Genomic DNA, 57671 nt, shown 5'->3' on the forward strand with positions numbered 1-57671 from the left:
CCGTGCCAGACCGCGCTGCGATCCTGTCGATTGTCGGGCTTTCGCTGGATCACGCTATGCCGGTTCTGGCCCCCAAAGCGACGGGGGCCACACGTGCAAGGCTCGTTGCGGGCTACAAGCAGGCCTATTTCGATCATCGCGCCGCCAACGGAGCTTCGCCACTATACGATGGCGCCCTTGCCGTCTTGGAACGGTTGTCCGAAGACCCTTTCCTGTTGATGGGCGTGGCCACGGGCAAGTCGAAACGCGGTCTTGATGCCTTGATCGACGCGCATGATCTGCACCGGTTTTTCGTCACCCGTCAGGTGGCTGATTTTCACCCGTCAAAACCGCATCCGGGGATGATTCGCGCGGCGCTGGCGCAAGCCGGAGTCGAGGCCCAAAATGCCGTGATGATCGGCGATACCAGTTATGATATCGACATGGCGCGCGCCGCCGGGACCCGTGCCATCGGGGTAGGGTGGGGTTACCATGAAACCCACCGGTTGAAAGCGGACCTGATCGTTTGCGACATGCCGGCATTGCCGGATGCCGTGCTGCAAACCCTGTCCCCGGAAAACGCAACTCAACCCCAGTCCAAAGGGAGAATCGTTCATGAGTGAATGGAAGGTCAAACGCTTCTGGAAGGCGGCCCGGACGGCCGCCGAAGGCGATGGTTTTGCCGTCCTTCTGGACGCGCGGCCGATCAAGACACCGGCCAAATCCGCCCTCGTGGTGCCCTCGGAGGAACTGGCGAAAGAGATTGCCGCGGAGTGGGACGCGCAGGAAGAGGCGGTAAATCCCCAGACCATGCCGTTCACCCGATCGGCCAATGCCGCCATCGACAAGGTTGCGATTCAGCATGACGAGGTTGCCGAGATGATTGCAGCCTACGGGGATAGCGATCTGTTGTGCTACCGAGCCGAGGGCCCGTCCGAGCTGGTTGCGCGCCAATCCGAGCGCTGGGATCCGGTTCTGAACTGGGCAAGAGAATCCCAAGGTATTGATTTGAAAGCAGTAAGGGGAATTGTGCACAAACCGCAGGACGCCTTACCTCTGGTCCGTATCGCGGACCGTACCCGGCAGATGAGCGCCTTTGAACTCACCGCCTTCCACGATCTGGTGATGCTGTCAGGTTCGTTTCTTCTGGGGCTCGCGGCGGTCGAATCCTATGCCGCGCCTGAGACTCTGTGGGACCTCTCGCGGCTGGACGAGAGCTGGCAAGAGGAACAGTGGGGGCCTGATGACGAGGCGACCAAGGCCGCCGAGATCAAGAAGGCGGCATTTTTGCACGCGGCACGGTTCTATGCGCTGGTCGCAGGGCAGGGGTAGAACCCTTACCCAAGGTCAACCAAATTCCGCACAACCCCCGGTTCGGTAACATTCTTTTTGCTGATGAAACGCTTGACGTTTTGCAATGAATCCGACCAAACTTGTCGCCACTGGAGGGGAGCAACCTTCTACGTTTTCACATCCGGTCGCAATGGCCGGAACAAAGCTGTCCGACAGGGACGGCACATCAGGAAGAGGTAAACATGAAAAAAACCGTATTTCTTGGCGCACTCACAGTGGCCGGCCTTGCCGCCGGTGCTGCGGCTGCGGGCACGCTGGATGACGTGAAAGCCCGTGGCAAGCTGAACTGTGGTGTGACCACCGGCCTCGTGGGCTTTGCCGCCCCCGACGCGAACGGCGAATGGGACGGCTTTGACGTCGCAGTCTGCCGCTCGGTTGCCGCAGCCGTTCTTGGCGATGCATCTGCTGTCGAATTCGTGCCCACCACCGGCAAGACCCGCTTCACCGCGCTTGCCTCGGGCGAAGTTGACGTGCTGGCCCGGAACACCACCTGGACCTTCTCGCGTGACGTCGACCTCAAGTTCACCTTCGTTGGCGTGAACTACTATGACGGCCAGGGCTTCATGGTTCCCAAGGAACTGGGCGTTTCGTCGGCCAAAGAACTCGATGGCGCAACCGTCTGCATCCAGACCGGTACCACCACCGAGCTGAACCTGGCGGATTTCTTCCGCTCGAACAACATCAGCTACGAGCCGGTTCCGATCGAAACCAACGCCGAAGCGCAGCAGCAGTACCTGGCTGGCGCATGCGACGTTTACACCACCGATGCCTCGGGCCTGGCCGCAACCCGCGCCACGTTTGAAAACCCGGGCGACCACGTGGTTCTGCCGGAAATCGTCTCGAAAGAGCCGCTTGGCCCGCTTGTCCGCCACGGCGACAACGAATGGGGCGACGTGGTGCGCTGGACGCTGAACGCGCTGATCACCGCTGAAGAGCTGGGCGTGACCTCGGCCAATATCGGCGAGATGTCGGCAGCTGCGACCAACAACCCGGAAATCAACCGTCTGCTGGGCACCGAGGGCAACCTCGGCGAGATGCTCGGCCTGTCGGCCGACTGGGCGAAGAACGCCCTGATGGTCAACGGCAACTACGGTGAGATCTTCGAGAAGAACATCGGTGAGAACACCCCGATCGGCCTGTCGCGTGGTCTGAACGCGCAATGGACCGATGGTGGCCTGCTCTACTCGCCGCCGTTCCGCTAAGACCTACGGAGAAGGGCGCGGTTTTACCCGCGCCCTTTTTCCTTTCCCAAAGAGAATCGGATTCGCAAGAGCGGGGAAAACCCCGCCAGAGACAGGGTCCGGACAACAACAGGGACGTCATCCATGACAACGCTTTCCGACCCTCCCAAGGAGGGGTTTCGGCTATCGCAGCTGATCTACGACACCCGCTATCGTTCCATGACGATCCAGGTTGTCGCCCTGATCGGGTTTCTGGTCCTGATCGGCTGGCTGATATCCAACACCGCGCAGAACCTCGCCGCATTGGGCAAGGAACCCTCGTTTCGGTTCCTGACCGATCCAGCCGGCTATGACATCAACCAGCGCCTGATCGACTATACCAACCAGGACACCCATCTGAGGGCAGCCTTCTCGGGCGTGCTCAACACACTGCTGGTGGCCTTTTTGGGCTGTATCACGGCCACGATAATCGGCGTCTTTGTCGGTGTGCTGCGCCTGTCGAAGAACTGGATTGTGTCGCGGCTGATGGCGGTTTACGTGGAAATGTTCCGGAACGTGCCGGTGCTGCTGTGGATCGTGCTTGTTATGGCGATCCTGATCGAAAGTCTGCCACCGCCCAAGGCCTTCCGTGGCGAGAACGCCACGTCCGCGATGATGCTGAACGACACCGTGGCGATCACCAATCGCGGCATCTATGTGCCTGAGCCGATCTTTGGCCGTGACGCTAAAGACGATAAGGGAAACTTTCTGGATGAGCCGACCGGCTGGCGCGTGGGCCTTGGCGATATCGCCATCGGGGCCAATGCCGAGGACGGGTCGTGCAAACGCTATTACGCCACCGAAGGCCCCGGCGCAGGCGAACCCGATACCGGGTGCGGCACCTTCCAGATCAGCCTTGATCTGATGGCCGTGCTTCTGGTGCTCTTTGGCGGGTTCTATGCCAGCCATCGCATCAAGACCCGTGCCGACCATATCCAAGAGGCCACGGGCGAGCGCCCGACCACCTGGTACCTGCGCTTCGGCGTCGTGGTCGTGCCGATGGTGATCCTGCTTTACGTGCTGGGCTTCTATCTTGGCTATCCCGAGCTCAAGGGCTTCAACTTCAAGGGCGGGACGCATATGCGCAACTCGCTGATTGCCCTCTGGCTGGCGCTGTCGCTCTACACGGCCGCCTTCATCGCGGAAATCGTCCGCGCCGGGATCATGGCGATCAGCCACGGTCAGACCGAAGCCGCCGCCGCTCTGGGCCTGCGCCCCAACCGGATCATGTCCCTCGTGGTTCTGCCGCAGGCGCTGCGTGTCATCATTCCGCCGCTGATTTCCAACTGGCTGAACCTGACCAAGAACAGCTCGCTGGCCATTGCCGTGGGTTACATGGACATCACGGGCACGTTGATGGGCATCACCCTGAACCAGACCGGTCGCGAACTTGAGACCGTGATGCTGGGCATGCTGATCTACCTGACCATCTCGCTGAGCATCTCGGCAGTGATGAACTGGTACAACAACAGCGTCAAACTGGTGGAGAGATAAGATGAGCGATATCGGATTTGTCCGCAAAGAGATGGTCCCGGAACAGGAGCCACCGGCCTCGACCACGGGTGTGATCGGCTGGATGCGTGAAAACCTGTTCTCGGGCTGGTTCAACACCGCGCTGACCATCGTCTCGGTGTTCTTTCTCGCCATGATCCTTATGGGTCTTGTACCCTGGGTCCTGTCACCGACCTGGAAAGCTGCGTCGCTGAATGAGTGCCGTGACATCCTGCATGAAATGGGCCGCGAGGGCCATTATGCGGGCGCGTGCTGGGGCGTGATCCGGGATCGTTGGGTGCAGCTGTTCTTTGGCTTCTATCCCGCCGACTTGTATTGGCGCCCGATCGTGGCGATTGCCCTTCTGGGTGTGGCACTGGCGCCTGTCCTGTTCTCGGACAAGGTCAGTCCAAAACTGTTCTGGTTCACCGCGATTTTTCCGGTTCTATTTCCCTGGATGCTTTGGGGCGGCGCCTTTTGGACGCCGTTGCTTGTGGTTGCGGGATTTGTCTTGGCGTATTTCGTTTACAGCTATGTTGAACGGGTGGCCTCATCGCTTTTGGCGCTCATCGCGGCGATCCTGTTCGCTGTGATCTGGTTCGTCTGGGGCGTCGGCACTGTGTCAGGGGTTGTTAATACGTCGCTAGGGGCGGCCCGGCTCGACGGTCAACTGGAACAGGTGACGACCGAGATCACCAGGCTGGAGGCCGAGGTGGCAAGGCTCGATGGCGAAATCAAAACGGCCGAAGACGCTGTCACGGCTGTTATGGAGGCCGGTGACAGTGCTCGCGAAAGCGGTGGCGATGCGTTTCGAACCTTGATCGCCGAAGCGCGCGTGCCGCGTAATGTGCTTGGGGCGCTGCGGGCCGAAAAGGGGATTGTCGATACCAATCTGTCTCATCTCAAGTCCTACAAGCGTCGGATGGAACTCTTGCCGGAGCTTGTCGAAAAACTGCCCGGCCTGCGTGAAGCGGCGGCGGTGGCACGCGATGCGTTGCCAGCTTCGGTATCTCATGTCACCACCGAAGCCGGGTTAGACAAGTTCAAAACCCGCATCTCGGATGAGGGGCTGGATATCCTGCAAGACGACATGAAAGCCCTTGAGGCGGTGCTCAAGCAGGAAAACGAAGTGCGCTTCACCGAAGGGTCAATTGATGTGACCTATGCAGATGCCGCACGGATTGGGCTGCGCCCTGTCGAAAGCCGTAACTTTGGTGGGTACATGCTGTCGATCACCATCGGTGTGGTTGCAATTGCAGTTTCCCTGCCTTTGGGCATTCTGCTGGCGCTGGGGCGGCAATCCAACCTTCCGCTTCTCAAATCGCTCTGTGTCGGCTTTATCGAGTTCATTCGAGGGGTGCCTTTGATCACGCTTCTGTTCGTGGCCTCTACTCTTCTCAATATTTTCCTGCCACCGGGGACGAATTTCGATATCATCCTGCGGGTGATCATCATGGCCACGCTGTTCTCGGCCGCCTACATGGCCGAGGTGGTGCGCGGCGGTCTCGCCGCGTTGCCCACGGGACAGTATGAAGGGGCCGACAGTCTCGGCCTGAACTACTGGCAGAGCCAACGGCTGATCATCATGCCGCAGGCGTTGAAAATCTCGATCCCGGGCATTGTTTCGTCCTTCATCGGGCTGTTCAAGGATACCGTGCTGGTGTCGATCATTGGCCTTTTGGATCCCTTGGGTCTCTCCAACGCCGTCCGGGCCGATGCTGCCTGGAATGGTATCGTGTGGGAGATCTACGGGTTCATCGCGCTGTTGTTCTTCATCGTGTGTTTCTCGATGTCCCGCTACTCCATGTATCTCGAGCGCAAGCTCCATACCGGCCGCTAAAAGGAGGGTTCCAGTATGTCTGAACTCGCAACCGACCGTGAAATCGACCGCTCGCATATGTCCGTTTCGGACGAGGTCGCCATTGAAATCGCAGGCATGAACAAGTGGTACGGCACGTTCCACGTTCTGCGCGACATCAACCTGACCGTTCAGCGTGGCGAACGCATCGTGATCTGTGGCCCCTCGGGGTCCGGTAAGTCGACGCTGATCCGCTGCATCAACGCGCTGGAAGAGCACCAGCAGGGCAAGATCGTTGTCGATGGCACCGAACTGTCGAACGACCTCAAGAACATCGACAAGATCCGCCGCGAAGTCGGCATGGTGTTCCAGCACTTCAACCTGTTCCCGCATCTCAGCATTCTCGACAACCTAACCCTTGCGCCGATCTGGGTTCGCAAGACCCCGCGCAAAGAGGCTGAAGAGATCGCCATGCATTACCTGGAAAAGGTCAAGATCCCCGAACAGGCCGACAAGTTCCCCGGTCAGCTTTCGGGTGGTCAGCAGCAGCGTGTGGCGATTGCCCGCTCGCTCTGCATGCAGCCGCGGATCATGCTGTTTGACGAACCCACGTCGGCGCTTGATCCCGAGATGATCAAGGAAGTGCTCGACACCATGATCGAACTGGCCGAGGAAGGCATGACCATGCTCTGTGTGACCCACGAGATGGGCTTTGCCCGTCAGGTCGCAAACCGCGTGATCTTCATGGATGCCGGCCAGATCATCGAACAGAATGAGCCCGAGGAATTCTTCGGCAACCCGCAAAGTGACCGGACCAAGCTGTTCCTCAGCCAGATCTTGGGTCACTAAAATCTTTCTGGACAATCAGATTGAAAAGGGCGGGGATTTCCCCGCCCTTTTCTTATTCATTCCCGCCAACGGCCCTCTCGAGCACATAGTGACAAGTGCACCAATATTTGCGTATTGGCGCGATATGCACGCACCTGGCGTTACCGACATCGGCTTTTAAGTAGGCACAGCATTCGGATTGCTTCGAACTTCTAATACGTTTCGACCTATTGTTGAGGCACAAAAAATTGTCGAAACGCGCAAGAGCTATAGAGCAAGAGCTATAGAGGTTGTGTGAGTTTCGAGACCAAGCCGTGCCTCAACTGAATCTCGAAACGCTTTAGCAATTATTCTGCATCTAACCGGCGCCAGTCCGGATCAGGCCGATCGCTCACAAGATTTGGCTCGAGCCAAGCTATTAACCCCAGTCGATCATATCAGCGTCAGCACATCCAACCTTTGCCAGAATGGCAGGTAGCCGCCGGTCTCGTCGGTGCGTTAAGCCTTGGCAAAGGCCTGCTCATAGGGCGGGCGGTCGCCCGGGGCCAGGCTGCGGCTGCCGTCAACAGCAGCCATCTGGTCAAGCATATCCTGCGCAGTTTCCCCCCTGTATTTCGCCGCATAGTATAGCGTCTCGGCCCGCACTGCCGAGCCAGAGGTCACAAGCGCAGCTATCGCATTCTGCGCCTCTGCGTAAACCGGTGCTTCGTCGTCAATGTACCGCGCCACCTCATAGATCGGATCGGGCGCCTCGGACTCGATGACGACGAGCCGCCCGCCGGGTTTCACGATCCGCGCGGCTTCTTTCATGGCCGCAAACCGATCCTGCGCGTGGTGCAGGCTTTCGCTGAACACCGCCAGGCCAAAGGCATTGTCCGGCAGGCCGGTCTGTTCGCCGGTTCCGGCCAGAAAGGTTGCCCGCCCGCTGTCCCGGGCGCATTGCAGAAAGGCGGGGTTGGGCTCGATCCCCGTAGCATTCGCGCCAAGCAAGACCAGTTCTTCGGTCACCTGACCTCTGCCGCAGCCGATATCGATCACGTCAAGTCCGGCAATATCGCCGACACTGCGCGCCATCGCTTCGGGGATGGAAAGAAAATCTCGCTTGTTCATGGTTCCCTCCTTCGCAAAGCCATCGGGTTTCCACATTCGAAGACCGGGTGTCAGTATGGCGCCTCACAGACCTTCCAGAAATGACTGTGCCTTGCTGACCCACAGGTCGGGCTCAGCGGTGGTGGCGTAATGGCCCAGCACGCTCCTGACCTCGTGATACGTCACCTCCGTCTCCGCTTTGCGCATGGCCCTACAGATTTCCGGGCCGATCGCAGCCGGGTAAAACTCGTCATGGTCGCAGAGCACGTAGAACATCGCGGCCCGGATGCGATCCAACCGGTCCGAGACATCGAAGGCGCCGATGGCCTCGTTTAGTCGCACCAAGCTCAGCGGCCCTCAACCCAATGCGTCCAACCAACCGCGGCGTGGGCCGAGGCATAGTCCGGATCGATCCCGATGGCACCCTCCGCAAGTTGCCGGGCCTCGCGGATCCCTTCTATATGGTGGGCGTGGATCAGATGCGTCGCCTGCACGACCGCCTCCCAGGCCTCGAAGCTGCGGGTGCCCAAGGACCAGACCCGCGCCTGCTCGCCTTCGGTCAGTCGCACCTGAAGCTGGGTGACGATATCCTTGGTCAGCGAATCCTGAATTTCGAGGATGTCGGCCAGCTTCCGGTCGAACCGCTCGGCCCAGATTTGCCGGTTCGAGGTACAGTCAACCAGTTGCGCGGTCAGGCGCACCCTGTCACCCACGACCTGAAGCGCGGATTTCAGCACCGCCTGCTCGTCGGACGGCCGCTCCACGGTGGCGCTGTGACCTTTCAGGGCGTCCGGCAGGCTCAGATCGATGATATCGAGATCCGATAGCTTGGTCAGCGTCGTGACGATTTCAGTCTGCAGTCCAGCGGCGAGGTCAGCACCGCGCCGGGAATTGCCAAGCACCCCGAACGGCAAAATCGTCAGTGTCTGACGCGCGACCCGACCCACGACGCCTTCCCGCCCGTTCTCGCCGATCTGCTGCGAAAGCGATTGCATCAGATTCTGCGTTTCCCAACTCGGGTCGATGTCCAGTTCGTCCCGCAAAAACCGGGCGAACGCCCGGTATTCCTGAACCGCCTCCGACGCCCGTCCGTCCCGGGCCAGCAGGTCCATCAGAATCCGCCGGGGCGCTTCCGCCATCGGATTCACCCGTATTGCCCTTTCGGCGAATGTCAGCGCTTTCTGCCCGTCGCCCGCCCTCGCGCACCGCGTCAGGGCAAGCTGCAACGCGTCCTGCCGGTGCCGCCGCTCGATTGCAAGCCAGTCGTTCCACCTTTCCCCGGCAATATCAGTTCCGGCCAGAAAGTCAGCGGGCGCGATCCGCAGAAGGCTGTCAGCCGCCACATCCGGGTCATCCCGGAGGAACCGGTCCAGAACCAGCGTGTCACTTTCATAGCGCGCCGTGTTGAGACCCACGAGGTCGCCTCTGGTCACAACAACACCGACGCCCATGATCCGACGCAGCCGTTCCATCGCCTTCCTGAGGGTTTGCCGGGCCTGCCGGGCAAACATGCGCTCCCACAAAACGTCGATCAGTTCCGCGCGTGGCACCATCGCGGGGTGACTTGCATCGAGGTAGGCGATCAGCGCGGCCAACTTGGGTGTCACCGGCAGTATTGTCCCATCCCCTAGGCAGAACTCGGGATTTCCCAAAAGGCGGGCCAAAATCGAGTTAATCGACATCGTCTTCCCTGGCGCCATTTTTGATTTGTTCGAGCATAGCACTGGAGAAATGTCCGTTCCGATGAAATATCCCCCTTCAGCGAGACGGTTCGTGCCATGCCAGTCAAAATATCGGCATCAACTTCTTGGGCTATCTTTGGCGGCGACCCCCAGCCGTACTGAATGAGAAAAATGCCGTCATGCGCTGAAAACGGTTGTTCAGTACTACGCAATAGATGGCAACTTTGTCCCGCAGTGCGGTCCTTGGTACAACCGGCAGACTATGACCGCTCAGAGCCCAATGCAGACCAATCAAATTACGCAAAACGCACACGTAACGGACAGTCTCGCAGCGTTGCGTTCGAACCTTTGCTAAACGGCAGCGTGAATAGCGGATCTTCGAACTGCAACGATCGGTTTTGTGGCACTTACGCTGTCAGGCGGTCTCTTGCGCCAAGCTCGTGCATCCGCGATCGGCCATGTAGCTGGCGGTATCAAGCATGCGGTTCGAAAACCCCCATTCGCTATCGCGCTACGACATGACCCTGACCGGCGTTGGCCAATTCACCCCTGTTGTCATTGACCGGCCCGGAGGCGAACACAGCGATCTCGGGTGGCGTGGAAAACCCGTCGCAAAACGCCTGCGACACCGGGGTGTCACATTGCCGGGTTTCAAGGGGTGACGAGCCGATCAACTCCACATTCTGAAAACCGGCAAATCGCGCTTGCGTGCCGCCGATATCTGCAACCAGGCGCCACGAAGACGTCTAGCCAATCCTCTTCGATTTATCAGGCAAGGCCATTCCGCAACCGAAAGAACACTGCTGTATTACCGGGAAGATCGAAACCGATCGATTGCGATTGCCCGCTCCAAGCGATGGCTTCGCTGTCACATGATGCCGGACCATGACCTGATCCGCCGAATTCTTCGGCGTTGCTGTTCAGCAAAACGTCCCAACGCCCCTCGTTGGGAACGCCCAACCGATAGCCTTCTCGCGGGGTCGGCGTGAAGTTGCAGACCACAAGTACGGGATCGGTGCCATCTTTGCCCTGTCGGACCCAGGCATAGACCGAGAGGTCCGATTGGTCGACTTCGAGCCAGTAAAACCCGCTGGCGTTGCAGTCGGTCTGATACAGCGTCGGCGTTTCACCATAGACGTTGTTCAGCGCCTTAACCCAGCCCTGCATGCCGCTATGCCAGGCATGGTCGAGCAAATGCCAATCCAGCGATTGGTCGTGGTTCCACTCGGCGCCCTGGGCAAATTCCTGGCCCATGAACAACAGCTTCTTGCCGGGATGGCCCCACATGAAGCCGTAATAGGCGCGCAGGCAGGCAAATTTGTCAAAGCCGTCGCCCGGCATCTTGGACAGCATCGAACCCTTGCCGTGCACCACCTCGTCGTGGCTGATAGGCAGCATGAAGTTTTCCGAAAACGCGTAAGTCAGGCCGAAGGTCATCTGGTGATGGTGATGCGAGCGGTGGATCGGGTCGCGCCCGATGTAATCCAGCGTGTCGTTCATCCAGCCCATGTTCCACTTGAAACCAAAGCCCAACCCGCCCTGATCCGTTGGTTTGCTGACCCCGGGAAAGGATGTGCTTTCTTCGGCCACCATCATCACACCGGCATCGGCCTTGTAGACCAGCTCGTTGGTGCGCTGCAGAAAGGCGATGGCTTCGAGGTTTTCGCGTCCGCCATGTTCATTGGGCACCCATTCGCCGTCGTTGCGCGAATAGTCACGATAGAGCATCGAGGCCACGGCATCGACGCGCAGCCCGTCAAGGTGGAACTCCTTGATCCAGTAAAGCGCGTTGGCGACAAGGAAATTCTGAACCTCGCGCCGACCGTAGTTGTAGATCAGCGTGTTCCAATCCTGGTGGAACCCTTCCCGTGGGTCGGCATGTTCATAAAGCGGTGTTCCGTCGAACTGGCCAAGCCCATGTTCGTCGGTCGGGAAATGCCCGGGCACCCAGTCGAGCAGAACACCCAGCCCGGCGCGGTGACAGGCATTGACGAAATGGCGGAATTCGTCGGGCGTACCATAGCGGATGGTGGGCGCGAACAGGCCGATGGGCTGATAGCCCCACGAGCCGTCAAACGGAAACTCCGAGATCGGCATCAGCTCGATATGGGTGAAGCCCATGTCGCGCACATAGGCGACCAGCTCGCTTGCAAATTCGAGATAGCTGAGCGGTCGGTTGCCGTCCTCGATCTTGCGCTTCCATGATCCCAGATGCACTTCGTAGATCGAAATTGGTTGGTCGTGGCCGTTGCGCTCGGCGCGGGTGGCCATCCACTCATTATCGGACCAGGCATAGTCACCCAGATCGCGCACCACCGAGGCGGTTGAGGGCGGATGCTCGGCCCCGAAGCCGACCGGGTCTGCCTTGAGCGGCAGGACATTGCCCGCCTGATCGCGGATCTCGTATTTGTAGATGCTGCAGTCGGGCAGGGCCGGGACAAAGATTTCCCACACGCCGGTGGTTCCGCGCGACCGCATGACATGGCGGCGACCGTCCCACTGATTGAACTCGCCGACGACCGATACGCGGGACGCCGACGGTGCCCAAACGGCGAAATGCACCCCTTTGGTGCCCTGATGGGTCATCGGATGTGCGCCGAGGCTGTTCCACAATTCCAGATGGGCGCCTTCGGAGATCAGATATTCATCCATCTCACCCAGAACCGGGGCAAAGCGATAGGCGTCCTCCTGCTCCCAGGTTGTGTCGCCGCTTTTGGCCCGCAGACGATAGGGACCGGTGGCCACGCCCTTGCGGACATAGCCGGAAAACAGCCCGCGCCCGTCGAGCCGGTGCAACACCGCCTCGCGTTTGCCGGTCTTGCCATCCAGAACCTCGACGCTTTCTGCGCCGGGCACCAAAGCTGTCACACTCCAGCGCCGCCCGTTCTTGTGCGGTCCGAGAACGGCAAATGGATCGGACATGGTGCCGGTCAAAAGCGCCTCGTGCGTGGCGGCATCGAACCCCGGATCATAGGTTAGCGTGGTCATTTCGACTCTCCTGCAAGGGATGCAACACCCCAGATGGCATCGGCGTACCCCTGAATGGTGCGGTCGGACGAAAACCATCCCGAATGGGCCGTGTTCAGCACGGCCATGCGTGCCCAGGCATCCTTGTCGGCAAAGCCTTTGTCGACCTGACGTTGTGCAGCCCAATAGGCGTCAAAGTCGGCTGCGACCATGAAGTAGTCATCGCGCAACAGCTTTTCGAGCACCGGCCAGTGGCGCGTTGGCTCCCCCGGAGAGTAGACCCCCTCGCGGATCTGGTCGATCACTTCCTTCAGGATCGGACTTTGATCGATATAGGCCTGTGTGTCATAGCCTGCGCGCGCCGCCTCGACTTCCTCGGCGGTCATGCCGAAGATATAGATGTTGTCGTCGCCGACATGGTCGCGGATTTCCACATTGGCGCCGTCCAGCGTGCCGACAGTGACGGCACCGTTCAGGGCAAATTTCATGTTGCCCGTGCCCGAGGCCTCTTTACCTGCGGTTGAAATCTGTTCCGACAGGTCCGTTGCCGGGATCAGGATTTCCGCCATCGAGACGTTGTAGTTGGGCGGATAGAGCACCTTGAGCCGATCGCCGATTACCGGGTCGCTGTTGATCGATACGGCGATGTCATTGATCAGCCGGATGATGTTCTTGGCATCCAAATAGGCCGGCGCCGCCTTGCCGCCAAAAATCTTGACCCTCGGGGTCCAGTCTGCATCGGGGTCGCGGCGGATCGCATTGGCCAGCGCCGCGGTTTCAAGCGCGTTCATCAACTGGCGCTTGTATTCATGGATACGCTTGATCTGGACATCGAACATGGCGTCGGGCGAAATCTCGATGCCCATCCGATCCTTGACCCAACTGGTCAGCATTTGCTTGTTGTCCTGCTTTACCTGCATGAACCGGGCGCGGAAATCGGCGTCATCGGCCAGCGGAGCGATCTTTTCCAACTGCTCCAGATCACAGACCCAGTCGGTTCCAATCGTCTCGTTCAACAGATCGCGCAGACCACGGTTGCAGCCATGCAGCCAGCGGCGCGGAGTCACGCCGTTGGTCTGGTTCAGGATACGCTCGGGGTAAACCTGATGCAGATCGCTGAACACTGTCTGTTTCATCAGGTCGGTATGCAGCGCCGAGACGCCGTTGACCCGGTTGGCGCAGGCAAAGGCCAGCGTGCCCATGTTCACCTTGTTGTCTTCGACGATGCGTGCGGTAGCCTTGGCGGCCGCAGCGTCTTTGCTCAGACGTGCGTCGATCCGCTCAATCAGTTGCATGTGGCGGGGCAGGGTGTCGGCCATCAGGCGCGTGTCCCAAGCCTCGAGCGCCTCGGGCAACAGCGTGTGGTTGGTGTAGTTCAGCGTGCCCTGGGCAATTCCGAAGGCGTCGTCGAAATCAAACCCGTGCGTATCGATCAGCAGCCGGATCAGTTCCGGACCGGCAATCGCGGGATGGGTGTCGTTCATCTGGATCGCCACCTTGCTGGGCAGCGCGCGCAGATCGCCATTGTGGGTCAGGAACCGGCGCAGAAGGTCCTGCAACGAGGCGGCGGTAAAGAAATACTCCTGCTTCAGCCGCAGGGCCTTGCCGATTTCGGTGCTGTCATCGGGGTAAAGCACCCGGCTGATCGTTTCGGCCAGAACCTCGGGCGCTGCGGCTTCCATGTATTCGCCACGGTTGAAGGGCTCGAGATCAAAGATCTTCTTTGGCTTGGCCGACCAGAGACGCAGCGTGTTGGTCCAACCGGCACGCCAGCCCGGTACCGGGGTGTCGTAAGCCTGAGCGCTGACAACATCGGTCGGGGTCCAGATGGCATTGCCGCCGGTCTCGTTCACTTCGCCGCCAAACCCGATATCATACAGGCATTCGGCCCGCTCAAATTCCCAATTGTGCTGCTGGCGCAGCCAGCCCTCGGCCATTTCCACCTGACGTCCGTCTTCAAAGGACTGCTGGAACAGGCCATGTGCATAACGGATGCCGTACCCGTAGGCCGGGATACCCAGACAGGACAGGCTGTCGAGAAAACAGGCCGCCAGACGCCCCAATCCGCCGTTGCCGAGCGCCGCGTCAGGCTCGTCACAGACCACGTCGGCGAAATCGACGCCATGCGACGCCAGCGCGCTGCGCGCGGCGTCTTCCAGCCCGAGGTTGTTGACCGCGTCTTGCAGAATTCGGCCCAGCAGGAACTCCATCGACAGGTAGTAAACCCGTTTGTTGTCCTGTGCATAGGTGCGACGTGTGGCTTCGAACCAGGGGTCGATCAGCTTGTCCCGGACCGCGCGCGACAAGGCCAGGCGCCAGTCGGTGGTCGACGCGGCGTCGGGCGTTTTTCCCACGGTGTTCGCCAGATGAAAGTCGATGGCGCCCGCAAGGCTGCCTGTATCGTTGAAATCTCGCATGTTCTTTTCCGTCATGTGTATTGTTCTCAAAGCCCGACCCGATGTCAGGTGATGATGTCGGCCTTGTCGCGGCCGGTGTGTGTTTTGATGTCTGCTATGGTTTCGGCCGCCTCGATCACCGGGGCCAGTGCCGCTTGCACGTCCTGTCCATGATCACCGCCCGGCGCTTCGAAGCGTTCAAGATAGACGCGCAGTGTCGCGCCCTGCGTGCCGGTGCCCGACAGCCGCAGCACCACGCGCGATCCGCCCTCGAACCGGATGCGCACCCCTTGGTTTTCCGTCAGGCTGCCATCGACCGGATCGGTATAGGCAAAATTGTCTACCTCAGAGATGGTGAGACCGGCCACGGTGCTGCCCGGCAGGGTCGTCAGATTGGCGCGTAGCGCGCTCATCAGCGCCCCTGCGGCCTCGGTCGGGATTTCCTCGTAATCATGGCGCGAGTAGTAGTTCCGGCCAAAGCTGCGCCAGTGATCGCGGCGCAATTGCACGATATCGCGCCCGTCGCGTGCCAGGATGTTGAGCCACAACAGTACCGCCCAAAGCCCGTCCTTTTCGCGGATGTGGTTTGAGCCGGTTCCGGCGCTTTCCTCGCCACAGAGCGTAGCTTTGCCCGCGTCCAGCAGGTTGCCAAAGAATTTCCAGCCGGTCGGGGTTTCAAAACAGGGAATGCCCAGTCGTTCGGCCACGATATCAACCGCCTGGCTGGTTGGCATCGAGCGTGCCACGCCGCTGAGCCGCCCGGCATAGGCAGGGGCGAGGTGGGCATAGGCCGTCAAAAGCGCCAGGCTGTCGGAAGGCGACACGAAGGCATCGCGGCCCATGACCATGTTGCGATCACCATCGCCATCCGAAGCGGCCCCGAAATCGGGCGCGTCGGTGCCGCTCATGAGTGCGACCAGTTCGCTGGCCCAGACCGGGTTGGGGTCAGGGTGGCCGCCGCCGAAATCCAGGCTTGGAACGGCGTTGATCACCGATCCGTGGGCCGCGCCCAACACGCCTTCCAGAATGCGTTTTGCGTAAGGCCCGGTGACCGCGTGCATCGCGTCAAAGCATACCCGGAAGCCGCCCGCGAACATCTTGGCGATGGCGTCGAAATCGAACAGCTCGCGCATCAGGTCTTCGTAATCGGCGACCGGGTCGATCACGTCGACCTGCATGTCGCCAACTTTGTAGCTGCCCAAGGTCGAGATATCACCGGCGTCGGCCTCGGCAATCCGGTACTGTGTGATGTCCTGCGTCCGGGCATAGATCGCTTCGGTGATCTTTTCCGGCGCCGGACCGCCATTGGCGGCGTTGAACTTGATCCCGAAGTCGCCGTTCTGCCCACCCGGGTTGTGGCTGGCCGACAGGATGATGCCGCCATCGGTCTGATTCTTGCGGATCAGGTTCGATGCGGCGGGCGTCGACAACAGGCCGTTTTGCCCGATGATCAATCGTGCCGCGCCGTTGGCGGCGGCCATGCGAATGATGGTCCTTGTGGCATCGTCATTGAAGAACCGACCGTCGCCGCCTACCACATAGGTCTTGCCCGCGGCGCCGCCGGTGCCGTCGAACAGGCTTTGCACGAAGTTTTCCAGATACCCCGGCTCCTGGAACACTGCCGTTTTCTTGCGCAGCCCCGACGTGCCCGGTTTCTGGCCTTCAATGGGCGAGGTTGGAACAATCTGATTGGCCATGGTTCTTCTCCGGTTTGCCAGTGTTCGCGCGACCCTGTTGCGCCATGTCGGCGCCCAGTTGGGCGAAGTCTGGTGATGTTTCGATGTCCTGGATCGCGAGGGGCGCGACCTGTTGCCAGTTGGGATGCTCGTTGATGGTTCCCGGCAGGTTCTGCTGGCTCACTCTTCCGGCGATGTCGTCAAGCTGCACGGCGACCATTTCGGACCCCGCTGTTGCCAGCCTGTGGTGTATTTCCGGCACCTCAGCAACGGGGCCCAGTGTCTGTTGCGCCGCTGTCCGGTCGGCGCGGATAATTTCGTAGCGCGTCGTGTCCAACGCGCCGATGTCGGCCTGAAGCCGGGCATCTTCTGCCGAAAAGAACCCCTTTATCGTTGGGGTATCGTGGGTTGCAAAGGCGCAAATCGCTTTCTTGCGAATATGCGCGGTATCCTTGAACCCACCCGCGTCGTCGCGCAGGAATTGCAGGATTTCCATGCCGTAGATCCCGGAACCGGCCAGTTTTTCGCGCAAACCCTCGGGCACAAGACCCAGGTCCTCCCCGATCACGATCGTGCCGCTGCGCTGGCTTTCGATTGCGACCACGGCGAGAAGAGCATCCAGCGGATAGCTGACATATGCGCCTTCTGTTGCGCCGTCGGGAATCCAGAAACTGCGCATCAGACCAATGACATGGTCGATCCGGATCATGCCCGCATGACGCATCACAGACCTGAGCAGCCGCGCGAACCCGGCATAACCCTGCGCCCGGCAGGTCACCGGCGACAGTGGCGCCAACCCCCAGCTTTGCCCGGCAGGCGACAAGGGATCCGGCGGCGCGCCCAGTGTGGCGCCGGTGACTTGGGGAGAGTCCTTCGCCCAGGTCTCGGCCCCGCCCAGGCGCGGCCCGACAGCAAGGTCGAGATAGAGCCCGATCCGCATGCCGGCGCTCAAAAGCTGCTTTTGCGCCTGCCCGATCTGGCAATCGGCCTGCCATTGTCCCCACTTGAGGAACGACAGCGCCACCTGTTCTTCGCTCTGCACGGCTGTGATTGCCGTCGTGTCACGGGTTTTGAAGGCCGAAGGCCAGTCGCGCCAATCCGGCCCGAACCGGTCGGCCAGCACTTCGAACAGCGCATAATCGTCCAAGGCTGCGCCGCCCGCCCGGTCAAAGGCAGCGAAGGCACGCTGCTCGGGCGCGTCGTCCGGCAAGCCCCGGAACCGCATGAAACTGGTCTTCAGGGCCCGTTCATTGGCGTCAAGCGCGGCGGGGTAATCGACCCTGTCGGTGCTGCTGCCCTTGCCGTGTTCCACGGTGCCCGTGTGCCATGTGTTCAGGAACGCCCGATGGCTGGGCGAATAGGGGCTGATGACGTCGTCCGGCCGGGTCCGGCCCATGGCGTGGACCGGGTTGATTCCGACAAAATCGGCGCCGTGATGCGCCATCGCCGCGCCATAGCTACCCAACAGATTATAGCTGCCAATCTGCGCCTTGCCCGCGTCGGTCAGTCCATAAAGCGCGGTTGTGACACCCCAGACGCGCGGGGCCTTTGTGCGCTCGGCCACGCAGACGGCATGTTGCGGACGCGCCAGGATCCAGGTCACCCAATCGCTCGACCCGTCCGAAAGGACCAGACGGTGGATGCCCATTGGCAGCGGGGGAAGGTCGATCCTGTCCGTGGCCAGTCCATCGGCGAGCGGTTCGGGGTTTCCTTCGACTTCGATGGCCCAATCGACGGGGCGCGAGGTTTTGATAGTAGCGCTTTTGCCTGTTTCCACGATGATTTCGGCGCAGGCCGGGTGAAGCGAGTCTTCGTGGCGCAACTGTTCCACAAGCGCGTGCGCTTCAGCTTCCGAACCAACCGAATGCCCCATGGCCGCCAGCACGGCCATGCGAGTCTCGGGGGTCACGGAAACACGTTGGCCGTCAAAGCCGCGATAGTCGGACCCGATGCCGAAATGGCGGCAAAGCTCGTGGCACCAGTCGGTCATAACGCGACCTCTCGGCCCAAGAACAGAACGACGGAATGCGGTGCAATCGACGGACGGGCGCGGGTGGAGAGACGATGTGGCGCGGCGTGGGGTGCGGCGGTATCCAGCGCACATTCCCAGACCATTCCGGAGCCCGCGTCAGGTGGTACAAGCTGGCGGGTCTTGCCGCCGCCATTGACGACGATCAGCGCGGTGCCGGGATCGGACAAGGCATCTTCGGCCGATCCACGCAGATGCAGGCAGAACCCGTCCAGCATCGGATCGCGCCAGTTCAGGGCACCGCCATCAAGGGTCGACCACGCCACGTCAAGGAACGCGTCCTCTCGCGGATGGCCGTGCAGGAACTTGCCCTGTCTCAGCACCGGGTTGTCGCGACGCAGGGCGACAAGCCGCCGGGTAAAGGCCAGCAGGCCTTGATCCGCCCCGACCCAGTCGATCCAGGCCGTTTCGTTGTCTTGGCAATAGGTGTTGTTGTTGCCATGTTGGGTATTGCCGATCTCGTCACCGGCCAGGAGCATGGGCGTGCCCTGTGACAGGAACACGCTTGCCAACATGTTGCGAACCCTTTGGGCGCGGCGGTCCAGAATGGCTTGATCTGTTGTATCGCCTTCGGCACCGCAATTGTCGGAACAATTGTGGCCGTGCCCGTCGGCGCCGTTTTCGCCATTGGCTTGGTTGTGTTTGTCGTTGTAGCGGGTGACATCTGCGAGCGTGAAACCGTCATGCGCCGCGACAAAATTGACCGAGCTGAAGGTCTTGCGCCCCGGTCGGTCAAACACCGAGGCCGTGCCCAGAAAGTTCCCGGCCAGTTCCTGAGCCGAATGCGCATCGCCGCGCCAGAATTTGCGCACTGCATCACGGAACGTATCGTTCCATTCGCCCCAATCGTCGGGAAAGGCGCCAAGCTGATAACCGCCCGGGCCGATATCCCACGGCTCGGCGATCAGTTTGGTCTGGCACAGGACCGGGTCCTGCCGGATGGCATCGAAGAACCCGCCGCGCGGGTCAAATCCATGCGCCTCGCGTCCAAGCGTGGTGGCCAGATCAAAGCGGAACCCATCGACACCCATGACCGTGACCCAATATCGTAGTGCATCCAGAACAAGACGCAGCGTGAACGGGTGGCTGACATCCATCGTGTTCCCGCAGCCGGTGTCATTGACGTAATACTGCGGATGGCTGGCCTGCAGATGATAATACGCGGCATTGTCGAGCCCGCGAAACGACAGGGTCGGGCCGCGTTGATCGCCTTCAGCGGTATGGTTGAACACCACGTCCAGGATGACCTCGATCCCGGCGTGATGCAGCCGGTCGACCGCCTGACGAAAACCCTCGGCCTCGTTTGGTCCGAAATATCGCGGCTCGAGCGCAAAGTAGAGCAGCGAGTTGTAACCCCAGTAGTTGGTCAGGCCGCGTTCAATCAGGAACCCGTCGTCCAGAAACCCGTGTACCGGCAACAGCTCAAGGGCCGTGACGCCGAGCGCCTTAAGGTGCGCGATCACCGGCTCTGAGCCCAGCGCCTCGTAGGTGCCGCGCAGCGCGTCAGGCACACCGGGCATCCGTTTCGTCAGCCCTTTCACATGGGCCTCGTAAATCACAGTTTCTGACCACGGTCTTTGTGGGTGGGGCGCTCCGGACCAGGGCGTTTCGATCTCGGGCACCACCGATTTTGGCACAATTGGCGCGCTGTCGATGTCGCAGGGTCGGTCCATGCCGCCCATCTCGGCCATGGCGTAGCCCAGCGTCGCGCGGTCGTTGGTCCAATCTCCGTGCACCGACCGCGCATAAGGATCGACCAGCAACTTGGCGGGATTGAACCGGTGGCCCCGTTCGGGCTCGTAAGGGCCATAGGCGCGATAACCATAGAGATCCCCCGGCTTCACACCGGGAACGAACCCGTGCCAGATTGCGCCGGTGCGTTCGGGCAGGGTCAGCCGGGTGGTTTCACGGGCGCCATCGCGGCTGAACAGGCACAACTCGATCCTGGCCGCGTTCGCGGAAAACACGGCGAAATTGACGCCATGGCCGTCACACACCGCACCAAGCGGATAGGGCCGACCAGCGGCAATGGTTTTTCCTGTCGCCATCTGCATCCTGGTTTACGACCCAAGCAAGCCTTTGTAGATATCCACGACCTTGTCGGCCGAGCGTTCCCAACCGACCGGGTGTTTCATCGCATTGCGCATGACCTTCTGCCATGCTTTTTCATCTTCAAAGAGGTTCATTGCGCGGCTCAGGGCATCCGACAACTTGTCCACGGTTACCGGAGCAAATTGGAACCCGGTGGCGCAGCCCATCGCAAGCGCCGCCTCGTTGGCATCGATGACGGTGTCGGCCAGCCCGCCGGTTTTCGAGACAATCGGCAGCGTTCCGTAGCGCATTGCACAAAGCTGGGTCAGGCCACAGGGTTCGAACCGGGAGGGGATCAGAATGGTATCGGCGCCAGCCTGAATCAGGTGGGCCAGGTTTTCATCAAAACCAATTTCGACACCCACGCTGTCAGGGTGCTGGCTTGCAAGCTCTGAAAATCCGCGCTCCAGGTCCGGGTCGCCGGAGCCCAGCAACACAAACCGTGCGCCCTGCGCGATCAGGCCGGGCAGGGCTTGGAGAGCTATATCCAGCCCCTTTTGATCGGATAGTCGGCTGACAACGGAAAACAGCGGTGCGGAGGTGTCTTCGGGCAGGCCAAAATGCGCCAGGACTGCTTGCTTGTTGGCGGCTTTACGTCTCAGTGTCCGGCTTGAATAGGTCTGAGCCAGCACCGGGTCGGTTCCAGGGTTCCAGACCTCGGTGTCGATGCCGTTCAGGATCCCGGTCAGAACGTGGCTGCGCGACCGCAGGACACCCTCCAGCCCCATGCCGAACTCTGACGTCATCAGTTCGCGCGCATAGGTTGGGCTGACGGTGGTGATCTGATCGGCCAGCATCAGGCCGCCTTTGAGAAAGCTGATCTTGCCGAAGAACTCGAAACCGTCCTGAGTGAACCCGGCAGGATCAAGACCCAATTCGCCCATGGTCGAGGGCGCAAAAACGCCTTGAAAGGCGATGTTGTGAATGGTCACGACGCATGGCGGCGTGTCTTTGCCGAACTGTCGCAGATAGATCGGAACGAGACCGGCCTGCCAGTCATGCGCGTGCACCACATCCGGGCGCCAACCGTCCAGCCCGCCACGGCCAATCACCGAACCGACCCAGCTTAGCAAACCAAAGCGCAGATGGTTGTCGGCCCAGTCCTTGCCGGCGTCATCCAGATAAATTTGTGCAGGACGGTCATAAAGGTGCGGCGCGTCCACCAGCAGAAGGTCGATCCCTGCGGCCCGCTGGGTAAGGACCCGAACCGGGCCGCCGAATTTGTTACCCAGCTCGAGCGCCGTCGCGGCACCCTCGGCCAGATGTGCAATCGAGCGATAAAGCGGCAGAAGAACCCGGCACTCGCCGTCATGGTCGCCCAGCACCTTGGCCAGGGCTCCGACCACATCGGCAAGACCGCCGGTTTTGGCAAACGGCGCGCATTCTGACGAAACGGCAAGTACTTTGGTTGTCATTTTTCCAACCTGTCGATCATGGATTGGGTGATCAGGCAGATGCCACTCTCGGTTCTGCGGAACCGCGCACTATCCTGCTCGGGATCTTCACCCACAACAAGACCTGCAGGGATTTTCACCGACCGATCGATCACCACGTTTTTCAGGCGTGCGCCGCGCCCGATCTCGACATAGGGCATCGCGATGACACCGGTCAGTTCGGCGTAGGAATTGGCGCGCACGCCGGTGTGCAGCAGGCAGTTGGTCAGGCGCGAGCCGGAAATGATGCAGCCGCCCGAGACCATGGAGGACACGGCCATGCCGCGACGATCTTCTTCATCGTGGATGAATTTTGCCGGCGGGGTGATTTCGGCGTAAGTCCAGATCGGCCAGCTTTGTTCATAAAGATCAAGCTCGGGCTCGAAATCCGTCAGGTCGATATTGGCCTGCCAGAAGGCATCGATCGTTCCAACATCGCGCCAGTAGGGGCTCTGCTCTTTCGTGCTTGTCACGCAGGACCGGCTAAAGGGGTGAGCATAGGCTTTGCCACCGGCAACGAGCGCCGGAATGATGTTCTTGCCGAAATCATGCTCTGACGTGTCCGACGCGGCGTCTTTGCGCAACAAATCGATCAGAAACTCGGTCTTGAAAACGTAAATCCCCATGCTGGCCAGCGATTGCTCGGGGTCGCCGGGCATTTGCGGCGGATCGGCAGGTTTTTCGACGAATTCGAGAATACGGTCGTTTTCGTCAACCGCCATGACACCAAAGGCACTTGCCTCTTTGCGCGGCACTTCGATACAGCCGACGGTCACATCCGCGCCGGTTTCGACGTGTTGCTTCAGCATCAGCGAGTAGTCTTGCTTGTAGATATGATCCCCGGCCAGAATCAGGATGTATTTCGGGGCGTATCCCTCAATAATATCAATGTTTTGCGTGACGGCATCTGCGGTTCCCAGATACCAGTGTCCTTCGTCGACGCGCTGTGACGCGGGCAGGATATCAAGCGACTCGTTTCGTTCCGCCCGGAAGAAGCTCCAACCGCGTTGCAGATGGCGGATCAGGCTGTGCGCCTTGTATTGGGTGGCCACCCCGATCCGGCGAATGCCCGAGTTGACGGCATTGGACAGGGCAAAGTCGATGATCCGGGCCTTGCCGCCGAAATAGACCGCCGGCTTGGCGCGAATATCGGTAAGCTCTTTCAGACGACTGCCGCGACCACCCGCAAGAACGAATGCCATTGTTTCACGTGCCAGTTGATGTGTGGAAACGTTTTCCATGGTCTTCTCCAGTTTGCGAGCGAGCAACCCGCCCTTGACGATGATGATCGCCGGACCCTTGCAGTGTGGTCCCAGCGATAGAGGTTCCGCAGTCTCGCGCCCAGCCTTTGAGCGCATTTACTCCGGAAGATGTCGAATGAGCCCAGAATCCAAGCTCTCGACGGCTAGAAACCCGATTCACCCCTCGCTTGTCAATAATTAAATCTATCTTATTTATTTATTGACAGGATTCGACGAATCGAGGATTGTAGCCTTCAGAACGGACACGTAATCCAAGCAGGGAACCCCATGCTGCAAGCAACCCGCAATACCAATGACAATGGCGTACCGACGGTCAGCCCGACCGCACGCGGTTCGAATCAAAGCGGGATGCGCGCCTATAATGAGCGCCTGGTTCTGTCGCTGATCCGCCAGACCGGCCCGATGGCCAAAGCCGAGATTGCCCGCAAGACCGGCCTTTCCGCTCAGACGGTTTCGGTGATCATGCGCGCGCTGGAAACCGACGGTCTGCTTCAGAAGGGTGAGCCAGTGCGTGGCAAGGTTGGGCAACCATCCGTACCCATGGCGCTTGATCGCGACGGGGCCTTCTTTCTTGGCCTCAAGGTCGGACGGCGCAATGCGGAACTCGTGCTCACGGACTTTCTGGGCCAAGTAAAGTTTTGCGCCCGCCAGTCGCACGACCAACCCACACCCGATGGCATCGTCGCTTTTGCACAGGAAGCGATTGATCAGTTCTTCGAGCAGTTGCCCGAGGCACATCGCCCGCGCGTGGCTGGGATGGGCATTGCCTTGCCATTTCGGCTTTGGGATTGGGTCAGTCAACCGGGGGAGGATACGGCCGGTCTTGAGGCCTGGCGTGATCGCGACATCTCGGCTGACATCGGTGCGACCCGCGATTTCCCGGTTTTTCTGTGCAATGACACGTCCGCGGCCTGCGGCGCTGAGCTGGTGTTTGGGTCGCAGGATAAACCGCACGATTTCCTCTACTTTTATGTCGGTTACTTCATCGGTGGTGGTCTGGTTCTGGACAACACGCTGTTCACCGGCAAGAGCGGCAATGCGGCTGCGTTAGGGTCAATGCCGATCCTGTCGTCGGATCGCGTCCCGTGCCAATTGGTGGACGTTGCGTCGCTGGTGTCCCTGGAATCCATTGTTCACGAACACGGCTGCAACAGTGAGGTGATCTGGGGGTCGTTAGACGAATGGGCGCTTCCTCGTGACGTCATGAACCACTGGCTGGACCAGGCGGCGAGCGGATTGGCGCAGGCCATCGTGTCGTCGACCTGCCTGATCGATTTCCGCAGCGTCCTGATCGACGGCTGGATGCCAGCAGCGGTTCGGGCGGATCTGGTCGAACGTACCGCCCGGCAATTGCGCGAACTCTCGGTTCCCGGGATCGATTTCCCCGAGGTTCGGGAAGGTACAATCGGCGGCGATGCCAAAACCTTGGGGGCGGCGAGCCTGCCGCTCTCGGAGCGGTTTCTGGTCGACCGCACAGCATTCTTGAAGGGCTGACACATGATACTTTGCTGCGGAGAAGCTCTTATCGATATGATCCCGACGCCGACCGCGTCCGGCCCGGACGGGTTCGTGCCGCATAGCGGTGGCGCGGTGTTCAACACGTCGATCGCCCTTGGGCGGCTGGGGGTGCAAACCGGCATGCTGACGGGGATGTCAAACGACATGTTCGGCCAGCAACTGGTGGATGGGCTCAAAGCCAGCCATGTGGATGTTTCGCAGGTGGTGACTTCAAGCCGTCCCACGACGCTTGCCTTTGTGCGTCTGGTCGATGGCCATGCCACTTACGATTTTTACGACGAAAACTCCGCCGGTCGCATGCTTGCGCTCAAGGATATGCCAGTGCTTCCAACAGAAGTGACCGCGCTTTACTTTGGTGGCATCAGCCTGGCCTGCGAACCCGGCGCAGATGCCTATGCGGCCTTGCTCGAACGCGAAGGGCAAAAGCGGGCGGTCATGCTTGATCCGAACATCCGCCCGAGCTTTATTCGTGACATCGATCACTACCGGACGCGTCTTGACCGCATGATTGCGCTCTCGGATATCGTCAAGGTGTCCGACGAAGACCTCAACTGGATTTTGCCGTCCCCTCTGTCGCTGCAAGAGAAGGTCGAAACCCTGCTGGACAAGGGCCCTTCGGTCGTCATCCTGACGCGTGGCGGCGAAGGCGCGACCGGATTCCTTGCCAATGGTGGTGAGGTTCAGGTTCCAGCACTGAAAGCCAAGATCACCGATACGGTCGGGGCAGGTGATACCTTCAATGCGGGTGTACTGGCCAAACTCTCGGAGTTGGGTCAGCTTCACAAGCCCGGTCTGGCCGAACTTTCCCTGGATGTATTAAGCGAAGCCCTTGCGCATGGCGCCCGTGTTGCGGCGGTCACCGTCTCGCGGGCCGGCGCCAACCCACCCTGGGCCGGAGAACTCTAATCGCAACTTAATCTCAAGGTGCTTTCAACTTCTTAATGTTAGCGCTATCAGTACCCCGGGGGGCAACCCCGCAACCACGCAAAGGACATGACAATGACCCTCAGGATTGCAATCAACGGTTTTGGACGCATCGGCCGCGGTGTTCTGCGCGCCTTGGTTGAAAGTGGTGAAACCGACATCGAAATCGTCGCCATAAACGACCTGGCGCCGCCGCAAAACATTGCGCACCTGCTGAAATACGACAGCGTGCACGGTCGACTTGGTGTGCCGGTTCTGGTCGATGATGACCAATTGCGCGTGGGCGAGCACAGCATTCGCCTGACGGCCATTCGCAACCCCGAGGACCTGCCGTGGCAGGATGTCGATATCGCTTATGAATGCACCGGCCTCTTCACTGATCGCGAGGCGGCGGCCCGGCATCTTCAGAATGGCTCGAAACGGGTGCTGATCTCGGCACCGGGCAAAAATGCCGACAAGACCGTGGTTTACGGCGTCAATCATCGCGATTTGACCGCTGATGACGTGATCGTCTCGAATGCGTCCTGCACCACCAACTGCCTTGCCCCGGTGGCATTGGTCCTGGATCGCGAATTTGGCATCAAGACCGGTTACATGACGACAATTCACGCTTTCACCGGTGACCAGCCCAGCCATGACACCAATCACAAGGATCTCTATCGCGCACGGGCAGCCTCGATGTCGATGGTGCCGACCTCGACTGGTGCGGCGCGGGCAATCGCGTTGGTGCTGCCGCGTTTGGAGGGCAGGCTGGAAGGGTCTGCGGTTCGGGTCCCAACACCGAACGTGTCGATGGTAGACCTGTGTTTCATGCCGGAACGCCCGGTCACCCGCGATGAGATCAACGCCGCCGTCGCCAAGGCCGCGGCGCATGAACTGGCCGGTGTCCTGTCCTTTGAAGAGGACCCCCTGGTGTCGATCGATTTTAACCACGACCCGCATTCTTCGTGCTTTGCCGCAGCCCAGACCACGGTAACCCAAGAAGGGATGGTGCGCGTCGTTAGCTGGTATGACAATGAATGGGGCTTTTCGAACCGCATGATTGATACCGGTCGCATCATGGGCGCGCTGCTTCAAACCGCCGCCCCTCTGAAACTGGCAGGCTGAACTCATGGTTTCGCGCGTCATTCCCGTTGACCCCTTCGATCTCGTCATCTTCGGTGCCACGGGTGATCTTGCCCGTCGCAAGATCCTGCCGGGTCTGTTTCACCGTTTCATGGTGGGTCAAGTGCCCGGAACGGCCCGCATCATTGGGGCCGCGCGGTCTGAATACGACCAACAGGCATTTCGTGACATGGTGCGCGACAACCTGACGGAATTTGCCACAAAGGCCGCCAAACAAACCGAGTTGGTCGAGCAGTTTCTGGACATGATCGTCTATGTTCGAGTCGATGCCACCGGAAATGACGGCTGGTCTGACCTGGCCGCTGCCTTGCGAAGCGACGTTGTGCGCGCCTTTTATCTTTCGGTGACGCCGTCCCTTTTCGGGGCCATTGGGGCAAAACTGCACGCCAATGACATTGCCACCCCAGACAGTCGCATCGTGGTGGAAAAACCCTTCGGCCACGATCTTGAAACCGCCCGCGCGTTGAACGCGGACTTGCGGCGGAACTTTGAAGAAAACCAGATTTATCGCATCGACCATTATCTCGGCAAAGAAACCGTGCAGAACCTCATGGCGCTGCGCTTTGCCAATTCCCTGTGGGAGCCGCTGTGGAATTCAACCCATATCGACCACGTGCAGATCACTGTGGCCGAGAGCCTTGGGGTCGAGGGGCGCGGCGAATATTACGACCGCTCAGGCGCGATGCGCGACATGGTGCAAAACCACTTGATGCAGCTCTTGTGTCTGACCGCGATGGAGCCGCCCTCAAAGTTTGAGCCGAACTCGGTGCGTGACGAAAAGGTCAAGGTGATCGAGGCGCTGGAGCCTGTCGATCTGGCCGATATCGTGCGCGGACAATATCGCGATCGCGATGGCGATGGCAGTTATCGCGATCACGCAGGCAACCCCAACAGCCGCACCGAAAGCTTTGTCGCCATGAAGGTCAAGATTGGCAACTGGCGCTGGGCCGGCACGCCGTTCTACCTTCGCACGGGCAAGAAATTGCGCGGGCGCAGCTCGGAAATTGCCGTTGTGTTCCGCGATCCGCCGCACATGATTTTTCCCAAGATGGAAGGCCGTCGTGGCAATGCGTTGATCATTCATCTGCAACCGGATGAAGGTATCACCCTGCGCAATACCATCAAGGAACCCGGTCCGGGCGGGATGCGTCTGGCCGAGGTGACGCTCGACATGACTTTCGCCGACGCGCTGGACCAGCATGCCGAACCGCAGGATGCCTATGAGCGCCTGATCATGGATGTGATCCGGGGTGATCAGACTCTGTTCATGCGCGGCGACGAGGTTGAAGCCGCATGGGCCTGGGCCGACCCGATCATCACCGGATGGGAAGATGCCCGGCTGACCCCCGCAGGGTATGACCCGGGCGGATCGGGCCCCGAAGACGCGCTGATGCTGTTGCACCGCGAAGGCCGCCGCTGGCGCGAAATAGGCTGAAAGGCTAATCCATGACACTTCACCCAACCCTCGAGCGTGTCACAGCGCGCATAATCGAACGTAGCCACGCCACGCGAAAGCCCTATCTCGACCGGATGGAGGCCGCGCGCATCAAGGGCCCGGCCCGCGCTCATCTATCGTGCAGCGGACAGGCGCATGCCTCTGCGGCATCCGGCAGGGACAAGGATGCGCTGACCACCGGAACGGCGGGCAATCTCGGAATTGTCACCGCCTATAACGATATGCTTTCGGCGCATCAGCCCTATGAACGTTACCCCGGTATGATCCGCGATGCCGCGCGCGCGGTGGGCGGTACGGCACAGGTTGCGGGCGGTGTTCCGGCGATGTGCGACGGTGTCACCCAGGGTGAGGCCGGGATGGAGCTTTCGCTGTTCTCGCGCGATGTGATAGCACTGGCTGCCTCGGTCGCGCTTAGCCACAACACGTTTGATGCTGCCGTGTTCCTTGGGGTCTGCGACAAGATCGTGCCAGGCCTTGTCATCGCCGCACAGGCCTTTGGGCATCTGCCTGCCGTTTTCCTGCCCGCCGGACCGATGGAAAGCGGACTGGCCAATGACGAAAAGGCCAAAGTGCGCCAGAAGTTTGCCACCGGAGAGGTGGGCCGCGATGCGCTCATGGCTGCCGAGATGGGTGCCTATCATGGCCCCGGCACCTGCACGTTCTACGGCACCGCCAACACCAACCAGATGCTGATGGAATTCATGGGCTTGCACCTGCCCGGTGCAAGTTTCGTTCCACCCCAGGGCGCGCTGCGTGATGCGCTGACGGCCGAAGGCGCCAAACGTGCCCTATCGCTCAGCGCGCTTGGCAACACCTATACCCCGGTCAGCGCCATATTGGACGAACGTGCCTTTGTGAACGGCATGGTCGGGCTTAACGCCACCGGCGGGTCGACCAACCTTCTGATCCACCTGATCGCGATGGCGCGCGCGGGCGGTATCATTCTGGATTGGCAGGATTTTTCAGAAATATCCGACGTCACGCCCTTGTTGACGCGGGTCTATCCCAACGGGTTGGCGGATGTGAATCATTTCCATGCGGCAGGCGGTCTGGGGTATCTGATCGGCCAGTTGCTTGCGGCCGGCCTGCTGCATCCCGACACGCAGACCGTGGCCGGAGTGGGGCTGGCGCGTTACACCGCCGAGCCGAAGCTGAAGAACGGAGAGCTTGTCTGGGAAGACGGTGCAGGCATCAGCCTTAACGAAAAGATCCTGCGCCCTGCGAGTGATCCCTTTCAGCCCACTGGCGGTTTGAAACGTATGAGCGGCTCCATGGGCACCGCCGTGATGAAGGTTTCCGCCGTCGCGCCCGCGCATCACGTGGTCGAGGCCCCGGCCCGTGTCTTTGCCGATCAGGGCGAGGTGAAAACCGCGTTCAAAGCGGGCGAATTGACTGGTGATGTCGTGGTCGTCGTGCGTTTTCAGGGGCCCAAGGCCAACGGCATGCCCGAGTTGCACAGTCTTACCCCGCTCCTGTCGATCCTGCAGGGCAAGGGTTTGAAGGTGGCGTTGGTCACCGATGGCCGCATGTCCGGCGCTTCTGGCAAGGTGCCCGCCGCGATCCATGTTTCGCCCGAAGCCGTTGATGGTGGGCCAATTGCCCGCGTCCGGGATGGTGACATGGTTCGTGTTGATGCCACCACCGGAGCGCTCGATATCCTGGCCGAAGGGGTTGACGTCCGCCCCAATGCAACCGCAGACCTCTCGGCCGGGCAGTCCGGCACTGGGCGTGAACTGTTTGCCACATTCCGCAACACGGTCGGCTCTGCCACGGCCGGCGCGTGTATCTTCGGAGATTGATCCATGACCCTTTCGCCCAAAGACTCCAGCCTGCTGACACGCGAGGTCTGTTCGCTTGCCCCAATCGTCCCCGTGCTTGTCATCGAAGATGTCACCACCGCCCGTCCGCTGGCCGAGGCGCTGGTTGCCGGGGGCCTGCCTGCGCTGGAAGTCACTTTGCGCACACCCGCGGCGCTTGACGCCATCCGCATCATGTCTGACGTGACCGGGGGACATGTCGGCGCAGGCACGTTGATCACACCGGACGATGTGCGCGCAGCGAAAGAGGCCGGGGCCACCTTTGGTGTGTCGCCCGGGGCCACCGACGCGTTGCTTGCCGCCTGCGAGGCGGAAGACCTGCCATTGCTGCCCGGAGCCGCAACCGCCAGCGAAGCCATGCGCCTGTTGGCGCGCGGCTATGACATGCTCAAGTTCTTTCCGGCCGAGGCCTCGGGCGGCGCACCGGCGCTCGAAGCCATTGGCGCGCCGTTGCCGCAAATTACGTTCTGTCCAACCGGCGGCGTCAGCCCGGCCAATGTGCAATCTTATCTCGATCTGCCCAACGTGATCTGCGCAGGCGGCAGCTGGGTTGCCCCAAAAGACCTTATCGACCATCAGGACTGGGCCGGGATCGAGAGGTTGGCTCGTGAAACCGTCAAGCTTGGAGCAGCCCGTTGACAGACATTTGGCAACAACTCGATGACATCCATGCGGCCACGTCCTCGCGCAGGATCGTCTCACTGTTTGATGATCCCGCACGGTTTGACCGATTCTCTGCCACGACCGACGATCTGCTCTTGGATTTCTCCAAGACCAACATCGACGACGATGTGCTCTCGCTTTTGATTTCTTTGGCCATGGACGCAGGGCTACAGGAAAAACGTGCTGCCATGTTTCGCGGAGACAAGATCAACAGCACCGAAAACCGGGCCGTGCTGCACAGCGCGCTCAGGTCGCGCGAGACCGCGTCGCTTGTTGTGGATGGCGTTGACGTGCGCCCTGCCATTGCCGACACGCTCACCCGGATGGAAATCTTTGCCGACGCCGTGCGTTCGGGCGAAATCACTGCGCATAATGGCGGGCGGTTTACGGATGTTGTCAACATCGGCATTGGCGGGTCCGATCTTGGCCCGGTCATGGCGACGCTGGCGCTGGCCCCGTATCATGACGGGCCGCGCTGCCATTTCATCTCCAATGTCGACGGCGCCCATGCAAGCGACATTTTCAAGCGGCTCGACCCGCAAACAACGCTTGTTATCGTGGCGTCGAAAACCTTTACCACCATCGAGACCATGACCAACGCCGACACGGTGCTCAGCTGGCTTCGGGCGGGCATCGGCCCCGATGTCGGGCCGCATCTGGCCGCGGTTTCTACCGCGCATGATCTGACCGCCAAGATGGGCATCTCACCCGATCGGGTGTTTGGCTTTGCCGACTGGGTCGGCGGACGGTATTCGCTTTGGGGGCCCGTGGGCTTACCCATCATGCTGGCTGTTGGGCCTGAGCATTTCCGTGCACTTCTGGCAGGCGGATACGCGATGGACCGCCATTTCCAGACCGCCGAACCGCGACAGAACCTCCCGGTTTTGATGGCGCTGATCGGCATTTGGCACCGCAACATCTGCAACTATGCCACCCGCGCTGTCCTGCCTTACGATCAACGCCTGTCGCGCCTGCCCGCCTATCTGCAACAGCTCGACATGGAGAGCAACGGCAAGGGTGTCGCGCTCGATGGAAGCCGCCTGTCCCGCAGGTCTGGTCCCGTCGTCTGGGGTGAGCCCGGAACCAATGGGCAACATGCTTTCTTTCAACTCATGCACCAGGGCACTGATGTTATTCCGGCCGAGTTTCTGATTGCGGCACAAAGCCACGAACCTAATTTGCAAAAGCACCATGAGCTTCTCAAGGCCAACTGCCTGGCGCAGTCCGAGGCGCTGATGCTGGGCCGTGCCCATGATCAGGCAATGGAAATTGCCGCGAAACTCGGCCTGTCCGGCGATGAGCAGATACGCCAGGCTGCACATCGCACCTTCCCGGGCAACCGTCCGTCGATCACGCTGGCTTACCCGAAGCTGACACCCTTTGTGCTGGGCCAGATCATCGCGCTCTATGAACACCGGGTTTTTGTCGAAGGGGTGATCTGGGGGCTCAACTCGTTTGACCAATGGGGGGTCGAACTTGGCAAAGAACTGTCCAACACTCTCTTGCCCATGGTTCAGGGGGCTTCTTCCGATGCGAAAGACGCCTCGACTCGGGGGCTTTTGCTGAAACTCACTACCTGACTAAATCTTTTGAAGCACACATCAGGCCGCGCTGTCGCAGCGACCTGATTTTCAACACCCCAAGTCCCGTCGCAAAAGGCTTTCATTGCGACACAGCGTCTATCTGCGACCACTTGGGTTGTGCGCATCTCCCCCCACAGTTGCTCGCAATTTTGCCCTTCTCGGCATCCACTCTTGATCTTTTCGCAAAAATTTTCATATTTTAATAAAGTTTACACGCGTAATATTTGTGAAAAAAGGGCAAGATGGTTCAGAAGAAAATCCGTAACATGGAAGAATTTGCCGCGGTCAGCGGCATTTCGCGACCAACGCTTTCGAAATACTTCAATGACCCTGACAGCGTCCGCCGATCCACGCGCCACAAGATCGAGCTTGCCCTGAAGCAATACGACTATCGGCCCAATGTTTTTGCAGTAAACCAGAACCGACGCAAAACCAAGAATATCGGCGTTGTTGTCCCCAACCTTGCCGACCCGTTCTTTTCGGAAATCGGTCGCGAGGTTGAACTTGCCTGCATTTCGGCAGGCTACAGCCCCATTTTGCTCAGTTCACATGGTAACCCTTCGCAGGAACGCAACAATCTTGAATCGCTCAGGTCCCTCAAACCGGCGGGTGTTCTTCTGGCTCCCTTCGGACGGGTTTCTGACCATGCCGAAATCGAGAGCTTTAACAAGGACGTTCCGGTGGTGCTGTTTGACGCAAATATCGAAGGAATCTGTGAAGCTTTTGTAGGAACCGATAATTTCCAAAGCGTGGATCTCATCGTTGAATACCTGTGTCGTAGTGGTGAACCGCCGTGTTTTTTCGAAATGAAGTCGCCGACCAACCCGAATGCCAACAAGCGTCGCCAGGCATATCTTGAGAGCATGGAACGCCATGGACATACGCCGCATATCTTCCAGGCCGAGGGCAGTGAGTGGAACTTTGAGGAAATTGGCAGCGCCGAGGGCGGACGTTTTCTGTCTGAGAACGCCTTCAAGACCAACACTGTGCTGTGCAGCAATGATCGGCTTGCAATCGGCATGTTGTCGGCCGCCTTTCGCCAGGGCAGGCGGGTCGGGCACGGCGAAGGCTGTGATCTGCGCATCGCCGGGCACGACGACCACCCGTTTTCCCGCTTCACTTGTCCGTCACTGACCACAATCGCACAGGATTACGCGGCGATCGCGAATCGCGCTGTCAGCACGCTTTTTCGAATTCTGGACGCCGATGAACGCCTCAAACAGCGCGAAGAAACCCAATTTGACGGCAAGCTTGTTATGAGAGACTCCGCATAACTTATTGGAAATAAATGGTTCTTGTGTAATTTTTGACGCGCGTTAAGTTTTAATTGACTACGCGTCACCTCGGTGACTATGCTCTTTGCATCATCCCGATAAGGAGGAACTGGATGTCTCTCAAGAATTCACTTTACGCGGCAACTGCTATGTCGCTCTTCGCCGCCGGGGGCACCCTGGCCGAAACGCTAACAATCGCCACCGTAAACAACGGCGACATGATCCGTATGCAAGGTCTGACCGATGACTTCACCGCCAAGACCGGCCACGAAGTCGAATGGGTCACGCTGGAAGAAAACGTTCTGCGCCAGCGTGTCACCACCGACATCGCCGCCAAGGGCGGGTCGTTCGATATTATGACCATCGGCATGTACGAAACCCCGATCTGGGCCAAAAACGGCTGGCTGGTCGCCATGGACGATCTTTCGGCTGCGTATGACGCCGACGATATCCTGCCTGCGATGCGCGGTGGCCTCAGCCATGATGGCACAATGTACGCCGCCCCGTTCTATGGCGAAAGCTCGATGATCATGTACCGCACCGACCTGATGGAAAAGGCAGGGCTGTCGATGCCCGACGCCCCCACTTGGGACTTCGTGGCTGATGCGGCGCGCAAGATGACCGACAAAGATGGCGAAATCTACGGTATCTGCCTGCGCGGCAAGGCCGGTTGGGGCGAGAACATGGCGTTCCTGACCGCCACCTCGAACGCCTTCGGCGCCCGTTGGTTCGACGAGAACTGGAAAGCCCAGTTCGATCAGCCCGCGTGGAAAGAAACCCTGACGTTTTACATCAACCTGATGAACGACGCGGGCCCTCCCGGTGCCTCGAACAACGGTTTCAACGAAAACCTGTCGCTGTTCCAGCAGGGTAAATGCGGCATGTGGATCGACGCCACTGTGGCGGCGTCCTTCGTGACCAACCCCAAGGACTCGACCGTGGCCGACAAGGTCGGTTTTGCCCTGGCACCAAACACTGGCAAGGGTAAGAACTCGAATTGGCTCTGGGCCTGGGCGCTTGGCATCCCTGCCGGTACTCAGAAAGAAGCTGCAGCCAAGCAGTTCATCGAATGGGCGACGTCGAAAGACTACATCGAGCTGGTTGCCTCGAAAGAAGGTTGGGCCAATGTGCCTCCGGGTGCACGTATCTCTCTCTACGAGAACGACAACTACAAGGACGTTCCCTTCGCCAAGATGACGTTGGAATCGATCCTGTCGGCTGACCCGAACAATCCGACTGTTGATCCGGTGCCCTACGTTGGTGTCCAGTTCGCGGCCATCCCCGAATTTGCCGGAATCGCCAGCCAGGTTGGTCAGGAATTCTCGGCTGCCCTCGCAGGCCAACAATCGGTTGATGAAGCGCTGGCCAAAGCCCAGGCTCTGACCACCGACGAAATGGAAGCTGCCGGCTACTAAGCCCTGCATCTTTGCAAAAACCGGGGGGCGACGCTCCCTTCGCCCCCCGGTATGATTACTTTCGCGACATCGGAAACACGCTTCAGACAGCCCATAGCGGGCAGTCAACAGAGGAGGTGCCACAATGGCTACCCAACATTCCCGATCAGCGGCGCGTATCATGATGGCCCCAGCGGTCATCCTGCTCCTGGGATGGATGCTCGTTCCCCTGATCATGACGCTTACCTTTTCATTCAAGAAATACCTGCCCCTGCGTGGTGGCGATCTTGGATGGGTTGGTTTTGACAACTACGTTCGCTTTGTAACCTCTAGTTCTTTTTGGCCATCGGTCATCGCGACCTTGACCGTCGTCGGTGGTGTTCTACTCATCACGGTGGTTTTCGGCGTACTTCTGGCCATCCTGCTCAACCAGCCAATGTGGGGCCAAGGCGTTGTCCGCATTCTTGTCATCGCCCCGTTCTTCGTGATGCCGACCGTATCGGCGCTGGTTTGGAAGAACATGTTCATGGACCCGGTGAACGGATTGTTTGCCCATCTATGGAAGTTCTTTGGAGCCCAGCCCATTGAATGGCTGACCCAGGCGTCGCTGCCGTCGATCGTGATGATCGTCAGCTGGCAATGGCTGCCCTTTGCCACGCTGATCCTGCTGACTGCGATCCAGTCGCTGGACAGTGAACAGCTGGAAGCCGCCGAAATGGACGGCGCTCCGCCGCTCAAACGCTTCGGCTACATCACCCTGCCGCACCTTGGTCGCGCCATCACCGTTGTGGTGCTGATCCAGACGATCTTTCTTCTGGCGATCTTCGCCGAGATCTTCGTGACCACCCAAGGTTCGTTTGGCACCAAGACCCTGACCTATCTGATCTACCAGCGTGTGCTGGAAAGCCAGAATGTCGGCCTCGGGTCTGCCGGTGGTGTCTATGCAATTATTCTCGCCAACATCGTTGCCATCTTCCTGATGCGCGCGGTCGGCAAGAACCTGGACGCGTGAGGAGGACATCATGGCACGCGCAGTCACACAACAACGCAAGATCATCAATACCACCGCCGCATGGGTCGTTGGTCTGCTGATCTTCTTTCCGATCCTCTGGACTATCTTGACCAGCTTCAAGACCGAGGCCACGGCCATTGCCGATCCACCGGTTTTCCTGGCCTTCGACTGGACGCTGGATAACTATGCCACCGTTCTGGAACGGTCGAACTATGCCCGGTTCCTGTGGAATTCGATCATCATCGCGGGCGGCTCGACCCTTCTGGGCATCATCATTGCGGTGCCTGCTGCATGGTCGATGGCTTTCGTTCCCTCGAAACGGACCAAAGACATCCTCTTGTGGATGCTGTCGACCAAGATGCTTCCGGCGGTTGGTGTTCTCTATCCGATCTACCTGATCTTCATCAAAATGGGGATCCTGGATACGCGCACCGGGCTGGTCATCGTTCTGATGCTGATGAACCTGCCGATCATTGTCTGGATGCTCTACACCTACTTCCGCGAAATACCCGGTGAAATCCTGGAAGCGGCGCGGATGGACGGGGCATCGCTGAAGGAAGAAATCCTTTATGTGCTCACGCCAATGGCGATACCAGGCATCGCGTCGACATTGCTCCTGAACTTCATCCTTGCCTGGAACGAAGCCTTCTGGACGCTCAACCTGACCGCGGCCAAAGCGGCCCCGCTCACGGCCTTCATTGCCAGCTATTCCAGCCCCGAAGGCCTCTTCTACGCCAAACTCAGTGCAGCCTCCACCATGGCGATTGCACCGATCCTCATTCTCGGCTGGTTCAGCCAGAAACAACTCGTAAGCGGCCTGACCTTCGGCGCCGTCAAATAAGGAAGGAACAGACCAATGGGACAAATCAAACTCAACCAGGTGTCTAAAAGCTTCGGCGACGTCGAAGTCATCCCGCCGCTGGATCTCACCATCGAAGACGGAGAGTTCACGGTCTTCGTCGGCCCCTCGGGCTGTGGTAAATCCACCCTCCTGCGCCTGATCGCCGGACTGGAGGACATCACCTCGGGGCATATCGAGATCGATGGCGCGGACGCTACCTATGTGCCCCCCGCCAAGCGCGGTCTGGCCATGGTGTTCCAGTCCTACGCGCTTTACCCGCACATGTCGGTACGCAAGAACATCGCGTTCCCGATGAAGATGGCGGGCGTCGACGAAGCCGAACAGAACCGTCGGATCGAAGGCGCTGCCAAGGCGCTGAACCTTACCGACTATCTGGACCGCAAGCCGGGTCAGCTTTCGGGCGGGCAGCGCCAGCGGGTGGCCATCGGCCGGTCGATTGTGCGCGAACCTGCCGCCTTCCTGTTCGACGAACCGCTTAGCAACCTCGATGCGGCTCTGCGTGTGGGCATGCGGCTGGAAATCAGCGAGCTGCACGAGCGGCTTCAGACCACGATGATTTACGTGACCCACGACCAGGTCGAGGCCATGACCATGGCCGACAAGATCGTGGTGCTGCGTGCAGGCGTCATCGAACAGGTTGGCTCGCCACTTGAGCTCTACCACGAGCCCCGTAACGAGTTCGTCGCCGGTTTCATCGGTTCGCCCAAGATGAACCTGATCAAGGGCCCCGAGGCCGACAAGCACGGGGCCGCCACGATCGGCATCCGTCCCGAGCACACCGACGTCAGCTCCACCGAGGGTACTTGGAAAGGTATCGTCGGCGTTGCCGAACACCTTGGCTCGGACACGTTTATCCACGTGCACGAAACCGGTCTGGCGGACATGTTCACAGTGCGTATCACCGGTGACATCCAGGCCAAGCATGGCGACACGATCTATCTGACGCCGCAGCTTGACAAACTGCACAAGTTCGACGCCCAGGGTCTGAGGATCGGCTGATGCGTCTGGCTGGAAAAACAGCCCTAATCACTGGCTCCGCCCGAGGGATCGGGCGGGCCTTTGCCGCGGCCTACGTCAAAGAAGGTGCGCGGGTGGCGATTGCCGACATCAATATCGACGGCGCGCGGTCCACCGCGGCCGAGCTTGGAGATGCCGCGATCGCCATCGAACTGGATGTGACCCAACAGGCCAGCATCGACCGCGCAGTGGGTGACACCGTCGCGCAGCTGGGCCAGATCGACATACTGATCAACAACGCCGCGCTCTTTACCGCGGCCCCTGTCGTTGAGATCGACCGCGATGACTATGGTCGCGTTTTCGACATCAACGTCGCTGGAACTCTCTTTACGATGCAGGCGGTCGCCCGCCACATGATCGACGCCGGTGTCCACGGCAAGATCATCAATATGGCGAGCCAGGCCGGCAGGCGCGGCGAGCCGTTGGTGGCGGTCTACTGCGCGACCAAGGCAGCCGTCATCAGCCTGACCCAATCGGCCGGGCTGAACCTGATCCAGCATGGCATCAACGTCAACGCGATCTCACCCGGCGTGGTCGATGGTGAACACTGGGACGGCGTCGATGCCTTCTTTGCCAAATACGAAGGCAAAGCCCCGGGACAGAAGAAGAAGGAAGTTGGCCTTGCCGTTCCTTACGGCCGCATGGGTGTGGCCGAAGATCTGACGGGCATGGCGGTTTTCCTTGCAAGCAACGAAAGCGACTACGTCGTCGCGCAAACTTACAACGTGGATGGTGGACAATGGATGAGCTGATCAAACTTTCCAATGCAACGCTCGATCAACTGAGCATTGAGCATCCGCGCTATGACCGATCTGCGCTGACCCCCGGGATCGTCCACATCGGCGTCGGCAATTTCCACCGCGCCCACCAGGCCTGGTATCTGCATCGTCTGATGCAGGCGGGTCAGGCCCATGACTGGGCGATCATCGGCGCGGGTGTGCGCCCCTATGATGCCGCGATGCGCGAAAGGCTGTTGGCGCAGGATTGCCTGACCACCTTGATTGAGCTGGATCCGGTCGACACCACCGCCGAAGTTGTCGGATCGATGATCGATTACCTGCCGATCGAAGACGGCAACCTTGCGCTGATCAAGACCATGGCCGATCCGGCGATCCGCATCGTCGCCATGACCGTCACGGAAAGTGGTTATTATGTCGATCCGGTCACCAAGGGGTTTGATGCGGACCACGCGGATATTCAACACGACGCCGCCAATCCCAGCATGCCCCGCACCGCCTTTGGCGCCATGGTCGCCGCCTTGCGATTGCGCCGCGAGGCGGGTCTTGGCCCGTTCACGGGTCTCAGCTGCGACAACCTGCAAGGTAACGGCGCCATCCTGCGCCAGACCGTGGTTTCGCTGGCCCGCCTGTCCGATCCGTCGCTTGCGGACTGGATCGACGCGCAGGCGAGTTTTCCCAATTCGATGGTCGATTGCATTGCACCTGCCACCGGCCCGAATGAGATTACATTGGCCCACGATTTCGGCATAGACGATGCCGCCCCAGTTACCCACGAGGCCTATCGCCAATGGGTCATTGAAGATGACTTCTGTGCCGGCCGTCCGAATTGGGATGAGGTTGGTGCCACCTTCTCGGACGACGTCCATTCCTATGAGACAATGAAGATCCGGGTCTTGAACGCCGGGCACCAGGTTCTGGCCAATGTCGGCGAGGTGCTGGGGATTGAAACCATCGCAGAATGTATGGCTCACCCTCTGATTGCCGCGATGTTTCGCAGGGTTCAGGCCGACGAGGTCACCCAGACGGTGCATCCGGTGCCTGGCATAACGCCCCTGGCCTATCTCGACCTGATCGAAAAGCGGTTTTCCAACCCACGGATCATCGACACCACCCGCCGCGTGGCCTTCGACGGATCGGCCCGACACACGGGCTTTGTGTTGCCCATCTTGTGCGATCAATTGGTGGCTGGCCGCTCGGTTAGCGGTCTTGCTCTGGTCGAAGCGCTTTGGGCCCGGATGTGTGAGGGCAGCCGGGAAGATGGCACACAGATTGAACCCAACGACCCTATCTGGGATGAATTGGCGGTGGTTGCCAAGGCGGCTCGAACCCGTCCGCAGGCGTGGCTCGAGCAAGGCCGGATTTATGGCGACCTGTCGGGGAACCAAACCTTTGCCGAGTCCTTCGACGAGTGGCTACGGTTGATTTGGGCAGAAGGTTGCGAAGCCACGCTCAACAAGTACATAGCCAGCGTTCAGACCACGATCACGCCACTCCAGGCCCGCAGCCAATAGAGAAGCGCCATCATCCGGCACCATTAGCGTTCTCATTTGAGGCAGCGTTGGATCGCTTGTCTGCCGGTCTTCTCGACGTGCCATATCTGACCCTTAAGACTCAACAATTGTGTCAGAGGTGGATGACCGCTTTCCAAACGTGATGGACGCGAAGCATCACGCAGCAATCACGCCCGTCCTTTATTTCCCTATCAAAATAGGCAGAAAAACCCGGTTTGCCTCCTGGGTGTGTATGCCGCGCCTGGCGGCTTTGTCCGCAGAGCTGACACCTCTTGCGTATCAATCAATCGGCGCGTGCAGCCGGGTTTGATCGGTGATGATCCCGCCGCGATTGCCGATGTCCAGGGAGCCGTAGCGCTCGGAAAAAACCGGGGGCAGGGGGCGGTCGTCCGGCATCGACAGCCACAGCCGGAACAGGTGCCTGCGCTGCGCGGGGTCGGGCCAGTCGGTAAAACCGGTACGGTCATGCAACTGGCTGTGGTTATAGACGAACTGCATGTCCCCGGGTTCCAGCCGCATCTGGATATTCATCCCGGGATCATCACACAGCACGTCGAACATATCGAGCGCCGCGCGCTGGCGGTCATCCAGCTTTGGCGCGCCGTCGAAACGCTGTGCGCTCTCGATATATTGCCGTTGATAGAACACGCTCAGACGGCCCTCGTACCAGCTCAGCACCGGGATGGTCATCCACTCTTCCATCCCCTCGGGTACCTCGCCGCGCCGGTCGGTGGCAATAGGCGCGAAAAGCGCCGCCGCCAGGTCGGGGGCCTCATCCAGCATCCGGTTGAACACGCTGACCGCACTGACAAGCAGCGATTCACCACCTTCTTTTGCATCCCGCAGGCACAACAGCGCGACCACATCGGCACTGTCGGTATGGAAGCTCTGCCGCGCATTGGTCTGGTATATCCGCGCTTTGGGGTCATCCGGGTCCATGCCGACGTCGCGCACGTGGCCCAGGACATGCCCGGCGGCATTCTGGGACCGGGCGCTGCCCAGATGCGCGCCGATACCACAGAATACGGCAGCATTGGTCAACTGGTCGTGTTGTTCCACCGGCCAGCCATGCAGCACTTCAAAGCCGCAGCCGTTGAGTAACCGGTCGGCCATGCCTTTCAGATGCGCGGAAAATCGGGGCAGGGGGAAATTTTTGGCTGTGATCTCGCCCACATCGCGACCAAGCGACAGGAAATGCGCTGCCGCCGCTTCCAGCTCGGTGATGGTGTCTGTGTCCAGCGTGACGAACCACTCACGCATGCGTGCGGCCATGTCAGGCCCAAGCCAGGCGCTCGGACCGCTGATCGCGGTCATGGGCATATCCATCATGTGCAGTCCCTCTCTCTTGATCAGAGACTGCCACGTGGAATCACGTATCCGAAGCGAAAAGGCACGCATAAATCTTTGCGAGATTTCGTGGCCCGTCCTACCCGCGGACCACCCGGTTCACATGGCCCATCTTGCGGCCCGGCTTGGTGTCTGCCTTGCCGTACAGGTGGATCGACACATCTGCCTTACCCGCCAGTCCCGGCACACGGTCCATGTCATCGCCGATCAGGTTCTCCATCACCACGTCGCCGTAGCGTCCACCATCACCCAGCGGCCAGCCCACCACGGCGCGGATATGCTGTTCGAACTGGTCCACGGTACAGCCCTGCTGGGTCCAGTGACCCGAGTTATGCACCCGTGGCGCAATCTCGTTGACGATCAGACCCTGCGGTGTGACGAACAGCTCAACCCCCATCACGCCGACATAATCAAGCGCGTTCAATATCTGTCCTGCCAGAAGCACCGCATCGGTGCGCTGCGCCGGGGTCAGGGTCGCCGGTACCGTCGTTGTGCGCAAAATCCCTTCTCGGTGCACGTTCTCGCCCGGATCGAAACAGGCCACCGCCCCGTCGGTGCCCCGTGCCGCAATGACCGAGACTTCATGGCTGAAATCGACAAACCTCTCCAGAACAGAAGGAGCCTCCGCCATTGCTGCCCAGGCCTCGGCAATATCCGCCTCGGAGTTCAGCCGCGCCTGACCCTTGCCGTCATAGCCGAACCGACAGGTCTTCAGGATCGCGGGCAACCCGATCTCGGCCACCGCATCGCGCAGGTCGTTCTCGGAGTTGACCGCGGCGTAGGGCGCGGTTTTCAATCCCAGCCCGCTCAGGAAATCCTTCTCGATGATCCGATCCTGACTCACCCGCAGCGCCTCGCGCCCCGGGCGGATCGGCTTCAATGTCTCCAGGATATCCAGCGCCGATGTCGGGATGTTTTCGAATTCGTAGGTGATGACATCGACGCTTTCGGCAAACGCCTTGAGCGCCTCAGCGTCATCATAGCCCGCCGTTGTCACCTTTTCGGCCACCTGTCCCGCCGGCGGCATCGCACCGGGTTCGAAGATATGGCAACGGAAGCCCAGCCGCGAGGCCGCCACCGACAGCATCCGGCCCAGCTGGCCGCCGCCCAGGATACCGATCATCGTCCCCGGTTGCAGCGCCTCAGTCATCTTGCGGCTCCTGCGGGATCGAGGCCGACAGGGCATCGCGCCACGCGTCCAGTCGTTCGGCCAATTCCGTATCGCCGTTGGCCAGGATACCGGCCGCCATCAACCCGGCATTGGCCGCGCCCGCCGCACCGATCGCCATGGTCGCCACCGGGAAGCCCTTGGGCATCTGCACGATCGAATAGAGGCTATCGACGCCCGACAGGGCCTTGGTCTGCACCGGCACGCCTACCACCGGCACCCGCGTCTTGCTGGCCATCATGCCCGGCAGGTGCGCTGCGCCCCCGGCGCCGGCGATGATCACCTGCAAGCCGCGCGCGACGGCGGTCTTGCCATAGTCCCACAACCGGTCCGGTGTCCGGTGGGCCGAGACGATCTTGGCCTCATAGGCCACGCCCAATTCGTCCAGAATATCCGCTGCCAGTTTCATCGTCGGCCAGTCGCTCTGACTGCCCATGATGATGCCAACTTTCACATCGCTCATGTCAGGCCCCTTTCAAGGAAGGGCGAACTATAGGGAAAATGTGGACCTACGCAATAATATCCGGCGTCAACCGGTCCTCGATGATCGCGATTATGTCTTTGAGGCGCAGTTTCTGCTTTTTCAGCCGCTTGATGGTCAGCTGATCGGCGGTTGCCTTGTCCTCCAGCGCCTGAATGGCTTCGTCCAGATCACGGTGCTCGCGGCGGAACACTTCCAGCTCAACGCGCAGCACCTCGTCGGTTTTCATCGAAATGTCAGAAGGGGCATTCATACGGGCCTGATTCCTTTCGCCTCGAATGCCCTCATCATACAAAAATTCCGCCTTTTTCGCAAAGCTTTAGCGCCTGACCTTGCACGTTGCGCGGCAACTTCCCATATTTCGAGGGAAGCGGTTGCCATAACGGGGCCGCACACATGTGTCGCTTGACTGTCAAAAGGGCTCGTGTCGATGACGAAACTTACCCTGGGGTCGCACCCCTACCTCCTTGGCTTCGATCAGCTCGAGCGTCTGCTCGAACGCAATGCCAAATCCGGCAACGAGGGCTATCCGCCCTTCAATATCGAACAGACCTCGGAAAACGCCTATCGCATCACGCTGGCCGTGGCCGGTTTTGCCGAAAATGATCTTTCGATCACCGTCGAGGATCATCAACTGGTGATCCGCGGCCGGCAAGGAGACGACAGTGAGGGCCGCGTGTTCCTGCACCGCGGCATCGCCGCGCGCCAGTTCCAGCGCAGCTTCGTGCTGGCCGATGGTGTCGAGGTGGGCGAGGCGGTGATGGAGAACGGTCTTCTCCACGTCGATCTGACCCGTGCCGTGCCTGAACAAGTGGTGCAGAAGATCAATATTCGAAAGGGGTAATTGTCATGGATGTGAAAGTGGATTTCCTGCCCGAGGACGACAATCGGATCGTTTACGTGCGGGCCGTGGCGGTCAAGGACCTGCCGGAAGAGGTCCGCGAACAGGCGGACGGGCTGGAAACTCTCTACGCGGTGCACCGCGCCGATGGTGAACAACTGGCGCTGGTGCGTGACCGTGCGCTGGCCTTCGTGCTGGCGCGACAGAATGATCTGGCACCCGTCGCGGTGCATTAAGCCTACGTCGAAGGCCACACCCCCAACACCTTGTGAATGTGCGCGGCGGCCTGTGCATTCGCCGTTGCCCGGTCTTGCTCTTGCAACCCATTCGGAGCTTCCTGAGGGAAAACTTTTGCCCGCGCCTGGGGACAGGTGTCGATCACCAACCCCTGCCTTTCCATTTGCGCCGAAAACCACAAATCATCTGCCATGCGACACGGTTCGGGCGGCGGATCAAATGACAGGCCAGCCGGGGTCAGAACGCCGGCAAACCCCTGGGCGACCAATTCCCCCTTTCGTTTCAACCGCGCCACCTCGAAGGTCGATGCGGCCACAACGCGCCCCGTCGCGGCCATGTCTTCCAATGCAGTCAACCATCCCGACGCATAGAGGCAATCATCATCACAATAAGCAATGGCGTCACCCGGATAGGCCCGCTGAACCGGGATCAGCTTGCCCGCGGGGCCAATATCCTCGGCCCAAAGCACCGCGACACCGGCCGGTAGCGGCGGGGGAGAAACCGGGCCCGGAAACCGCGCGTAACGGCGCGACAAGACCAGAACCACCGCTTCGGCACCCTGCGTGAGCAGGCTTTCGAGCACCGGGCCCAGCCCGCCAAACCGGGGCGGGATCGAGGTCAGCGATATCACCGTCATGGCGTCACCATAGGACGGGCTTTACCCCGGTGCCAGCGCCTGTCACTCTGCGCCCGAACAAGGGCAAGGGAGACACAACATGTTCACCGTCAAGGAATTGCAGGACGCCCACGCCCTGGTCAGCGCCCATGTCCCGCCCACGCCCCAACACGAATGGCCGCTCCTGAGCGAGGCCCTCGACGCCACCGCCATCGTCAAACATGAAAACCACGCCCCCACCGGTGCCTTCAAGGTGCGCGGCGGTATCACTTTCATCGACTGGCTGAAACGCACCCATCCCGAGATGGAAGGCGTGATCACCGCCACCCGTGGCAATCACGGCCAGTCCCAGGCGCGCGCCGCCGTTGCGATGGGCCTGCGGGCCAAGATATTCGTGCCCCACGGCAATTCGGTCGAGAAAAACGCTGCAATGCGCGCCTATGGTGCCGAATTGATCGAGCATGGGCAGGACTTTGACGAGGCCAAGGACGAGGCCATGCGCCTCGCCGCCTCCGAACCGCTCTACCCGGTGCCGCCGTTTCACACCGAACTGGTGCGCGGCGTGGCGACATATGGCTATGAGCTTTTCACCGCCCATCCCGATCTCGATGTGGTCTATGTGCCCATCGGCTGCGGCTCGGGCATCTGCGGCACGATTGCCGCCCGCGATGCGCTGGGCTTGGACACCGAGATCGTCGGCGTGGTGGCGGAAGGTGCCCCTTGCGTGAAACTCTCGGTCGACGCTGGGCGTCTGGTAGAGACCAACGAGGCCCGCACATTCGCTGATGGCACATGCGTTCGCGTTCCGGTGCAAGACGCCTTCGACATCTATTCCACCGGCGCCAGCCATATCGGCGCGGTCAGCGATGATGAGATCGCCGCGGCAATGCGGCTCTACTATGCCGCCACTCATAACCTGGCCGAGGGGGCAGGGGCGGCGGCCTTGGCTTTGGCGTTGCAGGAAAGGGACCGCAACAAGGGCAAGACGGTCGGCCTGATCCTGTCGGGCGGCAATATCGACCGCCCGCTATACCAGACCGTGCTTGAAGGCGGCACGCCCGCCGCCTGACTTGCTCAGCCTTGCGAATTCAATTCCTCCAGGTTCTCAAGTAGCCGGGTCAGGTATCCGTTGAACGCGGTGACCTCCTCCTCGGTAAACCCGGCCAGCAGCTCTTTCTGCCGTTGCAGGGCCACTGCCAATATCCGCCCGTGCAACGCTTGCCCGGCTCCGGTCAATGACCAGTCCTTGCGCCGCTCGTCCGGGGAATTGCAGGTTGCGGCCGCCAATCCGGTTTGTTCCAGCCGGGCCAGGCTGCGGCTGACGGCGGCCTTGTCGATGCCCATGGTTCTGCTGGCTGTGGCGACGCTGCACCCCGGCACCCGGGTCAGCATCACCAGCATCCGCCAGTCCATCGCCCCGATGCCAAATTCCTGCTGGTAGAGCCGTGCAGCGCTGCGGGTGAACCGGTTGGCGGCAAAGGTCAAAAGCACGGTTGTCGCCCGGGAAAAACTCAGCGTCGCCCCGGCCGCTTCCTCGGCATCCACAAGAAAAAGGCTGTCGGGCAGGTCGGGGGTGTCGGTCATTTCTGTTCTCCGGCGTCCGCCAACCATAGGCAGGCGTGTTGACATGACAACTCGAAGCGTGTTGTCATGTCAACATGAAATGCAAAAGGGAATCGCTCAATGTCCAACGCCCCGCATTACGAAATCGATCCCGATACCTTCTGGCGTGACCCTTATCCGGATCTCAAACGCATGCGCACTGAATGCCCGGTGGCCTATGTGCCGCAATTGGGCGCCACGCTGCTGACTCGCCGTGACGATATTTTCGAGAACGAAAAGAAGATCGAGATCTTCTCGTCCGACCAGCCCGAGGGCCTGATGACCCTGCTCATGGGTCAGAACATGATGCGCAAGGATGGCGAGGCGCACATGGCCGAGCGCAGGGCGATCTTTCCCACCGTGTCGCCCAAGACGGTGAAGCAGGTCTGGAAAGGGGCCTTCGAGCGCCTGACCGCCGAAACCCTGGCGGATATCCACCCACAGGGCCATGCCGACATGGTGCGCGATATCTCGCGGCGCATTGCCGGCGAGGCGCTCAAGGTCATCACCGGGCTGACCTGCATCAGCTGGCAGGAGATGGATCGCGTCAGCCAGGGCATGATCGACGGATGCGCCAACTACCGTGGCGACCCGGAGGTCGAGGCCAATTGCCACGACTGCACCGCCGCCATTGACCGCTATATCGACGAAATGATCCCGGCACTGACCGAGACACCCGACACGTCGCTCCTGTCGGTACACCTGCAGGCCGGGCTCAGCGACGCCCAAACACGGGCCAACGTCAAACTGGCCATCTCGGGCGGGCAGAACGAGATACGTGACGTGATTTCCGGCGTGGTCTGGACCCTTCTGACCCATCCCGACCAATTGCAGATGATCGACGACGGAGACGCCAGCTGGCTGGACGCCTTCGAGGAGTATTCGCGCTGGATGTCTCCGGTGGGGATGAGCCCGCGCCGTGTGGCGCAACGGTATCAGCTGCACGGTGTCACGCTCGAACCCGAGGACCGGGTGTTTCTCATGTTCGGATCGGGCAACCGGGACGAAACGGTGTTCGACCGACCCGAACTGTTCGACATGACCCAGAATGTCGCGCCGTCCATCGCCTTTGGCGCGGGGCCGCATTTCTGTGCCGGGGCGTGGGCCGCGCGAAGCCTGATCTCCGATGTGGCGCTGCCGATGATCTTTGATCGGTTGCCCGGGTTAAAGTTGGAGGGTGAGACCGAATTCGGTGGCTGGGCGTTCCGGGGACCGTTGTCGATGCCGGTGGCTTGGGAGGTTTAGCGATTCTCGGACTGCCGGGTTTGGCCTGAAGCGGTCATTCCAACACCCCGGCTCGCCTCTTCCTCTTGCCAGAAATATCCCGGGGGGTCTGGGGGGCTGGCCCCCCAGCCGGTCGGATTGCGCAAGCAATTCGAAAGTCAGCTCAAGGCCAATAGCCGCGCGAGTTGGCTAAACCCTAGAATTCCCGCCACAATCGCCCGAACCCCTCAAGCCGATCTTTGATCCCGGCCTTGCGCAGGCAATCCCAGATCATTGCCTGGTTCGAGCAGATCACCGGCTTGCCCAGCCGCTGTTCCAAACCGCCCACAATGCCAAGCGACCGCAGCGCACCGCAGCTGATGAACACCGCGTCCACCTCCGGCCCGTCCAGCGACGCGGCAAACTCGGCGATGAAATCGGGCCGCACCCGGATCATGTCGCTGTCCTTTTCCAGCTGCAGCCCCTCGATCCGCACAACATCGAAACCGCGGTCTTCGAGATAGACCCGTTCCATATTGTTGATCTCGTCCAGGTAGGGCGTCGCCACCGCGATCCGTCGCACATCCAGCGCCTGCATGGCGGCGATCACCCCGGTGATCAGCGATGTCGCCACAGCGCCCGGCGCACCCCTGTTCAACTCGGTAAAAACCCGGTCCTCGCCGGCCACAAGACTGCCCGACGTGCAGCCGTAACAGATCACGTCCAATGATCCGTCCGGCAACAGCGTGCTTGCCGCCCGGGAAAGGTCACCGACCAGGTCGGTCAGGCTGTCGAGCGTGATCGAATCCGGGTTGCTGACCCGGGTGAAATGCATGCCAACGCCCTCGGGACAAAGCCGCATCGCGTCATCCTCGATGGTCTGCTCGGTTGCCAGCAGGACGAACCCGATCTTGGCGCGCGGATGCGCACCGCCATCGAAGATATCGTCAACTCCCGCCATGGGCACAGCCTGCGCAGACGGCCGTTCTCTGGCAAGGGAAAAGGGCAACACTTAACGGTTGTGCCGATTGGACTTGCGAAACCGTCAGGGATGTTGGAGCGTGGCGGAAACACACACAAAAGGTACCGTTTTGCGTTTCATGCCGTCTTTTCTTTTTTCATTTTTTCTTCTGGTTCTTGCGCTGCCGGGTCATGCGGCGGGACCGGATCCGTCGGTCGCCTGTGTCGAAGCTCAGGTGGCGGCGCTGGGCTATTCGGTGCCGAAACCGGACGGCAGGGTCGATCCTCAGACTCGAGCCGCCACGCAGGCCATGAAACAACAGGGAAAATCCGCCGCCATACGCGCGCTGCCGGGCTTCAAGCTTGAAACCGCCGTTGGCTGGTGCCGCGAGATTGGCATGTCCCACCCGGCTGCGCGCAAATTTATGCCCTCGGCCAAGCCACCGATCGTCTATGCCCATGGCGGGCCCGGATCGGTGCCGCACAAGGTGGTCGCCCAGGCGTTTCGCGATACCGAAAACTATTTCCGCAGCCGCTACGGTTTCCTGTCAGCCAGCCGGGTTGATGTGGCCGGCTCGCACGATGTCCGCGAACTGGCGGGCTTTGCCGCCGAGCTGCAGCGCAAGCGGCGCTATTCCTTTGGCGGCATGTCAAAATTCATCAACCGTGTCTGCGACGAGGGCTACAGCTATGGCGGTGTGGCAATCATCAATCAGCTTCTTGTCTGCTGGCCCACGGCCAAACGGTTCGATGCCGCCTGGCAAAAGAAGACAAGGCGCGTGATCACCGGCATCATGGTGCATGAATACATGCATCACGTGCAGCGCGAACTGACCAATTCCAAGAGCTTTGCCCGGCGCAACTACTATGCTCGCCGCTCAATGGGCCCCAAATGGATGGTCGAGGGCACCGCCGAAGTGGCACAACTTGACTGGCTGATCCGCCACGGCGGGCTCAAGAACCCCGGGATTGGTGGCTACGTCAATCGTGCGGCAAAATCGGCGAAGTCGCTTCGCAACATGCGCGAACATGGCGCCCTGAAGGGGGGCGATCAATACGCGGTCGCGCATCTTGCCGCGCGCCTTCTGGCCGAGCGTAATGGTGCCCAGTCAATCTTGAACTACTGGCGTTATCTCGGTCACGGGAACAATTGGGAAACAGCCTTCCAAAAGGCCTTCGGCATGCGCCTGTCCGATTACGAGCGGCTGTTTGAAACCCTGCGGCGCGACCGGGCCAAAGCCGCCGCCTTTGCCGCCGGACGCAGCTAGGCGCGGAAATAGAAAAAGCCCCGATGTCATGCGGCACCGAGGCTTTCTTACTTTCGTCAGGGCGGATCAGTTGGTCCCGATCAGACCCATCGATTCCAATTTCAGGATCACCTGGTGGGCACAGTTGTCGACCTCGACATTCTCGGTCTCGACCCGCAGCTCCGGATCGACCGGCACGTCATAAGGATCGGAGATTCCGGTGAACTCCTTGATCTTGCCCTCGCGTGCCAGCTTGTAGAGCCCCTTGCGGTCGCGGCGTTCGCATTCCTCGATCGTGGTGGCGACATGAACCTCGACAAAGGCGCCATAGGATTCGATGTCCTCGCGCACGGCACGCCGGGTTGTGGCATAGGGTGCAATCGGCGCACAGAGGGCAATACCGCCATTCTTGGTAATCTCGCTGGCAACGTAACCGATCCGGCGGATGTTGAGGTCGCGGTGCTCTTTCGAAAAGCCAAGTTCGCTCGACAGGTTTTTCCGAACGATGTCCCCATCAAGCAGCGTCACCGGACGCCCGCCCATTTCCATCAGCTTGGTCAAAAGCGCGTTGGCGATGGTCGATTTACCCGAGCCCGAGAAACCGGTGAAGAACACGGTGAACCCCTGTTGCGACCGCGGTGGATAACGAAGACGCAGCTCCTTCACCACCTCGGGAAAGCTGAACCATTCCGGAATTTCCAGCCCTTCGCGCAGACGGCGGCGCAGCTCGGTGCCGCTGATGTTCAGGATGGTAACGTTGTCCCTGTCGGCAATCTCATCGGCGGGTTCGTACTGGGCGCGCTCCTGCACATAGACCATGTGTTTGAAGTCGACCATTTCGATGCCCATTTCCTCCTGATGCTCGCGGAACAGATCCTGCGCATCGTAGGGGCCATAGAAGTCCTCGCCCGCGGAATTTTTCCCCGGGCCGGCGTGGTCGCGGCCGACAATGAAATGGGTGCAGCCGTGGTTGGCGCGGATCAGGCCGTGCCAAACCGCCTCGCGCGGGCCGGCCATGCGCATCGCCAGATTGAGCAGGCTCATCGATGTGGTCGATTGCGGGTACTTGTCCAGAACCGCCTCGTAACAGCGCACGCGAGTGAAATGGTCGACATCGCCCGGTTTGGTCAGGCCCACGACCGGGTGGATCAACAGGTTGGCCTGCGCCTCCTTGGCGGCGCGGAAGGTCAGCTCCTGGTGCGCCCGGTGTAGCGGATTGCGGGTCTGGAAGGCGACAACCTTGCGCCAGCCCAGCTTGCGGAAATAGGCGCGCAATTCGTTGGGGGTGTCGCGGCGGCCACGGAAATCGTAATGCACTGGCTGTTGGATGCCGGTGACCGGCCCGCCCAGATAGACGGGACCGGCCACGTTATGCAGATAGTTCACCGCCGGGTGGGCATCGTCATCAGAGCCGAACACCTTCTCGGCCTCGCGGGCCTTGTTGGGGGTGTATTTGTCACCGATCGACATGATTGCCAGGATCACACCTTCCTGATCGCGCAGGGCGATGTCCTGACCCGGTTCGATGCTGTCGGCAAAGTCCTGGCTCACATCCAGCGTGATCGGCATCGGCCACAGGCTGCCATCGGCCAGCCGCATGCTCTCGACCACACCGGTGTAGTCTTCTTCGGTCAGGAACCCCTTGAGCGGGTTGAAGCCGCCGTTCATCAGAAGTTCCAGGTCACAGATCTGGCGCGGGGTCAGATCCCACGACACCAGGTCGACGGCTTCGCGCTTGAGCTTTTGCGCGCTGTCATACGAGACGAAAAGCTCGGGGATAGGGGCGTGAAGGTTCTGCATGGTTTGGGTCCTGTTCTTACTATTGACTAGGTTGCTGGTGCTGCCGGTCAGTTCGGCGTGCAGCGCGTCATATTCGGCCAGTTTCCTGGCCAGGAATTGATCGGTGAGGCGGGATTTTTCCGCCGCCCCCTTGGGGGTCAGCAGATAGGCCTGGCGTTTGCGCCGGTCGGTGCTGGCGCTGTCGCTGATCTGCACGAAACCGGCCTCGGTGGCGGCGCGCAGCAATGCATTGAGCTTGCCCAGGCTGATGCCCAAGGCCTCGGCCGTCTCCCGCTGCGACGCCTCGGGCGCCAGGTCAAGCTGGCGCAACAGGCGAAAACGCAGATCGGCGTCTTCGGACATTTGGGTTGTGGCTTCGGGCATAGTTATCCGGCGCTGCTCGATGTGCGTTCATTTGTGAACAAATCCCGTATTGTTCATTTCTGAACAAAAATCAAGAGTTCAATTCGGGGCATTCTGCGGTATGGCCGGGTTGCAACGCGAAACGCCCCGCCGGTTGAGGCGGGGCGTTCGAAAACAGACTTGTTTTCAGGTGGTTGTCCCTCAGTCTTTCTGCTCGGCCAAAAAACGCTCGGCCTCGAGCGCGGCCATGCAGCCCATGCCGGCGCTGGTCACCGCCTGGCGATAGACATGGTCGGTCAGGTCGCCGGCGGCGAAAACGCCGGGGATTGAGGTGGCGGTCGAATCCGGTTTGGTCACCACGTAACCGCCCATATGGGTCTCCAGCACGTCCTTGACCAATTCGTTTGCCGGTGCGTGGCCGATGGCGATGAACACACCCTTGCACGGGATCTCGCTGATTTCGCCGGTCTTCACATGCTTGACCTTGACGCCAGTGACCCCCTTCGGGTCCTCGTCGCCCATCACTTCTTCCAGCGTGTGGAACCACAACGGTTCGATCTTTTCGTTTTTCATCAACCGGTCTTCGAGGATCTTCTCCGAACGCAGCTCGTCGCGGCGGTGAATCAGCGTCACTTTCGAGGCAAAATTGGTCAGGAACAGCGCTTCCTCGACGGCAGTGTTGCCGCCGCCGACCACGACGATCTCTTGGCCGCGATAGAAGAATCCGTCACAGGTGGCGCAGGCGGAAACACCAAAGCCCTTGAACTTCTCCTCGCTGTCCAGCCCAAGCCATTTGGCCCGGGCCCCGGTCGCCAGGATCACCGCGTCGGCGATGTAAAGCGTGCCGCTGTCGCCCTTGGCCTTGAACGGGCGCTCGCTCAGGTCGAGATCGGTGATGATGTCGCCAATAACTTCAGTGCCTGTGGCGCGGGCGTGCTCTTCCATCTTCATCATCAACTCGGGGCCCTGGATGTCGATGAACGAGGGGTAGTTTTCCACTTCCGTCGTGGTGGTCAGCTGTCCGCCGGGCTCGAGCCCCTGCACCAGGATCGGCTCCAGCATGGCGCGGCTGGCATAAACCCCCGCGGTATACCCTGCGGGTCCCGATCCGATGATCAGAACCTTGGTGTGACGTGTCTCGGCCATGATGAGCCCCCCGGCTGAATTTGCGTTCTCGCGGCATATAACCACGCGCCGGGCGCGAGAAAACCCCCTTGGCCCCCGGGAACTGGTCCGGGTGCCGCTTTGTCGCGCCGCGCCGTGGGGCAAAAAACTCTGTGTAACGATGTTGCGGATGCGCGAAATATTATTGCGCGCGCGCTTGGCGGTGCTATAACATCCGAAAATCCAAAAAGCAGGAGTCGCCCGCATGCCAGGTTCGCGCCTTGACCCTATCGACCGCAAGATTCTGGCCGAGTTGCAGGCCGATGGGCGCATGACCAATGTCGAGCTGGCCAAACGCGTCGGCATTTCGGCCCCGCCCTGTCTGCGCCGGGTGCGCACGCTCGAGGAACAGGGGCTGATCCGGGGCTACCATGCCGATGTGAATCCGCGTGAACTGGGTTTCGAAGTGCAGGTTTTCGCCATGGTTGGCCTGCAAAGCCAGGCCGAGGCGGATCTCTCGGCTTTCGAGGACCGCTGCCGCGGCTGGCCGCTGGTGCGCGAGTGCCACATGCTCAATGGCGAGGTGGATTTCATCCTGAAATGCGTGGCGCCCGATCTGTCGACCTTCCAGAGCTTCCTGACCGAGGAGTTGACCGCAGCAGATAACGTGGCATCGGTGAAAACCTCTCTGGTTATCCGCGACGCCAAGGATGATCCTGGCGTGCCCTTCGAGGTGTTGGAAGAGCGTCTGTCGCGCAGCGCGTAACCCGGCGGTGCGCTGACGCGCGCAGTTTGGAGTCCGTTCGGGCCACGGAGGCCTTGGGGGCGCTGCCCCCAAACCCCCGGAGTATTTACCTCCAAGAAAGAGACCGAGGCAGGTTCTCTTTCTTGGTTCAATTGCTCAAAATCCGACGATTGTCTTAGCCGAAAGGATCGTCGGGATACCCGACCCCTGCCAAGTAAAGCCCCTCCGGCGGGCAGACCGGGCCACAGGCAGCGCGGTCACAGGCCTCAAGCGCTGATTTCACCTGCTCGGGCGGCCATGATCCGGCGCCAACCCGCTCCAGGGTGCCGACAATCGAACGCACCTGGTTGTGCAGAAAGGACCGTGCCCGCAGGTGAAAAGCGAACTCGGTACCGGTCTCGTGGGGGCGTTCGTCAATGGTGATCTCGTCAAGCGTTTTCACCGGGCTTTCTGCCTGGCACATGGTCGAGCGGAAAGTGGTGAAGTCATGTCGCCCGATCAGATGGGCCGCGCCTGCGCGCATTGCCTCGAGGTCGAGTTGGCTCTTCACCTGCCAGACCAGCCCCTTCAGATGTGTGGCGGGCGCCCGGCGCACCAGCAGACGGAAGAGGTACTGCCGTTCGATGGCGGAGAACCTTGCATGCCAGGCATCATCAACCTGTGCCGCATCTACGATTGCCACCGGCTGCGGTTTCAGGTGGTAGTTCAGGGCTTCGGAAAGGCGGAACGGTTTCCAGTCGCGTTCCATGTCGCAATGTGCCACCTGCGCCAGGGCATGTACGCCGGCATCGGTGCGTCCGGCGGCGGCGATGGTGTGGTCGCGTGGTTCCAGCTGGGCCAGAGCCTGTTCGATCGCCCCCTGAACCGAGGGCTGATCGGCCTGGCGCTGCCACCCGGCAAAGGGTGCGCCGTGGTATTCGATTTTGAGCGCGTATCTGGGCATATCTGCCCTTAGCGCTTCCTGCGTCGCAGCTGCAAGGGGTGGCATCGCAGGCAGGGGGATATTATCTATGGCGTGAAGATGCGCAAAGGGGCGTCGAGTGGTTATTGCAAGGTTGGCAGATACGATCACCCGCGGGGTCGAGAATATCTCTGACACCGTGTCCGAGACGTTTTTCGAGCCGGTTATCCGACTGGGTGTGACGGGTCTGTCGCGGGCGGGCAAGACCGTGTTCATCACATCGCTGGTTTCGAACCTGATGGATCGGGGGCGGATGCCGGGGCTGGTGGCGGCACAAGAAGGCCGGATCGAGGCCGCGTTCCTGCAACCCCAGCCCGACGACACTGTACCGCGGTTTGATTACGAGGCGCATCTGGGCGCGCTGACCGCCGCCGACCCGCATTGGCCCGACAGCACCCGCGCCGTATCGGAACTGCGCCTGTCGCTTCGTGTGCGGCCCTCGGGGCTGCTTTCCGGCCTGCAAGGACCGCGCATTATGCATCTCGACATTGTCGATTACCCCGGCGAGTGGCTGCTAGATTTGGGTCTGATGGACAAGGACTATGGGACATGGTCTCGCGATGTGTTGCAAAGGCTGGAAAACCGCGCTTGTGCAAAGGCTTATCTGGATCTAGCCCGCACAGCCCAGGGTGATGAAAAACACGATGAAACGGTCGCTCGTGATCTTGCCCATTCCTTCACCGGTTACTTGCATGAGGCCCGTGCGCAGGGCTTTTCCGACTGCACCCCGGGCCGGTTCCTGCTGCCCGGTGACCTGGCTGGCTCGCCAGCGCTGACCTTTGCACCGCTGCCTTCGGATGGCCCGTCAAAGCGTCGCTCGCTGCGCCGCGAAATGGAGCGCCGTTATGAGGCCTACAAATCGCAGGTGGTGAAGCCCTTTTTCCGCGATCACTTCTCGCGGATCGATCGGCAGGTGGTGCTGATCGACGCGCTGGGCGCGATCCATTCCGGGCCGCGGGCTGTCGATGACATGCGCCATGCAATGAGTGATATCCTTGGTGCCTTCCGCCCGGGGCGCAACGCGTTCCTGACGCGGCTCCTGATGGGCAAGCGGGTCGAAAAGATTCTGTTTGCCGCCACCAAGGCCGATCATCTGCACCATAAACAACACGACCGGCTGGCGGCGATCATGCAGGCGCTGGTGCGTGACGCTGCAGACCGGGCCGATTTTGCCGGGGCTGACACCCGCGCCATGGCGATGGCGTCCTTGCGCGCCACCACCGAAGAAACCCTGACCCATGAGGGCGAGGCGCTGGATTGTGTGCGCGGCACGCTGCTCGAGACCGGCAAACAAGCAGCCTTCTACCCCGGTGATCTGCCGCAGGACCCGATGCGCCTGCTCAATCCCGCCCGCGACGGAGCCGAGACCTGGCTTGATGCCGATTACGAGGTGATGCAGTTCGCGCCCGCGCAGCTCAGCCTGAAACCGAACGAGGGGCCGCCGCATATCCGGCTGGATCGTGCTGCCGAGTTCCTGTTGGGGGATCGGTTGTGAAGATCGCTCCTGCAACCTCTGCCCATGTTGCGGCCCTGGCTCGGATCCGTGGCGACTGGGCGCGCGAGACCCCTTGGATACCCGTGCTGCACAGCCGCGACGACGATCTGAAGTTCGTGACCCATCTGGCTGAGAAGGTGCAGGTTTTCGTGACCGACCCGGCCCCGCCAACCGGTTTTATCTCGGTCGACAATGATGCGGTCCCGGCGCTTTACGTTGCGCCGGGGGCCCGGTCGCAGGGGATTGGTACGGCACTGCTCGATCGGGCCCGCGACGGGCGTGATCATCTGCGTTTGTGGTGTTTCCAGACCAATCCCGGTGCGCGGTGCTTTTACGCCCGCGAAGGATTCACCGAGATCGACCGCACCGATGGCGACAATGAAGAAGGGTTGCCGGATGTGCAATTTGCCTGGGAAAGAGGGCGCGCATGACAAAACCCACTCCCCGTCACGCCCGCCTCTGGCACCTGTTCCGACTGGCCCGAATCCTGTGGAGTGCCGCGCCTCGTCGCTCATTGCGGGCGCGCCTCGGGGATTTGAAGCTGTTGGCGAGATTGATCCGCAAGCGGCAGATCACCCATGTGCCGGGGCGGCTGGGGCCGCGTGGCTTCCTTGCCCGCGATGGGAACCGGGTGCATGCGCTCTATACCCATCCGGATGCCCGGCGGCAGGGGATCGCCTCGCTGTTGATGCACGAGGCTAAGAGACAAGCCGAGCGGCTGGAGCTCTGGACTGCGCAGGACAACACCCAGGCGCGGGCCTTCTATGTCGCTCACGGGTTTTACACTGCAAGCCTTGGTTTCGGGCAGGGCAATGATGACGGTCTGCCCGATTTGCGGATGATCTGGGAAAAGGATGCACCATGACCAACGGCCCGGTTCTTATTGATCTCGAAGGCAAAAAGCCCGCCAGCCCGGCCGAGGCCCCGCCGGTGCCTGAAACCATTGATTTGCCCGAGGGCAGGGCGATGCAATCTGTCGCGGCGCTCGCCACGCGGCGCCCATCGCGGCTGGCGCGCTGGTTCTGGGGGTTGCTGGTGGCGCTGGTTACCGCCTTCCTGTCCGTGGCCGCATGGGATTTCGCCCTCGGTCTGATCGACCGCGCGCCACTCCTTGGCTGGGCCGTGGCCGCGTTGGGCGTGGCCTTCCTGCTGGTGCTGTTGGCCATTGCCATCAAGGAACTTGCTGCCTTCTCGCGCCTTCGGCGGATGGATGCGCTGCATCACGCCGCAACAACCGCGCTTGCTGACAATGATCTTGACGCCGCCCGCGATGTGGTCTCACGCCTCGATCGCCTTTATTCCGGGCGCGAAATCACCGAATGGGGCCGCGCA

49 protein-coding genes and 1 pseudogene (2 of these 50 only partly in view) are annotated in these 57671 nt (G+C 60.6%); 30 read left to right on the forward strand and 20 right to left on the reverse strand.

The genetic code is table 11. From position 1 onward, the window contains the following. The 6 genes and pseudogenes from RXV86_RS14555 to RXV86_RS14580 form a co-directional block, all read left to right on the forward strand. On the forward strand, positions 1–602 hold the 3' portion of the coding sequence (locus tag RXV86_RS14555; RefSeq protein WP_316300971.1) for an HAD-IA family hydrolase. 106 nt of this gene lie to the left of the window's left edge; the window shows 602 of its 708 coding nt (coding positions 107–708); its start codon lies off the left edge, out of view; its stop codon occupies positions 600–602. Continuing rightward, positions 595–1311 (forward strand): ATP12 family protein, encoded by a 717-nt coding sequence (locus RXV86_RS14560; RefSeq protein ID WP_316300972.1) that lies wholly within the window; start codon positions 595–597, stop codon positions 1309–1311. Before RXV86_RS14555 ends, RXV86_RS14560 begins: the two co-directional genes overlap by 8 nt. A gap of 203 nt (positions 1312–1514) precedes the next feature. Then, complete coding sequence (locus RXV86_RS14565) at positions 1515–2534, forward strand: amino acid ABC transporter substrate-binding protein (protein ID WP_316300973.1); 1020 nt, start codon at positions 1515–1517, stop codon at positions 2532–2534. Positions 2535–2657: 123 nt separating this feature from the next. After that, positions 2658–4046 carry an ABC transporter permease subunit gene (locus tag RXV86_RS14570; protein ID WP_316300974.1) on the forward strand — a complete coding sequence of 463 codons (1389 nt, stop codon included), beginning with the start codon at positions 2658–2660 and terminating at the stop codon, positions 4044–4046. Positions 4047–5238: 1192 nt separating this feature from the next. Next, positions 5239–5883: pseudogene (locus tag RXV86_RS14575) on the forward strand (amino acid ABC transporter permease); the annotation flags it as partial. Positions 5884–5898: 15 nt separating this feature from the next. Then, positions 5899–6690 (forward strand): amino acid ABC transporter ATP-binding protein, encoded by a 792-nt coding sequence (locus RXV86_RS14580; protein ID WP_316300975.1) that lies wholly within the window; start codon positions 5899–5901, stop codon positions 6688–6690. A gap of 477 nt (positions 6691–7167) precedes the next feature. On the opposite strand, the gene RXV86_RS14585 is transcribed toward RXV86_RS14580, so the two are convergent. From RXV86_RS14585 to glgC, 10 genes are all read right to left on the reverse strand, one after another. Next, complete coding sequence (locus tag RXV86_RS14585) at positions 7168–7779, reverse strand: class I SAM-dependent methyltransferase (RefSeq protein ID WP_316300976.1); 612 nt, start codon at positions 7777–7779, stop codon at positions 7168–7170. Positions 7780–7842: 63 nt separating this feature from the next. After that, positions 7843–8103 (reverse strand): hypothetical protein, encoded by a 261-nt coding sequence (locus tag RXV86_RS14590; protein ID WP_316300977.1) that lies wholly within the window; start codon positions 8101–8103, stop codon positions 7843–7845. Between the two features lie 2 nt (positions 8104–8105). After that, positions 8106–9440, reverse strand: coding sequence for a BTAD domain-containing putative transcriptional regulator (locus RXV86_RS14595; protein WP_316300978.1), 1335 nt, complete (start codon positions 9438–9440; stop codon positions 8106–8108). A 768-nt stretch (positions 9441–10208) separates the two neighbouring features. Then, complete coding sequence (glgB, locus tag RXV86_RS14600; RefSeq protein ID WP_316301087.1) at positions 10209–12362, reverse strand: 1,4-alpha-glucan branching protein GlgB; 2154 nt, start codon at positions 12360–12362, stop codon at positions 10209–10211. Between the two features lie 62 nt (positions 12363–12424). After that, positions 12425–14839 carry a glycogen/starch/alpha-glucan phosphorylase gene (locus tag RXV86_RS14605; protein ID WP_316300979.1) on the reverse strand — a complete coding sequence of 805 codons (2415 nt, stop codon included), beginning with the start codon at positions 14837–14839 and terminating at the stop codon, positions 12425–12427. Between the two features lie 29 nt (positions 14840–14868). Next, positions 14869–16500 (reverse strand): alpha-D-glucose phosphate-specific phosphoglucomutase, encoded by a 1632-nt coding sequence (locus RXV86_RS14610; RefSeq protein WP_316300980.1) that lies wholly within the window; start codon positions 16498–16500, stop codon positions 14869–14871. After that, entirely contained in the window at positions 16466–18469 is a 2004-nt protein-coding gene (gene malQ / locus RXV86_RS14615; RefSeq protein ID WP_316300981.1) for a 4-alpha-glucanotransferase, read from the reverse strand. Before malQ ends, RXV86_RS14610 begins: the two co-directional genes overlap by 35 nt. Further along, positions 18466–20556 carry a glycogen debranching protein GlgX gene (gene glgX / locus RXV86_RS14620; protein ID WP_316300982.1) on the reverse strand — a complete coding sequence of 697 codons (2091 nt, stop codon included), beginning with the start codon at positions 20554–20556 and terminating at the stop codon, positions 18466–18468. Before glgX ends, malQ begins: the two co-directional genes overlap by 4 nt. Positions 20557–20568: 12 nt before the next feature. Then, a complete protein-coding gene (gene glgA / locus RXV86_RS14625; protein WP_316300983.1) occupies positions 20569–22014 on the reverse strand; it encodes a glycogen synthase GlgA in 1446 nt (481 codons plus the stop codon). Continuing rightward, positions 22011–23273 (reverse strand): glucose-1-phosphate adenylyltransferase, encoded by a 1263-nt coding sequence (gene glgC / locus RXV86_RS14630; RefSeq protein ID WP_316301088.1) that lies wholly within the window; start codon positions 23271–23273, stop codon positions 22011–22013. Before glgC ends, glgA begins: the two co-directional genes overlap by 4 nt. A gap of 288 nt (positions 23274–23561) precedes the next feature. Here glgC and RXV86_RS14635 point away from each other — a divergent pair, with 288 nt between their 5' ends. The 14 genes from RXV86_RS14635 to RXV86_RS14700 all read left to right on the forward strand — a co-directional run bounded on the left by RXV86_RS14635 (position 23562) and on the right by RXV86_RS14700 (position 40190). Further along, a complete protein-coding gene (locus RXV86_RS14635; RefSeq protein WP_316300984.1) occupies positions 23562–24788 on the forward strand; it encodes an ROK family transcriptional regulator in 1227 nt (408 codons plus the stop codon). 3 nt (positions 24789–24791) lie between these two features. Next, a complete protein-coding gene (locus RXV86_RS14640) occupies positions 24792–25718 on the forward strand; it encodes a carbohydrate kinase (protein ID WP_316300985.1) in 927 nt (308 codons plus the stop codon). A gap of 93 nt (positions 25719–25811) precedes the next feature. Continuing rightward, positions 25812–26843: a type I glyceraldehyde-3-phosphate dehydrogenase gene (gene gap, locus RXV86_RS14645; protein WP_316300986.1), complete on the forward strand. Its 1032-nt coding sequence runs from the start codon at positions 25812–25814 to the stop codon at positions 26841–26843. A gap of 4 nt (positions 26844–26847) precedes the next feature. Then, a complete protein-coding gene (gene zwf, locus RXV86_RS14650; RefSeq protein ID WP_316300987.1) occupies positions 26848–28296 on the forward strand; it encodes a glucose-6-phosphate dehydrogenase in 1449 nt (482 codons plus the stop codon). 11 nt (positions 28297–28307) lie between these two features. Next, entirely contained in the window at positions 28308–30116 is a 1809-nt protein-coding gene (gene edd, locus RXV86_RS14655) for a phosphogluconate dehydratase (RefSeq protein WP_316300988.1), read from the forward strand. A gap of 3 nt (positions 30117–30119) precedes the next feature. Next, a complete protein-coding gene (eda, locus tag RXV86_RS14660) occupies positions 30120–30773 on the forward strand; it encodes a bifunctional 4-hydroxy-2-oxoglutarate aldolase/2-dehydro-3-deoxy-phosphogluconate aldolase (RefSeq protein WP_316300989.1) in 654 nt (217 codons plus the stop codon). Continuing rightward, positions 30770–32377 carry a glucose-6-phosphate isomerase gene (gene pgi, locus RXV86_RS14665; protein ID WP_316300990.1) on the forward strand — a complete coding sequence of 536 codons (1608 nt, stop codon included), beginning with the start codon at positions 30770–30772 and terminating at the stop codon, positions 32375–32377. The genes eda and pgi overlap by 4 nt, the downstream gene beginning before the upstream one ends. Before the next feature lie 245 nt (positions 32378–32622). Beyond that, positions 32623–33654, forward strand: a complete 1032-nt coding sequence (locus RXV86_RS14670; RefSeq protein ID WP_316300991.1) for a LacI family DNA-binding transcriptional regulator — start codon at positions 32623–32625, stop codon at positions 33652–33654. Between the two features lie 113 nt (positions 33655–33767). Then, on the forward strand, positions 33768–35069 hold the full coding sequence (locus tag RXV86_RS14675; protein WP_316300992.1) for a sugar ABC transporter substrate-binding protein: 1302 nt from the start codon (positions 33768–33770) through the stop codon (positions 35067–35069). Between the two features lie 124 nt (positions 35070–35193). Continuing rightward, on the forward strand, positions 35194–36060 hold the full coding sequence (locus tag RXV86_RS14680; protein ID WP_316300993.1) for a sugar ABC transporter permease: 867 nt from the start codon (positions 35194–35196) through the stop codon (positions 36058–36060). Between the two features lie 10 nt (positions 36061–36070). After that, positions 36071–36901: a carbohydrate ABC transporter permease gene (locus tag RXV86_RS14685; RefSeq protein WP_316300994.1), complete on the forward strand. Its 831-nt coding sequence runs from the start codon at positions 36071–36073 to the stop codon at positions 36899–36901. A gap of 15 nt (positions 36902–36916) precedes the next feature. Further along, complete coding sequence (locus RXV86_RS14690; protein WP_316300995.1) at positions 36917–37921, forward strand: ABC transporter ATP-binding protein; 1005 nt, start codon at positions 36917–36919, stop codon at positions 37919–37921. Then, positions 37918–38691, forward strand: a complete 774-nt coding sequence (locus tag RXV86_RS14695) for an L-iditol 2-dehydrogenase (protein WP_316301089.1) — start codon at positions 37918–37920, stop codon at positions 38689–38691. Before RXV86_RS14690 ends, RXV86_RS14695 begins: the two co-directional genes overlap by 4 nt. Next, positions 38679–40190 carry a mannitol dehydrogenase family protein gene (locus tag RXV86_RS14700; protein WP_316300996.1) on the forward strand — a complete coding sequence of 504 codons (1512 nt, stop codon included), beginning with the start codon at positions 38679–38681 and terminating at the stop codon, positions 40188–40190. The genes RXV86_RS14695 and RXV86_RS14700 overlap by 13 nt, the downstream gene beginning before the upstream one ends. 279 nt (positions 40191–40469) lie before the next feature. Here the strand turns inward: RXV86_RS14700 and RXV86_RS14705 are convergent, their stop codons facing one another. The 4 genes from RXV86_RS14705 to RXV86_RS14720 form a co-directional block, all read right to left on the reverse strand. Beyond that, a complete protein-coding gene (locus tag RXV86_RS14705) occupies positions 40470–41519 on the reverse strand; it encodes a TauD/TfdA family dioxygenase (RefSeq protein WP_316300997.1) in 1050 nt (349 codons plus the stop codon). 97 nt (positions 41520–41616) lie between these two features. After that, positions 41617–42687 carry a 5-(carboxyamino)imidazole ribonucleotide synthase gene (locus RXV86_RS14710; RefSeq protein WP_316300998.1) on the reverse strand — a complete coding sequence of 357 codons (1071 nt, stop codon included), beginning with the start codon at positions 42685–42687 and terminating at the stop codon, positions 41617–41619. Further along, positions 42680–43168 (reverse strand): 5-(carboxyamino)imidazole ribonucleotide mutase, encoded by a 489-nt coding sequence (purE, locus tag RXV86_RS14715; RefSeq protein ID WP_316300999.1) that lies wholly within the window; start codon positions 43166–43168, stop codon positions 42680–42682. The genes RXV86_RS14710 and purE overlap by 8 nt, the downstream gene beginning before the upstream one ends. A gap of 46 nt (positions 43169–43214) precedes the next feature. Continuing rightward, complete coding sequence (locus RXV86_RS14720) at positions 43215–43439, reverse strand: YdcH family protein (RefSeq protein ID WP_316301000.1); 225 nt, start codon at positions 43437–43439, stop codon at positions 43215–43217. 177 nt (positions 43440–43616) lie between these two features. Between RXV86_RS14720 and RXV86_RS14725 the strand changes: the two genes are divergently transcribed. Further along, positions 43617–44030, forward strand: a complete 414-nt coding sequence (locus tag RXV86_RS14725; RefSeq protein ID WP_316301001.1) for an Hsp20 family protein — start codon at positions 43617–43619, stop codon at positions 44028–44030. A 5-nt stretch (positions 44031–44035) separates the two neighbouring features. After that, the gene (locus RXV86_RS14730) at positions 44036–44263 is read left to right on the forward strand and encodes a DUF1150 family protein (protein ID WP_316301002.1); all 228 of its coding nucleotides are present in this window, start codon (positions 44036–44038) and stop codon (positions 44261–44263) included. Positions 44264–44265: 2 nt separating this feature from the next. On the opposite strand, the gene RXV86_RS14735 is transcribed toward RXV86_RS14730, so the two are convergent. After that, positions 44266–44901, reverse strand: coding sequence for a hypothetical protein (locus tag RXV86_RS14735; protein ID WP_316301004.1), 636 nt, complete (start codon positions 44899–44901; stop codon positions 44266–44268). Between the two features lie 79 nt (positions 44902–44980). Between RXV86_RS14735 and RXV86_RS14740 the strand changes: the two genes are divergently transcribed. Further along, positions 44981–45949 carry a threonine dehydratase gene (locus tag RXV86_RS14740; protein ID WP_316301005.1) on the forward strand — a complete coding sequence of 323 codons (969 nt, stop codon included), beginning with the start codon at positions 44981–44983 and terminating at the stop codon, positions 45947–45949. 5 nt (positions 45950–45954) lie between these two features. Here RXV86_RS14740 and RXV86_RS14745 read toward each other — a convergent pair whose 3' ends face one another. Next, positions 45955–46464: a MarR family transcriptional regulator gene (locus tag RXV86_RS14745; RefSeq protein ID WP_316301006.1), complete on the reverse strand. Its 510-nt coding sequence runs from the start codon at positions 46462–46464 to the stop codon at positions 45955–45957. 99 nt (positions 46465–46563) lie between these two features. Here RXV86_RS14745 and RXV86_RS14750 point away from each other — a divergent pair, with 99 nt between their 5' ends. Further along, positions 46564–47727: a cytochrome P450 gene (locus RXV86_RS14750; RefSeq protein WP_316301008.1), complete on the forward strand. Its 1164-nt coding sequence runs from the start codon at positions 46564–46566 to the stop codon at positions 47725–47727. 175 nt (positions 47728–47902) lie between these two features. Here RXV86_RS14750 and RXV86_RS14755 read toward each other — a convergent pair whose 3' ends face one another. Further along, the gene (locus RXV86_RS14755; protein ID WP_316301009.1) at positions 47903–48646 is read right to left on the reverse strand and encodes an arylmalonate decarboxylase; all 744 of its coding nucleotides are present in this window, start codon (positions 48644–48646) and stop codon (positions 47903–47905) included. A 139-nt stretch (positions 48647–48785) separates the two neighbouring features. Between RXV86_RS14755 and RXV86_RS14760 the strand changes: the two genes are divergently transcribed. Next, complete coding sequence (locus RXV86_RS14760) at positions 48786–49913, forward strand: hypothetical protein (RefSeq protein ID WP_316301010.1); 1128 nt, start codon at positions 48786–48788, stop codon at positions 49911–49913. 66 nt (positions 49914–49979) lie between these two features. On the opposite strand, the gene RXV86_RS14765 is transcribed toward RXV86_RS14760, so the two are convergent. Both RXV86_RS14765 and trxB read right to left on the reverse strand, forming a co-directional pair. Further along, positions 49980–52055 (reverse strand): bifunctional sulfate adenylyltransferase/adenylylsulfate kinase, encoded by a 2076-nt coding sequence (locus RXV86_RS14765; protein ID WP_316301011.1) that lies wholly within the window; start codon positions 52053–52055, stop codon positions 49980–49982. A 180-nt stretch (positions 52056–52235) separates the two neighbouring features. Then, positions 52236–53180 carry a thioredoxin-disulfide reductase gene (gene trxB, locus RXV86_RS14770; protein WP_316301013.1) on the reverse strand — a complete coding sequence of 315 codons (945 nt, stop codon included), beginning with the start codon at positions 53178–53180 and terminating at the stop codon, positions 52236–52238. A 223-nt stretch (positions 53181–53403) separates the two neighbouring features. Here trxB and RXV86_RS14775 point away from each other — a divergent pair, with 223 nt between their 5' ends. After that, positions 53404–53904: an Lrp/AsnC family transcriptional regulator gene (locus RXV86_RS14775; RefSeq protein ID WP_316301014.1), complete on the forward strand. Its 501-nt coding sequence runs from the start codon at positions 53404–53406 to the stop codon at positions 53902–53904. Between the two features lie 154 nt (positions 53905–54058). On the opposite strand, the gene truA is transcribed toward RXV86_RS14775, so the two are convergent. Continuing rightward, positions 54059–54826 (reverse strand): tRNA pseudouridine(38-40) synthase TruA, encoded by a 768-nt coding sequence (gene truA, locus RXV86_RS14780; protein ID WP_316301015.1) that lies wholly within the window; start codon positions 54824–54826, stop codon positions 54059–54061. 97 nt (positions 54827–54923) lie between these two features. On the opposite strand from truA, the gene RXV86_RS14785 reads away from it, so the two are divergent. The 4 genes in view from RXV86_RS14785 to RXV86_RS14800 are tightly spaced (each overlapping or abutting the next) and all read left to right on the forward strand, a layout consistent with a single transcriptional unit that may run on beyond the window. Continuing rightward, complete coding sequence (locus tag RXV86_RS14785) at positions 54924–56339, forward strand: YcjX family protein (RefSeq protein WP_316301016.1); 1416 nt, start codon at positions 54924–54926, stop codon at positions 56337–56339. Then, on the forward strand, positions 56336–56770 hold the full coding sequence (locus RXV86_RS14790) for a GNAT family N-acetyltransferase (protein ID WP_316301017.1): 435 nt from the start codon (positions 56336–56338) through the stop codon (positions 56768–56770). Before RXV86_RS14785 ends, RXV86_RS14790 begins: the two co-directional genes overlap by 4 nt. Beyond that, on the forward strand, positions 56767–57204 hold the full coding sequence (locus RXV86_RS14795) for a GNAT family N-acetyltransferase (RefSeq protein ID WP_316301018.1): 438 nt from the start codon (positions 56767–56769) through the stop codon (positions 57202–57204). The genes RXV86_RS14790 and RXV86_RS14795 overlap by 4 nt, the downstream gene beginning before the upstream one ends. After that, on the forward strand, positions 57201–57671 hold the 5' portion of the coding sequence (locus tag RXV86_RS14800; protein ID WP_316301019.1) for a TIGR01620 family protein. Its footprint extends 522 nt past the window's final position; 471 of the gene's 993 nt are visible here — the first part of the coding sequence; the start codon lies at positions 57201–57203; the stop codon falls past the right edge of the window. Before RXV86_RS14795 ends, RXV86_RS14800 begins: the two co-directional genes overlap by 4 nt.

Source organism: Aliisedimentitalea sp. MJ-SS2 (assembly GCF_032586155.1).
Classification (GTDB): domain Bacteria; phylum Pseudomonadota; class Alphaproteobacteria; order Rhodobacterales; family Rhodobacteraceae; genus JAWHTC01.

Coding starts and splice junctions, on each gene's coding strand:
- RXV86_RS14580 (WP_316300975.1), top strand. CDS start 5,899: ATGTCTGAACTCGCAACCGACCGTGAAATCGACCGCTCGCATATGTCC.
- RXV86_RS14795 (WP_316301018.1), top strand. CDS start 56,767: ATGACAAAACCCACTCCCCGTCACGCCCGCCTCTGGCACCTGTTCCGA.
- RXV86_RS14585 (WP_316300976.1), bottom strand. CDS start 7,779: ATGAACAAGCGAGATTTTCTTTCCATCCCCGAAGCGATGGCGCGCAGT.
- RXV86_RS14610 (WP_316300980.1), bottom strand. CDS start 16,500: ATGGCCAATCAGATTGTTCCAACCTCGCCCATTGAAGGCCAGAAACCG.
- truA (WP_316301015.1), bottom strand. CDS start 54,826: ATGCCCAGATACGCGCTCAAAATCGAATACCACGGCGCACCCTTTGCC.
- edd (WP_316300988.1), top strand. CDS start 28,308: ATGACACTTCACCCAACCCTCGAGCGTGTCACAGCGCGCATAATCGAA.
- RXV86_RS14670 (WP_316300991.1), top strand. CDS start 32,623: ATGGTTCAGAAGAAAATCCGTAACATGGAAGAATTTGCCGCGGTCAGC.
- glgX (WP_316300982.1), bottom strand. CDS start 20,556: ATGGCGACAGGAAAAACCATTGCCGCTGGTCGGCCCTATCCGCTTGGT.
- RXV86_RS14690 (WP_316300995.1), top strand. CDS start 36,917: ATGGGACAAATCAAACTCAACCAGGTGTCTAAAAGCTTCGGCGACGTC.
- glgC (WP_316301088.1), bottom strand. CDS start 23,273: ATGGAAAACGTTTCCACACATCAACTGGCACGTGAAACAATGGCATTC.
- purE (WP_316300999.1), bottom strand. CDS start 43,168: ATGAGCGATGTGAAAGTTGGCATCATCATGGGCAGTCAGAGCGACTGG.
- glgA (WP_316300983.1), bottom strand. CDS start 22,014: ATGACAACCAAAGTACTTGCCGTTTCGTCAGAATGCGCGCCGTTTGCC.
- RXV86_RS14705 (WP_316300997.1), bottom strand. CDS start 41,519: ATGATGGATATGCCCATGACCGCGATCAGCGGTCCGAGCGCCTGGCTT.
- RXV86_RS14730 (WP_316301002.1), top strand. CDS start 44,036: ATGGATGTGAAAGTGGATTTCCTGCCCGAGGACGACAATCGGATCGTT.
- gap (WP_316300986.1), top strand. CDS start 25,812: ATGACCCTCAGGATTGCAATCAACGGTTTTGGACGCATCGGCCGCGGT.
- RXV86_RS14565 (WP_316300973.1), top strand. CDS start 1,515: ATGAAAAAAACCGTATTTCTTGGCGCACTCACAGTGGCCGGCCTTGCC.
- RXV86_RS14775 (WP_316301014.1), top strand. CDS start 53,404: ATGCCAGGTTCGCGCCTTGACCCTATCGACCGCAAGATTCTGGCCGAG.
- zwf (WP_316300987.1), top strand. CDS start 26,848: ATGGTTTCGCGCGTCATTCCCGTTGACCCCTTCGATCTCGTCATCTTC.
- RXV86_RS14595 (WP_316300978.1), bottom strand. CDS start 9,440: ATGTCGATTAACTCGATTTTGGCCCGCCTTTTGGGAAATCCCGAGTTC.
- RXV86_RS14635 (WP_316300984.1), top strand. CDS start 23,562: ATGCTGCAAGCAACCCGCAATACCAATGACAATGGCGTACCGACGGTC.
- RXV86_RS14765 (WP_316301011.1), bottom strand. CDS start 52,055: ATGCCCGAAGCCACAACCCAAATGTCCGAAGACGCCGATCTGCGTTTT.
- eda (WP_316300989.1), top strand. CDS start 30,120: ATGACCCTTTCGCCCAAAGACTCCAGCCTGCTGACACGCGAGGTCTGT.
- RXV86_RS14560 (WP_316300972.1), top strand. CDS start 595: ATGAGTGAATGGAAGGTCAAACGCTTCTGGAAGGCGGCCCGGACGGCC.
- RXV86_RS14700 (WP_316300996.1), top strand. CDS start 38,679: ATGGATGAGCTGATCAAACTTTCCAATGCAACGCTCGATCAACTGAGC.
- RXV86_RS14640 (WP_316300985.1), top strand. CDS start 24,792: ATGATACTTTGCTGCGGAGAAGCTCTTATCGATATGATCCCGACGCCG.
- malQ (WP_316300981.1), bottom strand. CDS start 18,469: ATGACCGACTGGTGCCACGAGCTTTGCCGCCATTTCGGCATCGGGTCC.
- RXV86_RS14675 (WP_316300992.1), top strand. CDS start 33,768: ATGTCTCTCAAGAATTCACTTTACGCGGCAACTGCTATGTCGCTCTTC.
- RXV86_RS14570 (WP_316300974.1), top strand. CDS start 2,658: ATGACAACGCTTTCCGACCCTCCCAAGGAGGGGTTTCGGCTATCGCAG.
- RXV86_RS14760 (WP_316301010.1), top strand. CDS start 48,786: ATGCCGTCTTTTCTTTTTTCATTTTTTCTTCTGGTTCTTGCGCTGCCG.
- RXV86_RS14685 (WP_316300994.1), top strand. CDS start 36,071: ATGGCACGCGCAGTCACACAACAACGCAAGATCATCAATACCACCGCC.
- RXV86_RS14725 (WP_316301001.1), top strand. CDS start 43,617: ATGACGAAACTTACCCTGGGGTCGCACCCCTACCTCCTTGGCTTCGAT.
- RXV86_RS14720 (WP_316301000.1), bottom strand. CDS start 43,439: ATGAATGCCCCTTCTGACATTTCGATGAAAACCGACGAGGTGCTGCGC.
- RXV86_RS14710 (WP_316300998.1), bottom strand. CDS start 42,687: ATGACTGAGGCGCTGCAACCGGGGACGATGATCGGTATCCTGGGCGGC.
- RXV86_RS14745 (WP_316301006.1), bottom strand. CDS start 46,464: ATGACCGACACCCCCGACCTGCCCGACAGCCTTTTTCTTGTGGATGCC.
- trxB (WP_316301013.1), bottom strand. CDS start 53,180: ATGGCCGAGACACGTCACACCAAGGTTCTGATCATCGGATCGGGACCC.
- glgB (WP_316301087.1), bottom strand. CDS start 12,362: ATGTCCGATCCATTTGCCGTTCTCGGACCGCACAAGAACGGGCGGCGC.
- RXV86_RS14740 (WP_316301005.1), top strand. CDS start 44,981: ATGTTCACCGTCAAGGAATTGCAGGACGCCCACGCCCTGGTCAGCGCC.
- RXV86_RS14605 (WP_316300979.1), bottom strand. CDS start 14,839: ATGACGGAAAAGAACATGCGAGATTTCAACGATACAGGCAGCCTTGCG.
- RXV86_RS14755 (WP_316301009.1), bottom strand. CDS start 48,646: ATGGCGGGAGTTGACGATATCTTCGATGGCGGTGCGCATCCGCGCGCC.
- RXV86_RS14750 (WP_316301008.1), top strand. CDS start 46,564: ATGTCCAACGCCCCGCATTACGAAATCGATCCCGATACCTTCTGGCGT.
- RXV86_RS14680 (WP_316300993.1), top strand. CDS start 35,194: ATGGCTACCCAACATTCCCGATCAGCGGCGCGTATCATGATGGCCCCA.
- RXV86_RS14735 (WP_316301004.1), bottom strand. CDS start 44,901: ATGACGGTGATATCGCTGACCTCGATCCCGCCCCGGTTTGGCGGGCTG.